Source organism: Shewanella sp. Pdp11, assembly GCF_002838165.1.
Lineage (GTDB): Bacteria > Pseudomonadota > Gammaproteobacteria > Enterobacterales > Shewanellaceae > Shewanella > Shewanella hafniensis.
This window is the reverse complement of sequence record NZ_CP015194.1, coordinates 2,760,200-2,817,870: the sequence shown is the minus strand read 5'-3', so window position 1 is coordinate 2,817,870 and position 57,671 is coordinate 2,760,200. Positions and strand designations below refer to the sequence as shown.

Genomic DNA, 57,671 nt, shown 5'->3' with positions numbered 1-57,671 from the left:
AATGAAGCCAACAAAGGTCTAAGTAACACCATAGGCACCATCGCTATGGCTCGCACCGATGCCCCTCATTCAGCCACAGCGCAGTTCTTCATTAACACAGCCAATAATGACTTTTTAGACCATACAGCCACCACTAATAACGGTTGGGGCTACGCGGTATTTGGTAAGGTCACAGCGGGAATGGATATTATCCAGCAGATTGAAAAAGTCAAAACCACCACAGTCGCTGGCCACGAAGACGTGCCCCGCGACCCCATAGTTATCGAGAAAGTAACGATTAATATCCAAAGCTGACCGTTAAAACGATAAGACTTTCTTTTGATATAATAAATCGCTCAGTTTTAGCTGAGCGATTTATTATTTTTCGTAGCGGTTTTGAAAATTAATTATTTACCAAGGTGTAGGTGCAGCTTCGAGTTTTGCTTCAGCGAAATACAGCGACGGTAAGATACGTGACAAATAAGTGAATTCGTTATAACAGTGTCGCATGAGATTCAAGCCTATCTCATCAGAGACCTCTATCTTTTTATCGGGTTCCGGTTTCCGAGAAGAAAGCGACTTCTTAATACACAGCCAAATTCCGTATCTCGGGCCAAATGAACCATCTCACCACTAACAGGATCGCCTTCTGCATCTACCACAATATCCTCACCAAAACCAATCGTAGAGCAGATAGCGGCTGATACCCAGTTGTTATCCAGCGCCTTTCTCATATGCCGTTAATTCAAAAAAGTCCGTAGGTGCATGAAACTTAAGTTTGGCCGCGACTGGCGGAATATCTGCAAGGGACTCAACAGCTTCAATGGTTGCACCAATATAATTTTCCCCTTTAACCCACTTCTCGTCCCATCCTTTAAAAGCAACATGATCATGAGGATGCCACCATTTAATTTTTTGTGTTGAATCAAAATATCTGAACCACCAATCGAGCATCTCCCCCTTGCAACCATGCATATCGGTTCTTACTGCAACGAGTAATTCACCACTTGCTAGCCTTGAAAGTCCCATTTCAAGCTTTAGTGGTGCTGGGTTGAGTAAATCATGAATATCATCCACTGCCCAACATTTTGATGTTGCGATTTCTTTCATTCCATTTCTCCTACTCTATTTTGGAAACCAAGTTGGTTTCCAAAAAAATTACGCTTATAATTCGGTGTTGTCAAGGGAGAGAATTGATGCCAATTAACACTAACGAAATAAAGAAGCGCGGCCGTCCCACCACGGTTGGCGAAGAGACAAAAACGAAAATAGTGGCGGCGACATTGGATGTTTTGTTGGAATTAGGATACGAAAAAACCAGCCTAGATCAGATTGCCAGCCAAGCTAGCGTCGCCAAAAAAACAATTTACCGATTTTCTTCAGGAAAAGACGAGCTGATCCAATTAGCATTGCGTAGCTGGACTGATTCATTTAAATCATGCTTTGAAAAAAATGCGGCTTCGCTCGATGAGTTTGTGCAGCAGCTTGAGGACGGATTAGTCACGATTGGCGAACAAGTACTGAGCCCTAAAGCTGTTCGCCTTTTCCGGCTTTTACAGTCTGACTTTCCGGGTAGAGATGAATTGATAGCAAGCTATCAGCAACAGGGAATTCAACGCGGTAGGAAAATCTTACAACTATGGATGGTCAAGCATAGCGACCTTCACATCATTCGTGAGCAAGATTATGAAATACTGAGTAATCTACTACTCGCCATGGTCATTGCAGAACCACTACGAGAACTGGCTTTAAGGCAAACACCTTTAATACCGATTCGAGATAGAGCCCATAGCGCAGTGCAATTACTGTTACCGAGCTTCAGCCAAACTATCCCATAAAAATTGGGTATCTTATTGCCCTATTTAGGAAAAGTATTTTGTATTCGGCTGATTAACGCCACAGCCAAACAACTTGTCTCTATGCTATTTGCAGATATTGGACATATAAGATACGCGTAGCGGCGTTAGGCAAAATTAACCATCTGCATCTGATATTGCATCACGCAAGCATGAGAATATAGACATACCTTGAACTGGCTGCATAGTACCAGCAGAAAGCGGTAATTCATGTGAGTAAATTGGCTCTGCATCGGGACGCTTCAAGTAAGACTGACCATAGGTAAAATGTTGGCCAGATTCATCAATAGTGAGTCTACCGGCTACCACAGGTTCTGACTGTCCTCTAGGCCATTTCCAAACGAAGCATTGGTTACTAGAAGTCGTCATCCAAAATTACCTTTTTCCTTCTCACTCGATTAGGCAGCAGTGCTTCTATTTTCGCATTTGTTTTATGTTTAATGGCAAACCGATTTTCATCGGGTTCAAATAAGGAAACACCTAACACCCAAGCAGTTTCGAAGTAAAGTCCGATACTTACAGACGGATCACCCTTAAGGATCTTTATCATAGTGGGCTTAGATGCCCCAACTCGTGAACACAGCTCTTCTACTGTGATTTTCTTTTCCTTACGCTGGATTGAAAGCAGAGTTGCGAAATGAGCTAGTGCAGCACTAGCAACAGTGCCAATTTGAATTTTATTTCTTCCCACAGAAAATTACTCTTTACCATAAACTAATTAGAGTAAACAATATTTTACAAAACCCAAATGTCAAGTTAGATTGGTAAATACTAATTTACTGTAATAGTTTAAAAGTAAACTGTATTTTACTAAGTAAACAGTAGTTGAGATTGCAGTAAATGAACAACAGAGATCCAATCTGAACTCTTTATTGAGTGATTGGTTTAACGCGCTTCGGGAAAAAGAAGAACCGTAATGGAGTAATGCTTGCGCAGTTTTGCAGGTAGTTCAGGGGCGAGTTCTTGTCAAAATAAGACCATTGCTCGGCACGTAATCGCCTGAATGAAAATCTGAAAGACCTCTTTACACAACTGATGATGAAAGGGTTTATAAGCCACACCAATTGCGGTATTCATGTGAATACCGTTGAAAATTGTCATGGTTTGGGGGTAGTGATTAGTTTGTGTTTGGCGACTTAAGCTGATCACACCAAAAGCTTTTTTCAATCTATTTTTATGCCTGCGCTAAAGATCCTGTCTATGAGCAAGCCATGAGTAAAGAGCATTGGTCAGTCTCTAAATCGTATGGCACAACATAAAGCGTTAATTCAGGCTTGAACTCAAAGAGTGCCAATGCTTCAGTAAAACCGACATGTTTCGGATAAATCAGATATAAATCACCTTGGCCATTTAGGTATTTCTCGCCATAGGCATATAGCTGATACATATCTGCTTGATTCAGATTGTACTTATCTTTGGTCGTGTTAAGCGACGCATCAAGCAGTTTCCATTTAGTATCCATCACAGTGACAATTCGCGATTTATCATAAATCACAATGTCAGGTTTTAGCCTAAACCAGTCATTGCCATTGTGATGAGTCAGGCAATGGCTAGAAGCTTGTTGTTTTAACTTAAATTCCGGTGGCAATTGTCGCTGCAGTTGCTTAGCAACGTATCGCTCAAAGAGTTGTTCCATCGGAAATAAGAAAGATAAACCATTATGCTTACCTACCATGGCAACTGGAGACTGATAACTCAATATCAGCTCACACCATGGCTTTAAGGGACGATAATGGGCAAGACCCCTATCATCCTTCCACAGCCTAAAATCTAAAGCATGGTTACTAGACAACTCGATTTCATTAAATACAAATAGCAGTTCACACGCTAACTTTTGATTTGCACTCGAAGTAGACCATTTCAACACTTGTTTCAATGAGGAATGTAGTAATCGGTTTTCAGCGCGATTAGCATTATAGATATCATGTGCAACATGAAAATGATGTTGCCGTCCTGGACGTTGCCTCAGCTGTTTAGTAACTTGCAGTTGGCCTTTTAGATACGGAGATTCACGCTCAATACGCTGGTACTCATTTCTAATACCCTGCCTCACTAGCTTAGAAACCGCTGTCAGAAAGTGCGTGATCAGTAACTCATAAAGTGGTTGTTTCAACACTTGCAATTGAGATTGTTGAAACTCTTCAAGTTTTAACTTCTCAACACGAGCTAACATTTTTAGCAAAATTTTACGGGCCGAAACGGGATCGCAAGTATCGGTTGAAGTCTTAGGTAAAATTTCGATACGAGTCTTACAGGGCATTTCAAGCACACCAACAAAGTTAATCACTTGTAGTGCAACCGATGTGCCGTGACGTTTAACCTTGACTAATTCACGTTGACCTTCGCTCTTACTGACACCATTAGCCAACAACCACTCAAACGCTGACTTAGGGATTGAGTGACAATCTATGCTGTGATTGTTGCCGCCGTTAGTTAATAATGCAAACTCCCTCACGGTGACATCGTAAACCCTATTGCACTTCATAGATGCCTTTATATGCTTCAGGGTTACGCAATGCAGCTTTATTACGTTGATATGGTCTTATGCCATCTTGTGACCAGTCACTCCCCATCAGTGTTAATACTGAAGCGTCAGTGAACTTTTCTTCGATGAACTTCAGGCTAGGCTCAGACTTCAGATGATCACCTAACACTTGGCCAACACGTTCCCAATCTTCAAAAAAGTATTCTTCAAGCAAAGGTAATATTTCTAGCTCGAAGATACGTCCCAAACGCTCAATGGAAGGTTCATTTTTTAACGGTAAAAAGAAGCTATGCCCAACGGTATGTTCACGGTCATAAAGCAGCTCAATGCGTTGGTTAATGGTTTTTAGCAGCTTAGCTATGTCTATGCCCTCAACCTCAACATCTTTAAGTAACTCATGCTGTGGCATCATCTCCACAAATTCAAAACGACGACGCAGCGCAATATCGACTTGGGCTAATGACAGGGTGAGATCGCGAACAAATTTTAGCCATTCAAATGGGTAAGGCTTTTCAATTTAACGGCGTTGTGATCTGATACTCTCTTTTGTTGAGACCCTATCATGAGCCTTCTTTCCCTTACCAAGCACTTTGAACTTATTGAAGACCACCGACAGGCCGCCAAAGTGACTTATCCCTTGTTCGATGTGTTGTTCTTAACCGTGGTGGCGGTCATCGGTGGCGCTGAGGGCTGGGAAGATATTGAAGACTTTGGTCATTGTCACTTGGAATTACTGAAGAAGTATGGTGATTTCAGCAACGGTATTCCTGTTCATGACACCATCGCACGAATTATCAGCAAAGTTGATCCAGAAGCGTTGCAACAAGCGTTTATTTCATGGATGCAGGCAACCCAACAATTGACTCAAGGCCAAGTCATTGCCATTGATGGCAAAACCTTACGCGGTTCTTATAACAGAGAAGAGCGTCAGTCCGCTATTCATATGGTGAATGCTTTCTCTGTCACCCATGGTGTGGTGATGGGGCAACTTAAAACTGATGCGAAGTCTAATGAAATCACTGCTATTCCTGAGTTATTAGCCTTATTGGATATTAAAGGCGCACTGGTCACCATTGATGCTATGGGTACTCAAGCAGATATTGCGCATACCATCATAGACAGAGGTGCCGACTTCCTGTTAGCCGTCAAAGGCAATCAAAGTGTTTTGCATCAGCGGGTAAAAGAGGCCTTTGCCGCTCAGTCTGAGGAAGCAGAAAACGTCACTCAAATCGAGGCGCAACGTGGCCGAAAAGAATATCGGGAATACCAAACCATAGATGCACCCAAGGAGCTGATTGATACCAAATGGCCGACAATACAAACGTTTGGCAAAGTCATTAGCTATCGAGTACACAAAGGTAAAGGAAAGCTGCAGACACGTTACTACATCAGTTCCGCGATATTATCGGCCGAAGAGTTAGCCAGCGCAGCTCGTGGTCATTGGGCGGTTGAAAATCAGCTTCATTGGGTGTTGGATGTGACAATGAATGAGGATGCTTGCCAGATATCTCGAGGCGATGGAGCAGAAAATCTAGCAAGAATGCGGCAGGCTACCGTCAATATACTGAAAAAAGAACCGAGCAAATTAAGTCTACGGCGCAAGAGACGCCTAGCCGCAATGAATTCAGCGTATTTGGACAAGATAATAAATGCTTAAAAAACATTCACGCTCTTGCCCTGGCCATGCAAGCGTCTTAACAACAGAGAAACACTATCTTAAATGGAATAAATCTCCAAACAAAGTAGAACGAGATAGCGCATCCCAAAAGATAAATTCTATTTTTGAACGGTTCACAACCGCTCAAGGGTAACTATAGAGCTGCTTACATTAGATAAAATAAGCATGCCAATATCCAGCATTATTAAGGTTCTAAAAAATCACCGGAACAATGCTGGTTTCAACATTTCAACTGTTCTTCCCTTCACATTAGCTAAGCAACATTTCAGTTGTTTTCACCCCATCAAATAATTCTAGAAACTGTCGAACTAACATAGATGATTTTTTACACACCTACACTTGATAACATACCAACTGCATGTATGCCTAAGATGGGTAGATAAGTGCTGAATGAGTGAAAGAATATCACTAAGGTAAAACCGGAAAAAATGATTGGAAGGGAGATTTTAGGCTAAACAACTATATTAAAATCCACATCTGGATCCCAAATAGTTCCCAAAACAAAAACAGCGACTCGTAAGTCGCTGTTTTTGTTTAAGAATTTGGCGGTGAGAGAGGGAGTCGAACCCTCGATACGTTACCGTATACACACTTTCCAGGCGTGCTCCTTCGGCCACTCGGACACCTCACCATATGTCGATTTATGTTAGCGTGGTTAATCTTTCACGTTTAACAATCGCTAGCGATTTTATATAGCCTTGCCGAGAGGCTTTCATCGTTAACGGAGCGGTACTGTACGCAAAAGCCTAAAGGGGGTCAAGTAAAAAAAACTCAGTTTCAGGCGGTTGCACAATTGCTAAACAAACCAGCGTCATTTCCTGAATCTTTTCACCGTTTTATGCCGTTAATTGACGGTAAATTTGTTTACTTCTTTCGACATTAAATTTGCGTCAAACGTTAGGGCTTTGGTCAGCTCCCTAAGCTCATCGGAGATCCTTTGGGTATTAAGGTAAATCTCACTGATCTTCAGTGCATTACGATTTACGTCTTCGGATACCGCCGATTGCTCATGGGTTGCTGTGGCAATTTGCTCGTTCATTCGATCAATGATGTCGACTTGCTCTACAATGCGTTTCAGTTCGATACCCGCTTTCTCAGCTTCATGAACGCTGTTGTTTGCCTGTGCCAAGCCCCTTTCCATGGCTTTTACTGCAATGATCGCCCCCGTTTTTAATCTGTCGGTCATATTTTTAATATCGGAAGTAGAAGTTTGCGAGCGCTGCGCTAAACTGCGGACTTCATCAGCGACAACGGCAAAACCGCGGCCCATTTCCCCTGCTCGTGCAGCTTCAATCGCAGCATTGAGCGCCAGTAGATTGGTTTGCTCAGCAATACTGCTGATCACATCGAGCACAACGACTATACCGTGGATCTCTTTATCCAATTCATTTATCGCTTGAGATGCACCACTAATATCATCTGCCAAAGCCTTAATTGATATACCTGTACGGCCAACTTCAATGTTACCTGACTTTGCCTCACGATTAGCGGCCGAGGACGCTTCGGATGCCTGTACGGCATTGCTGGCAATTTCGGTCACTGTCGCGCTCATTTCTGTCATAGCTGAGGCTACTTGCTCTGCCTCGCTGTGACCCGCCATCACATCTTGCTCCATGGCGTGGGAACAAAGGTCCATTTGGGCTACCGCTTGCTGTAGCTTCGCGCCGCTAGCACGCACATGTAGGATAACCTTTTCAAAATCACTCATCATGTCGTTAAAGGCGATGGCAAGTTCACCAAACTCATCCGAGCTTGTTTGAGTCAAACGCACACTCAAATCATAATGTTTACGGGCTTGTGTAATAGTCGAATACAAATGATGCACACTGTCGTGCAAGTAGCGGATCACAGATAAACTCAGTATCAAGACTATCGCTAATACTGAGATTAAGGTCGTGAGCACTAAGAACATTTTCTCATTTGCTGAGGATAATCTCTCATGGGTGATCTTGAGTAAATCAGCTGAGACCTGTTGCTCATACTCACGTAATAACTCAATCCGCGCGGTTGATTTACTAAACCAATCTTCTGGGCTTTGTTGTTGAATTTTTTGATTATCTTGCTCAAACGCAATTTGACGTAACAGTTCAACGTCATGCATTGCAGCTGAACTCTGTAAACGGTTAAATGCAGCGGATAAATCCATTGAGGCTAAGGCTAAAAACCTTTCTTGGTAGGTATTTTGCTCCGAGACTAAAGTGATAAATTTTGCATAAACCTTAGGCTTAAATCCGGCTTGACCAAAGGTTGAGCTGAGTACTGCCCTTTCAATCCCCGCCCTCTCCTTCAATTGCAAAAAGGCACTAAAAGCCGCGGCTTTAATGGCGATTTCTTGGTTGGCGCCAGTTTTAGCGGTTTCATCGACTATCGCCAGTAATATCTTATTTAATTCTGTGTAATAGGCGACTTCGTCGGCAACGCTGATACTTAAACTGTCCACCTGTGAGCGAATTGAATTTAATCGCCCTAACTGTGAATTAAGTTCCTTAAGCTTAGGAGCAAATATCGCTGGCAGCTGATTTTGGGTGATAAATTGCTGGTAGAGACTCAGCTGTGTATCCGTAAGCTGTCTTTGACCAGGGATTTTCGCGGCAAAGGCTTTTCCCGCAGAGCCAAGAAATCCAGCGCTCATTCCGCGCTCTTTTTGTAATTCGTGCACTAAATTACTGTTTGTCACAGCCAACTCACTCAATTGCACCACTAAGGTTAAATCTTGCTTATATTCATACTTTTCAATGAGGTAAAGGGAGCCGCAGAGGAAACAAGCTAATAAGGGAGGCAAAACGACCATTAATAATTTTTGTTTTAGACTGAGATTACCAATCCATTGCCATTTCATAGAAATTTCCTTTTAAACGAATTTTTAACTAAATTAGCGAACACTAGGTATAGCATAAGATTATGCATAGGACGACTAAGGTTTGTAGAAAAGTAGTCGCTAATATACTGATAAACTTCGACTTCATGCCTTTCTTTAAAGGTGAAAAAAAGCGCTGACTTATCAAGTGCACTCAGGATAAACCGATAAAATTCAAAAAAATTAGCGTACAAATAAAAACGCACAGGAATAATACCTGTGCGTTTATTGATAAAAGTACGATGAATCCTGCGGAGTAATACTTAGCTAAAGAGCTGCGGAAATAATCCCTTAACACCTGCCGCAATCACTTCAATACCTATGGATAGCATTAATAGCCCCATAAGACGGGTAATCACGTTAATACCCGTTTTGCCGAGGATCTTATAAATGATAGATGCCATTCTAAACAGGCCAAAACTCACTAAACCAAACACTATCACAGTAATGAACATCGCAATAATATTCGACAATGAATTATGCTCGGCGGCAAAGACGATCACTGAACTGATAGCACCAGGTCCCGCCATCAGTGGCAAAGCCAAAGGCACAACCGCCACAGATTCCATCGCCGAGGATTCGCGGTCTTCTTCTTGGTTGCGTTTCACTTCGCCTAATTTACCTTGCAACATCGACATCGCAATAATGGCAATCAAGCTGCCACCCGCGATCCTAAAGGCTGAAAGCGAAATGCTGAACATATTCAAAATGTGCTGCCCCGCCACAATCGTGACCAAGAGGATCACCACAACCGCAAAGTTCGCTACTTTACCCGTGTGATTCCGCTCAGCCTCCGTTTGATGGCTCGTTAAGCTCACAAACACAGGCAACAAGCCAACCGGATTAATGATGGCAACGAGGCCAAGAAAAAATTTAACGTAAAGAGTTAACTCCAAGGGACTATCCTTAAGTGCGTGTCACGCCGTCTTCATCAAAATAAGCTTGAGGGCAAGTATAGTATCTCAAGCGCTATTGACTGAAAAATGAGATTTTTGAGGTTAAATCACAACTTCGAATAATATTTAGTTATCGAAGCCGATGCATTTTCAGCGCAATTTTAAACAAACAAGTTACCCTAAGTGTAGTTTTATTACATAAAAGCACGATATTGTCGTTGATATCACACTTTCAACGCGGCTTTAGGTGTAATTTTCTACCATAAAGAGGATTTAGTGAATGCCTTGATTCACTAAATCTTTTTAGGAGTATTAATCATGACAGTGACCAATGCACAAGAACTGGATCTCATGGTCGAGCGAGTGGCCAAAGCACAAGCCGAGTATGCAACATTCAGCCAAGCGCAAGTCGATAAAATTTTCCGCGCAGCGGCCCTTGCCGCTGCCGATGCGCGTATCTCGCTGGCGAAAATGGCCGCCGTAGAAACTCGCATGGGTGTCGTTGAAGACAAAGTGATTAAAAACCACTTTGCCTCTGAGTATATTTATAACAAATACAAAGATGAAAAAACCTGCGGGATTTTATCTGAAGACGTCACCTTCGGCACTATCACTATTGCTGAACCTGTGGGCATCATTTGTGGCATAGTACCGACCACGAACCCCACATCGACCGCGATATTTAAGGCCTTAATCAGCCTTAAAACCCGTAACGCGATTATCTTCTCGCCCCACCCAAGGGCCAAAGTTTCAACCACAACTGCGGCAAAGTTAGTGCTGGATGCTGCAATAGCTGCGGGTGCGCCTAAAGACATTATTGGCTGGATTGATGAGCCTAGCGTCGCACTGTCGAATCAATTGATGACTCACCCTAAAGTCAATTTGATCCTCGCAACAGGTGGCCCTGGCATGGTGAAAGCCGCCTACTCTTCCGGTAAACCCGCGATTGGCGTAGGTGCGGGTAACACGCCTATTGTTATCGATGAAACCGCCGACATCAAACGCGCAGTCAGTTCGATTCTCATGTCGAAAACCTTCGATAACGGCGTGGTCTGTGCCTCAGAACAAGCTGTGATTGTGGTTGACAGTATTTATGAGCAAGTAAAAGAGCGCTTTATCTCTCACGGTGGCTACATGCTATCGAAGGATGAAACCGCGGCGATGCAGCAGGTCATTTTAAAAAATGGCGGTTTGAATGCCGATATCGTTGGCCAAAGCGCCGCCAGTATCGCGCAAATGGCGGGTTTTGAAGTGCCGCACTGGACTAAGGTTCTGATTGGTGAAGTCACCGACATTTGCGACAGCGAAGCCTTCGCCCATGAAAAATTATCACCACTGCTTGGCATGTACCGTGCCATCGACTTTAACGATGCCATGGATAAAGCTGAAGCTTTAGTTGCACTTGGCGGTATTGGCCACACTTCAGGGCTTTATACCGACCAAGATACCCAAACTGAACGTGTTCATGCCTTTGGTTTTAGAATGAAAACAGCACGTATCTTGATCAATACCCCTGCCTCACAGGGCGGGATTGGTGATCTGTACAACTTCAAACTAGCGCCTTCGCTGACGTTAGGCTGTGGTTCTTGGGGCGGCAACTCGATTTCAGAAAACGTTGGCCCGAGTCATCTGATTAACAAAAAAACCGTCGCTAAGAGGGCCGAAAACATGTTGTGGCACAAGCTTCCTGCATCTATCTATTTCCGCCGCGGCAGTTTACCCATCGCACTTGAAGAACTAAGCGATAAAAAACGCGCGCTGATCATCACCGACAGATTTTTGTTTAACCACGGTTATTGCGACGAAACTATGCGGATTTTAAAGGCCCAAGGCCTTGAAACCGAAATCTTTTACGATGTTGAAGCCGACCCCACTCTAGCCATAGTCTGTCAAGGCGCTAAGGTGGCCCAAAGCTTTAAACCCGATGTGATTATTGCGCTCGGCGGCGGCTCGCCAATGGATGCGGCTAAGATTATTTGGGTGATGTACGAGCATCCCGATGTGGATTTTGCCGATTTGGCGCTGCGTTTTATGGACATTCGTAAACGTATCTACAAATTCCCTAAAATGGGCACCAAAGCCATGATGGTGGCTATTCCAACTACCTCAGGCACGGGCTCAGAAGTCACGCCTTTTGCGGTAGTGACAGACGAAATTACCGGTAAAAAATACCCGATTGCCGATTATCAACTCACGCCCAACATGGCGATTGTTGATCCTAACCTAGTGATGGACATGCCCAAATCTCTCACCGCCTTTGGTGGCATAGATGCGGTGACCCATGCTCTTGAAGCCTATGTCAGCGTGATGGCAAACGAATATAGCGACGGCCAAGCACTGCAAGCCCTCGACTTACTGTGCAAATATTTACCCGATGCGTACAACTTGGGCTCACAGTCACCTGTCGCCCGTGAAAAAGTCCACAATGGCGCTACCATCGCAGGTATCGCCTTTGCTAACGCTTTCCTCGGGATTTGCCACTCAATGGCGCACAAACTGGGCGCCGAGTTCCATCTCGCCCACGGCTTAGCCAATGCGCTACTGATCAATAACGTAATACGCTTTAACGCAACGGATCTGCCCACTAAGCAAGCGGCCTTTAGCCAATACGACAGGCCAAAAGCCCTGTGCCGTTATGCTGCCATCGCAGATCACTTGAAACTAGGCGGAAAAACGGATGAAGAAAAAGTCGAAAAATTGCTTGAGAAAATCACACACCTCAAGAAGACGATTGGCATTCCTGCTTCTATCCAAGAAGCCGGCGTCAACGAAGCCGACTTCCTCGCCAAGTTAGATGAATTAGCCGAAGATGCGTTCGATGATCAATGTACCGGTGCCAATCCACGTTATCCCTTGATTAACGAGCTGAAACAACTGTTCCTCGATAGCTATTATGGCCGCGACTATAGCGACAACAACTAGGTAATCACCTAACTATGCTAAGCGCGTGCTAAATAAACGTAGCGCGACATAAATGAAAAAGCCCTCGAATGAGGGCTTTTTACTGCGTGATGCACCGTGGTTTACCCAGTTAATGAGTGACTTAATCGATGTGTTAACAACACGCACGCAAAATCACTTCACTAGCCGCTAGCTCAACTTACGAGCACTAAGCTAATCATCCATAAACTTAATATCAATAAACTGGTCATCACAACAAACAGCGACTAACGCTGCGCCAGTACATAATCGATGGCGCTGGTGATGGCCGCAACCTGCGCCAGATTACATTCGGCAGGCGTGGCTGTTGGGCTATCTGGGTACACTTCTGTCGTGGTGTTATAGATACAACCCGTGACGCTGCTGCAAAGCCCTAATGACTTAAGCGGGTAGTTAATCACCCCGTGCTGCACCACAGTCGAGCCAATGATCTCACCTTTCTCGTCGGCAGGAGCAATGTGCGTCACTTTGCTCACGCCATCGATAATGGCTTTTTGGAAAGCATCCATTGAATGTTCGGTATCACCCACAGCATAAAAGCCATCTGGGATAGTGCCTTTGTCATATTCAATGCCATCACGGGCGCAAAGCGCTGGGCGAAACTCTAACTCATCTGAATCTGTGGTTTCATGCAAATCCACATGCACATCAAAACCTTGCGCAACTGAAGCAACTAAAGCCATCAAGGCCGCCGATTCTTCTGCTGGGCTGTTGGCATAGAATGAACGGTTCGGATCGATAACCTTGGGATTCCAGCGATTAATCGTCTCGTAACCCCAAGGACTCACGCACACGGCAATCACTAAATTCACCTGTTGCACGTAATTCGCCACTTCATTCGTTAAAAAGGCTAATGCGCCATGCACACCGCTGGTCTCGTAACCATGCACGCCGCCAGTCACCAGCACGGTTGGCTTTTGTGGATCAAACTGTTGGCTTTTTACCGCAAATAATGGGTAAAGCTCAGCATTAATAGATAAGGCGCCATATTGCACAATGCCAAGCCCAAGCGTAGATAGCTCTTCTTCCATCGCCTTGAGTGGCGTCACTACATCATCCTGATATGAACGCTTGATTTGGGTGCTCGCCAGCCATGCGGCTTTTTCAGTCTCGCCCCATTTCTCGCCAGCGGTGCCGATGGGATAAAATGTTAAATTTGCCATAATTCCTCTATTTTTAGTTCTATTCGGTAAAGTTCTTTTTATTCCAGCTCTTTTTATTCAAGTTCTGTTCGTTCAAGTTCTTTTCGCTCAAGCTTTTTCGTTGAATTGCTATTCAGTCGGATGATAGTGCTCGTGTTTGGATGATAAATGAGTACAGCCGACTCAAAGCGTCAACTGCATGGGAATATCGCGGATCCCGCCGCGCTCTCGCTCGGGTCCAAGGGGCACAAAGCCAAAGCCTAAGTACACAGCTTGTGCATTCAGCGCCGAGTTCACGGTAAATACGCCCGGATTGCCTTGGGCTAAACATTGAGTTTTTGCATGTTCCCATAACATTCGCGCTACGCCTTGTCCCTGCGCATGGGAGGCAACAAAAAGATGATATAAGTGACTATTCGCCTTCATCCCCACTACACCTGCAAGTTGGCCCGAGTCCGTTATGGCGACATGATACTGATAACCCATAGCAAAGTAGCTACCAATCGCTTCAATCGACATGGCATTCACTAAGATTGCAGCGCCCTCTTCAGTGCATGTTGGAGCGATAAAGTCTTGGGTTAACTGAGTGAGCAATTCGCTTATTTCAGGGATATCAGCTAAGGTTGCGGCTCGAATATTCATCTTAACTCCTTGATTAAAAATAAATCCATTACATGACGCAATAAAAAGCCAGAACAGAGTCCTGGCTTTTTAAGACGCTTGAACAAAAGACGCTTCGCGTAAAACACTTTAATAGTTAATCACATCAAACGACTCGCCGATGATAACCCTATCAGGGCGAGCCTTACGTCTTTTATTACACTCTCATTCACTGTTTGTTATTAAACAGTCTGTCATTCAACAGTCCGTTATTGTGCTAGCAGTTACTGCTTAGTCCAGCGGTCCATCCAACGGAATACATTGGCGTACCATTGCTCTAGGTTTTCAGGCTTTAAGATCCAGTGGTTTTCATCTGGGAAAATCAACAACTCAGATGGAATACCTTTACGCTGCATAAAGCTAAATGCCGCTAAACCTTGATCATAAGGCACACGGAAGTCTTTCTCACCGTGAATAACTAACATGGGGGTTTTCCAGTTTTCAACATAATTCACTGGGTTAAACTTCTCATATAAGGCTTTGTTATCTGAGTAAGTACCGCCAAATTCGTACTCAGGGAACCATAACTCTTCGGTCACATGGTACATAGAACGCATGTCGAACAGGCCAGCGTGGTCAACAAGACACTTGAAACCATCGTTCCAGTTACCTTGGATCCAGTTCATCATGTAGCCGCCGTAAGAACCGCCAAGTGCACAGGCGTTTTGCGGATCGAGCCATTTTTGTTGTTGGCTCACTGCCGCTAGGCCTTTTTGCAGATCTTCTAATGGCTTACCGCCCCAATCTTGGCTGATAGAATCCGTAAAGGCTTGACCGTAACCGGTTGAGCCGTGGAAATCCACCATGACAACGCCATAGCCTGCACCCGCCCATAACTGCGCGTTCCATCGACCGCTGAAGGCATTACCAAATGAACCCTGCGGTCCACCATGCACTAAGTAGGCAATCGGGTATTTTTTACCTTCTTGGAAATTAGCCGGTTTGATCCAGTAACCGTAGACGTCTTCGTTATTCCAACCCTTGAAGCTGAACTGTTCAAACTTACCGAACTTGATCTCGGCTAGCTTGTCTTTATTCACTTCGGTCAGACGCTTAAGCCCTTGGCCATCTGTAGTGATACTGTAGAGATCGCCTGGCTCAACTAAGGTTTTGCTGTCGAAAATCAGTTCATCGTTAGTGACCGCAATTAAGCTGTTTGTGCCATCGCTGTAGATAGAACGCACATCGCCAAATTGGGTATTTACTTGGAAAATAGACACTTGGCCTATGTCTTGCGCCGTGACATACAAGGTACGATTGTCAGGGGCAAACATCAGTGAGCTTGGGCTACGATCCCACAATGGCGCTACTTCTTTAGTTTGGCCAGTGGTTGTGTCACGCAGCATGATGCCGTAACGATCCGCTTCAAAACCCGGTTTCTTCATCGCTAAATAGGCCATATAACGGCCATCGCTCGAAAACGTTGGCTGTGCATCCCATGCGAGATTGTCTTTGGTTAAGTTAGTTGCAGTGCCGCCCGTGACTGGCACTTGCCACAAATCATAGTTAGTGGTCCAAGCTTGATCTTTGCTCGGCGCTTTAGCGCTATAAACGACGAATTTACCGTCTGGGGTGAAGGTCACTTCTTCCATACCCGAGAATGGTTTTGGCGGCGTTTCAGTGTCTAAACCTTGGGTGACATCAACCACTTTAGTCAGTTTCTCACCGTTGACTGCGCCAACAAATAAGTGGCTACGGGCATGATCTTCCCACGTATCCCAATGGCGGACCATTAACTGCTTGTATTCGCGCCCCGTCGATTTACGCTCAGATTCAGCGGTAAATTTATCCTTTGAGCAGGCTAAATCCTTACACTCTGGGAATACACGCATGCTGAGTACAACTTGTTTACCGTCGTTTGATAGTTTGTAACCATCTATATCCAAAGGTAAATCAGAAACTTGAACCGCTTCACCGCCCGTTAATGGCAGTTGGAATAGCTGGCTTGAACCGCTACGACCGGCAAGGAAATAAATTGATTTGTCGTCAGTGGCGAAACTCACATCGTGCTCAGTGCCTGCGGCAGAGGTCAGTTGTAACGGCTTCGCTTTAGTGTCAGTCAGATCCAATAGATACAGATCAGAACTGCCCTCTCCCTTATCGTTTACCGTTTTAAGACCATAAACTAATTTAGTGCCATCGTGGGACACTGTCGCAGAATGCATTTTATTGAGTTTAATGAGTTGTTGCACAGTAAAAGGCGTTGGATCGGCCGCTTGGGCTGATAACGCCAAGCCTGCGGCGCCGAGCGCCAATAGGAGAGGAGCTATTTTCATTGTTATGTCCGTCTTTTGTTGAACAGGTTCGAGGCTTGCAAATATTCGATAATCATCATTGCTGCAAACACGAATGTTAAAAACGATCTGAGATCGTATCTTTTGAAGATAAGCTTGCCACACTATCGAAACAAAAACGCTCAGGCAAGCCAAATGGCGAACCTGAGCGTATTTTTTTGTGACAAAATGTCAGTGGCGCAACGATTTGTCTAAGGAACTGATATCAGATAACCGAAGCAACCGATATCAGAGCGTAAACTTGAACTATTTTGCTTAAAAAGCCATCAAGTTCAATCCGCTAAGACCTTAGCTTCACCCAACTTAGGCTTTCGCGTTGGCGATATTCACTTTCCAAATTGCTGGGCCAGTTTCATGGGCGTTCACGCCATTTGAATCCACAGCCACAGTCACTGGCATATCTTGCACGTCAAACTCGTAAATCGCTTCCATGCCTAAATCGGCAAAGGCCACGACGCGAGAATGTTTAATCGCTTTTGACACTAAATACGCAGCGCCGCCAACGGCCATAAGATATACCGCTTTGTGTTTTTTGATCGATTCAACTGTCGCAGGGCCGCGCTCAGCTTTACCTATCATGCCCATCAAGCCTGTTTTTTCTAACATTAAGTCAGTGAATTTATCCATACGGGTTGCCGTAGTTGGGCCCGCAGGACCGACAACTTCAGTACCGACTGGATCAACGGGGCCAACGTAGTAAATAAATTTACCCGTAAAGTCCACGCCTTCTGGCAGACCTTCACCACTTTCGATTAGGCTTTGAATGCGCTTATGGGCCGCATCACGACCTGTGAGCATTTTACCGCTCAGCAGAATGGTTTCACCGCTCTGCCACTGCTCGATATCGGCTTGAGTCACAGTATCTAAGTTAACACGGCGCACATCATCACCCACTTCACGGGTGATTTCTGGCCAATCTGACAATGATGGCGGCGTTAATTCAGCAGGACCTGAGCCGTCTAAATGGAAATGTACGTGGCGAGTAGCAGCACAGTTGGGGATCATCACCACAGGCTTTGAAGCCGCATGGGTTGGCGCCGATTTGATTTTAACGTCTAACACTGTGGTTAAACCGCCAAGACCTTGGGCACCTATGCCTAAGTTGTTCGCGCGCTCAAAAATGTCTAAACGCAGCTTTTCTTCGGTCGTTTGCGCGCCACGGGCCATCAACTCATGGATATCCACGCTTTCCATCAGCGCTTCTTTAGCTAATACGGCGGCTTTTTCCGCCGTGCCGCCAATGCCGATACCCAGCATACCCGGTGGACACCAGCCTGCACCCATCGTCGGTAACGTTTTTTCTACCCAAGCGGCGATATCATCAGATGGGTTTAACATCACCATCTTAGCTTTATTTTCACTGCCGCCGCCTTTGGCCGCAATCGCTACTTCGATGTGGTTGCCTGGCACCATGTCGATATGCACCACAGATGGCGTGTTATCTTTGGTATTTTTACGGCTGCCCGCAGGATCTGACACTATTGATGCACGCAGTGGGTTATCAGGATTGGTATAGGCACGACGAACACCTTCGTCGACCATTTCCTGAATTGTCATATCGGTTTTGTCCCATTGGACACCCATACCCACTTTAACGAAGGTGGTCACAATCCCAGTGTCTTGACACAGAGGACGCTTGCCTTCGGCGGACATACGCGAGTTAATTAATATCTGGGCAATGGCATCCTTCGCCGCCGCACTTTGTTCACGCTCATAAGCTTGGCTCATGGCATCAACAAAATCCTTCGGGTGGTAATAAGAGATGTATTGCAAAGCATCCGCCACACTTTCAATAAAGTCGGCTTGCTTAATCACAGAATTGACAGACATTTCATGGTTAGATGACATAGTAGGAGCGCTCCAGCAGCCTTTGCGGCCTAACTTATTTTTGTTTAATTCTTTCTGGGCCAATATGATACTCTTTCCCATCTTTTTGGGCTACATCACATTTTGAATAGGGTTAATCGATGGCAATTAGGGCGTCAAAACAGCTTGCATCACGCCAACTTGACTGGACATTAAGCACCGCAGCACTCTTCGAACACTTTGCCAATGACCCATGGGCAATCCTGTTAGATTCGGCGAACGCGCCGCATCAAGACGCCAGATTCGACATCATTTGCGCCAATCCCATCGCCACATTAGTCACTCAGGGCGAGCGTAGCGATATCACTCTCATCGATACGAACTTGAGCTTACCCGAGGCGATAGCACCAAACCATGATCCCTTCGCTTTGCTCAACACATTATTAACCCATTGGTATTCAGAACCGTTTGATTGCACTCTGCCCTTTAGTGGTGGCGCCATGGGCAGTTTTAGCTACGATTTAGGCCGCAGAATTGAATCCCTGCCGATAACGGCCAAGCAAGACATACAACTGCCAGAGATGAACATCGGTTTTTACGACTGGGCATTAGTTTATGATTACCAAGCCCAGTCTTGGTATTTACTGCACTACTTAGGTGAAGCGGCCCTCGATATCGAATTGAATAAAATTCAAGCTAAAATAGCTAAAAAGCCCAATACAGCTGCATTCATGCTCACTAGCCCATGGGCGGCACAGATGGACAAAAGCCAATACACCGCCAAATTTGAGGCGGTACAAGCCTATTTGCACAGCGGCGATTGCTATCAAATAAATTTAACCCAAAGATTCGAAGCCCATTATCAAGGCGATGAATGGTCGGCCTATTGCCAACTTCGTCATGCCAATAAAGCGCCCTTCTCGGCCTTTATGCGTCTGCCACATAACGCCATTTTATCGATTTCACCCGAACGCTTTATTCAGCTTCGCGATGACGATATTCAGACTAAACCGATTAAAGGCACGCTGCCGCGCCATGTTGATCCCGCGCTTGACGCTAAGGCCGCCAATACTCTGGCAAACTCGCCAAAGGATCGCGCCGAAAATGTTATGATTGTCGATTTGCTGCGTAATGATATCGGCAAAGTGGCAGCATCAGGCTCGGTCCATGTACCGCATCTGTTTGAGATTGAAAGCTTTCCTGCGGTACATCACTTAGTCAGTACAGTGACGGCCAAGCTTGATGCCAAGTACAGTGCCAGCGATTTGCTGCGCGCGGCGTTCCCAGGCGGTTCGATTACTGGCGCACCGAAAATCCGCGCCATGGAAATTATCGAAGAACTCGAACCTTCACGGCGCAGTCTGTACTGTGGCTCTATGGGTTATATCAGCCAAGATGGCCAAATGGATACCAGTATCACTATTCGCACTATTGTGGCTGAGCAGGGGAAACTCTATTGCTGGGCGGGCGGCGGCATAGTGGCGGATTCTGAAGTGAATGCCGAGTACCAAGAAACCTTTGATAAGATCAGCCGAATTTTGCCTTTACTTGGCGCAGAGCCGCAAAAGCCGTAAGCTTTAAAACTAAACAGTCACGGAAACCTCGATGGATCAAGCGGAATTTAGACTCAGATTTAATCTGCACCCTTTAGCGCTGCAAGATCCGGCGGCCTTCCCACACCTTGGACTGCGCAAAGCTGCGGTGTTGATCCCGCTGCAGGATATCAATGGTGAGCTCAATCTTATTTTAACCCAAAGACCCATGCACCTTCGCGCCCATCCGGGGCAGATCAGTTTCCCCGGCGGTAAAATTGAGCCCCATGATGTCGATGCTATTGCAGCTGCATTAAGGGAAGCTGAAGAAGAAATTGGACTCTCAAGGCATAATGTCGAGGTGGTGGGCACGTTTCCTGCACACAATACTTTTACCGGGTTTGAAATCACCCCCGTGGTAGGCATTATCAAGCAAGCATTTGATTGGAAACTCGATCCCGGTGAAGTTGCAGATTGCTTTACTGTGCCATTAAGCTTTTTTATTGAGCCGAGCCATCGCCACCAAAAACGCTTTTTACGCCAAGGACGCTACTACAGCGTGCATTTTATTCCCTATCAACAACGTTTTATTTGGGGCGCGACCGCCGCCATTATCGACCATTTGTGCCGCCAGTTAAGCATTCCTGCCGATATTCTCTGACTTCATTTGCCATAGCGAAACCGCTACGAGCTAACTGGCTTGCTTAAACCACCAAATGAATATACAAACCGGCGACAATCGAGGTTAACAGCAACATGGGAATGTTAAACCAATAGCCCATGCGACTGTGCTGGGCGACATAAAAATTAAACGCTAAACTGACCAAACTAATGCCGCCACAGGCCCAAATCAAATACTGCAATAACTGGGTTTCATGTGGATCCCAATGAACTCTAAATGTCGCACCGCGGCTTAAATAATCGCCAACTTCGCGATCGGGTCTCGCGTCACCAAACACTAATAGCGCATAGACGGCAATTGCCCAGCCTAAAATGGATAAGGCCGCAAGGATAATTTGAAATATTCTAGTCTTGCTCATACCGCCTCCCGCCGTTTAACTCACTATATCGCTCAATATCGATATTATTAACCTCAGGATACCTTTTTCAGCTTGAGAAAAGCCACCAGCAAGGTAATATAAACCTCCAAAATTTTCATATAAAACGTTTCGTTGGAGAATTAAGCAACAATGAGCATTGCATCTGTCGCATCTGTATTTAAAGGTGAGCACGCCGTCGGTTCTAAAGTCACAGTGCGTGGCTGGGTCAGAACCCGTCGTGACTCTAAAGCCGGCATCTCTTTTTTAGCTGTTTACGACGGCTCTTGCTTTAATCCTATCCAAGGTGTCGTGCCCAATAGTTTAGATAATTACGACAACGAAGTGTTAAAGCTGACTGCGGGTTGTTCTGTTGTGATGACAGGCGACGTGGTGGAATCTCCTGGTGCAGGCCAAGCATTTGAGCTGCAAGTGACTGAACTTGAAGTCGCTGGCTGGGTTGATGATCCAGACACTTACCCAATGGCCGCTAAGCGTCACTCAATTGAACATTTACGCGAATTAGCCCACTTACGCCCACGTACTAACATTATTGGTGCCGTTGCTCGCGTACGTAACTGTCTATCCCAAGCGATTCACCGCTTCTACCACGAAGAAGGCTTTATTTGGGTATCTACCCCACTTATCACAGCATCAGATTGCGAAGGCGCTGGTGAGATGTTCCGCGTATCGACCTTAGATATGGAAAACCTGCCGCGTACTGAAGCGGGTAAAGTCGATTACGATAAAGATTTCTTCGGTAAAGAAGCTTTCCTGACCGTATCTGGCCAGTTGAACGCTGAAACCTACGCCTGTGCACTGTCAAAAGTGTATACCTTTGGCCCGACTTTCCGTGCTGAAAACTCAAACACTAGCCGCCACTTAGCGGAATTCTGGATGGTTGAGCCTGAAGTCGCCTTTGCCAACTTAAACGACATCGCAGGCCTTGCCGAAGCTATGTTGAAATACGCGTTCAATGCCGTATTGACTGAGCGTATGGACGATTTAACCTTCTTCGCCCAACACGTTGATAAGACAGTGATCGACCGTCTGCAATCTTTCGTTTCAAGCGATTTTGCTCAAGTGGATTACACGGATGCGGTTGAAATTCTGCAAAACTGTGGCAGAACCTTCGAGTTCCCTGTGTCTTGGGGCATCGATTTATCTTCTGAGCATGAGCGTTACTTAGCCGAAGAACACTTCAAAGCCCCTGTGGTAGTGAAAAACTATCCGAAAGATATCAAGGCCTTCTACATGCGCTTAAACGATGACGGTAAAACCGTTGCCGCGATGGACGTGTTAGCCCCAGGTATTGGTGAGATCATCGGTGGCTCTCAACGTGAAGAGCGTTTAGACGTGCTAGATATGCGTCTAGCCGAAATGGATCTGAACCAAGAAGATTACTGGTGGTACCGTGATATGCGCCGTTATGGCACAGTGCCACATGCAGGTTTTGGTCTAGGGTTTGAGCGTTTAGTGTCTTACGTGACGGGCGTGAACAACATTCGTGATGTGATCCCGTTCCCACGTGCACCGCGCACTGCGAACTTCTAATATCCCTTTATTTGGGTTTGTGGCTCTTTGGAGTAACAAGCTCAACATTGGAATATAAGCTAAGGCGTCGCTACTGCGCCTTAGCAAAACGAAAAGGAGCTGAATATTCAGCTCCTTTTTTGTTTCTGCGCTTTTGCTAGCATGCTTAGCTAATACTCTGAGCTAATACTCTGAGCTAATACTCTGAGCTAATACCATGAGTTAGCAGCATAAATTATCATCACGACCCAACACTAATGCCTAACACTATTACCTAATATCATAAGGCGAAACAGCCACTCATTCGCTTGATACTAATCCACTTGTTACTTATCCGCTTGATGCAGCGCCTGCGTGATATATTCCGCCACGTGTTTGGCAGTAATATCATCAGTTGAGGTTAACTTAATATGGCGGCGAAATTTGCCACTGCCTTCGAGTACCTTGTGTGGATCGCTAAGGTTTGCGCCCAAGCTAAACTCCAATGACACATGTTGTTTATAGGCAAACACCCCACCAAAAGCGCTCTTTGCGCTAAAGAGTATTCCGCCGTACTTCACCGTTTCAGTGATTTCAAGCGAGGATGCGTCTGCAGTGGATTTAACGGTTTGGCGCACGCCCTGCACGATTTCAAGCAAGCTCGGGTTCATAAAATCGATGTCTTCTAAGAGTTTTTCAAGTTGTTCATTCATCATCGCCTCCTGCGTAATGGCATTTTCCATAGCGGCCTTCTATCACGACCTCTTTATCATCCAATAACGATTCTTTGCTGATTGTATCCTGAGCCGTAAAGTGAATAAAACGCCATTAGCTGCTCGGTAACACAATTAATTGATTAGACCTTAATTCAGCATACCAAGTACGGCTTTAGGTCACTATGCCACGGTGCCATTACAATCAATAAAAAGGCCAAGCATCACTATGCTTGACCTTTGGCTGGAGATGGCTAATAAACATTTAGCCGCACTAAGTCACACTTACTAACACTAACCAACGCTAAGTTAAACGAGATTAAACTACACAAACCTAAGTCACGATTACACAAAACAAAGTCGCGCTAAGCAACACGGGGAACGATTCAGCTTAAAATCCCTTCACACCTTCCATATCAGGGAGATGGTGAGCAATCCCCTTGTGGCAGTCGATACAGGTCTTTTCGCCGCTCGCCAGTGACGTTGAGTGCATCTGTGACGCTCTAGGTGACTGGCGGGTAAAATCCATATAAGTGAAGTTATGGCAATTACGGCACTCGAGCGAGTCATTGGCTTTTAATCTTTCCCATTCATGTTCAGCTAACTCACGCCGTTTACTTTCAAACTTTTCTCGGGTGTTAATCGTGCCGAAAACCTTACCCCACACTTCCTTAGATGCCTGCATCTTACGGGCGATCTTATCTGTCCAGTTATGTGGTACATGGCAATCTGGGCAGGTTGCCCGCACACCACTGCGGTTAGTGAAATGAATCGTTGTCTGTAACTCTTGATAGACGTTATTTTCCATCTCATGGCAACCGATACAGAAGGCTTCCTTGTTGGTAGCTTCAAGGGCAGTGTTAAAGCCGCCCCAGAAAATCACCCCAGCCACAAAGCCACCTAAGGTCAAAAAACCTAAACTGTAATGCACACTCGGACGATTGAGTACCTGCCAGATTTTTTTCAGTTTATCTAACATGCTAACTCCTAGTGTTTTTTCTGCTCAGTGTTGGTTTTGATCAGATGTTCCATGTCTACAAAGTCGTTTTCGACCAGTAATTTGGCATCTAACTGCGGCACATGACACTGAGTACAGAAATATCGACGCGGCGATAATTCGGCTAAGAAGTTATTATCCCTGTCCATATAGTGCGTGACACTGACCATAGGTGCTTGGGAATCCCCGATGCGACTGCGAGCATGACAGGCCATACACTTATTCACTTTAAGATCGAGCTGATAGCCGTCAATTTTGTGCGGGATCACGGGCGGCTGCATGGGATAGTTACGCACTTCCTTCACATCGGTATTACGCACGTTTTGCATCGCTGGCGGCGTCGGCTCGACATTGATAGGCGCTTGGCGCAGGGTATCAATTTTATCTTCGGGAATACTGGCGGCAGATACACTTGTCATCATTAATGCGCCAAAGGCCAGTAAACCGATCGCTGAAACTAATTTTAGGGTTTTCATCGTGTTCTCCTTAAACCTTGACGATCTTCACCGCACATTTTTTAAAGTCAGTTTGTTTTGACAAGGGATCTGTCGCATCTAAAGTGACTTTATTAATGAGCTGGCTAGCATCAAACCAAGGCACAAACACTAAGCCCACAGGCGGTTTATTACGGCCACGGGTTTCAACTCGGGTCTTAATTTCACCCCGGCGTGACACCACACGAATTTCGTCACCACGGCGCAAACCGCGTTTCTTGGCATCTTCTGGATGCATAAAACACACAGCATCAGGGAAAGCACGATAAAGCTCAGGCACACGTTGGGTCATAGAACCCGAATGCCAATGTTCCAGTACTCGGCCCGTCGATAACCAAATATCGTATTCTTCGTCTGGCGACTCAGCGGCGGGTTCATAGGGCAGCGCAAATATCACCGCACGGCCATCTGGTTTACCGTAAAACTCAAAACCCTTACCTGCTTTAACATAAGGATCGCTACCCTCACGGAAACGCCACTTGGTTTCCTTGCCATCCACCACAGGCCAACGCAGACCATGGGCCTCGTGATAAGCATCAAATGGTGCTAAGTCGTGGCCATGACCGCGTCCAAAGGAGGCGTATTCTTCAAACAGGCCTTTTTGCACATAGAAACCAAAATGTTTCGCTTCATCGTTCAGATACTTAGGATCCGCATCCGTCAATGGGAACTTGTCAACATTGCCGTTTTGGTACAGAACTTCGAATAGGGTTTTGCCCTTAAACTCTGGATTAGCGGCTAACACATCTTTTGGCCACACTTCATCTGTGGTGAAACGTTTCGCAAACTCCATCAGCTGCCACAGATCCGAATGAGACTCACCCGGTGCCTGCACCATTTGATGCCAAAACTGAGTACGGCGTTCGGCATTGCCGTAAGCCCCCTCTTTCTCAACCCACATAGCAGTGGGCAAGATCAAATCGGCAGCTTGAGTCGTCACCGTCGGATAGGCATCGGACACCACGATAAAGTTGGCAGGGTTACGGTAACCCGGTAGCCCTTCTTCGTTAATGTTCGGCCCCGCCTGCATATTGTTGTTCACTTGCACCCAGTAACAATTTAAGTCGCCATCTTTTAGACGACGGTTTTGCTCGACGGCGTGATAACCGGGCTTAGGTGGAATAATGCCGCTTGGGATCTTCCAAATGTCTTCGGCATGCTTTCTGTGTTCAGGATTGGTCACGACCATATCGGCGGGTAAACGGTGGGAAAACGTCCCCACTTCACGGGCCGTGCCACAGGCGGATGGTTGACCCGTCAAAGAGAATGGATTGTTACCAGGGGTTGAAATTTTACCCATCAAGAGATGAATGTTATAAATCAGGTTGTTACACCACACACCTCGGGTATGTTGGTTAAAACCCATGGTCCAAAATGAGGTCACTTTGATGTCGGGATCAGCATACAGCTTGGCCAGCGCAATCAGTTTATCCTCGGGCACGCCCGACAACTTACTGACTTTTTCGACGCTATAATCCGCCACGAAGGCTTTAAAGGTCTCAAAATCAATTGGGGTTGAATCCCCCGCCGTTTTAACATTTTTCGCTTTTTTCTCAAGGGGATGTGTCGGACGTAAACCATAACCAATATCTGTTGTGCCCTGACGGAAGTTAACGTGTTTCTTCACAAAGTCCCAGTTCACTTTATCGTTTTGAATAATATAGTTAGCAATAAAGTTCAACATAGCCAAATCGGTTTGCGGGGTGAACACTATCGGTAAATCTGCCAGATCGAAGGAGCGATGCTGGAAAGTCGATAACACGGCCACTTTGACATGAGGTTCACTCAAGCGTCTGTCGGTCACGCGGCTCCACAGGATCGGGTGCATTTCGGCCATGTTCGAGCCCCAAAGCACAAACGCATCGGCGGCTTCCATATCGTCATAGCAGCCCATTGGCTCATCGATACCGAAAGTGCGCATAAAACCGACCACGGCCGACGCCATACAATGACGCGCATTAGGGTCGATATTGTTAGAGCCAAAGCCCGCCTTCATCAACTTAACGGCGGCGTAACCTTCCCACACAGTCCATTGGCCCGAACCAAACATGCCTACAGCGGTTGGGCCCTTAGCTTTAATGGTCTCTTTCCATTTTTGCGCCATGATGTCGAAGGCGCTGTCCCAGCTTATCGGCGAAAACTCGCCGTGCTTGTCGTATTTACCATCCGTCATTCGCAACATGGGCGTGGTAAGACGATCGCTGCCATACATGATTTTCGACAGGAAATAACCCTTGATACAGTTAAGTCCACGGTTCACTTCACTATTGGCATCGCCATGGGTGGCCACCACTTTGCCATCGCGAGTGGCGACAATCACAGAGCAGCCCGTACCACAGAAACGGCAAGGCGCCTTGTTCCACTCTAATTTGGTTTGTTCTGAGCTGGTTATCAGGTTACTTGCGCCAGCGGGCAAGGCTAAACCTGCGGCCCCTGCAGCGGCGATCACCGCGTTGGCCTTAATAAAGTCACGTCTGTTCATATTCATTCTTCACCCTCTTCGAGCGTTTCACTCTGGTGGTAAACCATAGTGGCGGATAACACACCCGGAATGGCATTGATCGCTTCTATGCAGTCCATCAAGGCGCGCTGAGTCTCACCTTCGATAACCACGACCAATTTCACTTCGTTGTTGACGGAAAGTTCGGCATTTTCAATGGTCATGATCTCTTGTCTAACATCTGCCATTTTCTGCGGTAAGACCTGCACCACTAAACTGGTGATATGGAGTTCTTTGCTCATCCGACATTCCACTCTTTGTCTAATATTTGATAATAAAGCGATTAACCCGCTCCCGGCGGTCCAGTCAAGATCTGACTAAACCAAATTGCAAAGCCCAAGCCACTGACCAGCAGCACGGACAATAACGGTGCGAGAAATACGGTTAAAAAGATAAAAATTTTCAGTTCTAAGGATTTTTCTTCTGCGGTGCTAGCACTCATGCATCCTCCAAGAGGTGTGTTCCTGCCATTTTTCGCGCTGGAACAAGCGTCAGCGGCAGGTTTTATGTATATCCGTTGCATCTTTAACTCACTCAAACATCATACCTTTTAGTTGTTAACAAACTGTATACCTCCAAATTGGTAAAGCTGATAATGCTTGATCCAGATCATCAATTTGGCGATAGATTTAACTAGCTCATGGTTTGTAAACGATTTATTAGATTGTGATGAGGTGAATTTGGACAAAGAAGTTATTAAGGTGTGGCTAAAACATGGTCAAAGATCAGTTTTTTAGCAAGGTGAATGCTTAAAATTAGCGCTAAATATCTCCAAAGGAGTAAAGCAAACTGATTAGGGTGTGTTGACGTTTCGAGATTAAATGTTGTTTGCTCAGCTAAGTTAGTGATCGCAAAACGAGAATGACTAAAACCACAAAATAAAAACGCCGCTAAGTAAGCTTAGCGGCGTAATGAGATAACCAAGAATAACAGCTATTGAGTCGTAAATAATGAATTCACTGACCTCATATTTTTATACTTGTTGGATATGATTCAAAATGCGTTTTTCAGATATCGGATAAGCCGTGCCTAACACCTGCGCAAAACAGGAAACACGGTACTCTTCAATCATCCAGCGTGCCTCGATTAACGCGGGCGGTGTCGGCTGCGATCGCGGCACTTTCGCCAGTTGCGCAGTCAATGCTTCCTGTACCTTGTTAATGCTCTGCATATGCAAACGGTCACGAGTCGGATCGACAGGCAACTTCTCGACACGGATTTCAATTGCCTTTAAGTAACGCGCCACATCGGCTAAACGATTCCAACCACAGGCCTCGACAAACCCTTTAAACACTAATTTGTCTAATTGGCTTTGAATATCACTCATAGCAAAGGCAATATCTAAGCTAATTTTGCCCTTGAGACGCTTTTTAATGCTCTGGTATAAGGTCAAAATCTGCTCAACCTTCAGGGCGATTTGCTCGGCGGTCGGGTTGAGTTCTTGGCGAACCCAATCCTTTGCCTGCTCAAATTGGGCTTGATTACGCACATCGAGGGCTTTTTCATCCAACAACTGCTGCACAGCGGCGGCAATAATGTCATCAATCAAGATTTGCACTTGACCAAAGGGATTGAAATACATCGCCAATTTCGCCTTATTCGGCAAAGCTTGCTGCAAATGTTTCACCGGTGATGGAATGTTTAACAGCAATAAGCGCCTTAGACCTTGGCGATGAGCATCTAAGGCTTCAAACTCATCATCAAATAATTTGATCGCAACACTGTCTTTTTTATCGATCAGCGCCGGAAACGCCCGTACTTGGTAATTGCCTTTTTGCTGCTGATATTGCTTGGGCAAATCGCCAAAGGACCACTCGGTTAACGCTTCTTGCTCTATACCTTTATCCGCCACCTGACGAATGGCCTTCGCCACCACGCCCTGCAACTCGGCTTTTAAGGTATCGAGCACCCGACCTTCGGCCACTAAGTTGTGTTTATCGTCTTCGATTTTAAAGTTCATCTGCAAATGCGCGGGCAGTTGCGTTAAATCAAAATCCTCCGGCGATATGCGCGTGCCACTCATGCGCAATAATTGCTTGCACATAGCCTCAAGCAAACTGGCACTAAAAGGCACCATGGCCTGCACACAAGCGCGGGCATAGTCAGGCGCGGGCACAAAGTTACGTCGTAAACTCTTAGGCAAAGATTTGATCAGCGCGATGCACTTTTCTTCCCTCAACCCCGCCACTAGCCAATCAAAATCGCTATCGTCGATTTGATTAAGTAGCGCCACCGGAATGTGCACCGACACGCCGTCATCCGCTGCAGCGGGTTCAAAGTGATAGCTGAGCTGCAGGCGCAAATTGCCCTTGTGCCAAGTATCGGGGAAATCCAAGGTCGAAATATGGTCGGCATTGCGCTGCATTAACAGTGCTTTGCTGAAATCCAGTAAATCCGGTTGCTCGCGCTTGGCCTTCTTCCACCAGCCAAAAAACAGCTGGGCGTTGTAAATCCCTTCCGGGATCCGCGGCTCGTAAAAATCCACCAACACTTGCTCGTCCACCAAAATATCGCGGCGACGGGATTTATGCTCCAGCGATTCAATGTCTTCGAGCAACTTTTGGTTAGCGACAAAAAACGCTTCTTGGGTCTGTAACTGCCCTTCTGCCAAGGCGCTGCGGATAAAAATCTCACGCGCTTCAACGGGATCGATGGGGCCGTATTGCACCTTGCGACGGTGTACAACCGTCAAGCCGTAGAGCACTTGATTCTCAAGGGCGATAACGCTGCCAGGTTTTGCCTCAAAATGGGGCTCAACATAGCTTTTCTTGATCAAATGCGCCGCCAAGGGCTCTAGCCATTCGGGTTCGATTTTGGCGCAGCAGCGAGCAAATAAACGTGAGGTTTCAGTAAGCTCAGCCGCCATAATCCACTTAGGGCCTTTTTTGGCCAATGGCGAACCGGGAAACACAAAGAATTTACGATTACGCGCACCTAAATACTCGTTATTGTTATCTTTAAAACCAACATGGCTCAACAAACCCGACAACAGCGCACGGTGCAAAGTATCGTAACTTGGCGGCGTATCGTTTAAGCGCCATTTTAAATCGTGTACGGCTTGTTTAAGCTGGGCGTATAAATCCTGCCACTCGCGAACGCGCAAATAGGCCAAATACTCATCGCGGCACTTTTTACGGAACTGACTTGCTGATAACTCTTTTTGCTGATCTTTTAAGTGCTGCCACAGGTTAATCCAACTGACGAAATCGGAACTGGGATCGGCAAAACGGCGATGCTCTTCATCACTGGCTTGCTTCTTCTCCATCGGGCGTTCGCGGGGATCTTGAATCGATAAGCCCGCAGCAATCACCAACACTTCGTTCAAACAACCTAACTGCTGACTCTCAACCACCATACGCGCCAAACGCGGATCCACAGGAATTTGCGCCAAGTTGCGCCCAAGTGGCGTCAACACTAGCTTGCCGTGTTTGCTCTCAACCGCTTGTAATTCTTCGAGCAGCAAGAAACCATCGCGGATATGGCGTGGATCGGGTGGCTCGATAAAGGGGAAACCGGCAATATCACCTAGGCCGATGGCGAGCATCTGCAAAATGACCGAAGCCAAGTTAGTACGCAGAATCTCAGGATCGGTAAACGCCGGACGATTATTAAAATCCGCCTCATCGTACAAACGAATACAGATACCCGGTCCCACACGGCCACAACGGCCTTGGCGCTGATTGGCGCTCGCCTGTGAGATAGGTTCAATCGGTAAGCGTTGCACCTTAGTGCGATAGCTGTAGCGGCTGATACGCGCCGTACCTGGGTCGATAACATAGCGAATGCCCGGCACAGTCAGCGAGGTTTCCGCTACGTTGGTCGCTAGTACAATCCGCCTGCCTCTGTGGCTACTGAAGACTTTAGATTGCTCGCCATAGGATAAACGCGCGTACAACGGCAAAATTTCGGTATCGCGATAATTACGTCGGCTCAATTGCTCGGCCGTATCGCGAATTTCCCGCTCGCCATTCATAAAGATCAGAATGTCGCCCAGCCCTTCGGCTACCAGTTCATCGACGGCGGCAAAAATACCTTCGATTTGATCTAGATCAGCATCGCTATCTTGCACTAAGGGTCGATAACGGGTTTCGACCGGAAAGGTACGGCCCGATACTTCGATAATAGGCGCATTGTTGAAGTGCTTAGAAAAACGCTCAACGTCTATGGTCGCCGACGTGATAATAACTTTAAGATCGGGGCGTTTTTTGAGAATTTGTTTGAGGTAGCCCAGAATAAAATCGATGTTGAGGCTGCGCTCGTGGGCCTCATCTATGATGATGGTATCGTATTGATCGAGATTGCGATCTGAGGTCAATTCCGCCAGTAAAATACCGTCGGTCATCAACTTAATATAAGAGTCACTCTTAAGCGCATCGGCAAAACGCACTTTAAAGCCAACCACTTCACCGAGCGGACTTTGTAATTCTTCTGCGACTCGGCTCGCCACGCTGCGGGCAGCTAAGCGTCTTGGCTGGGTGTGGCCAATCATGCCACGGCAACCTAAGCCCAGTTCTAAACAAATTTTGGGGAGCTGAGTCGTTTTACCCGAGCCCGTTTCACCAGCAATGATCACCACTTGATTGCCCGCAATCGCGCGCGCTATGTCATCGCGCATCAAAGAAACGGGCAGGTTTTCAGGATAGTGGATTTTAGGGCGAGCGTTACGGCGCTGCTCAACCTTCTCAAACGCCGCCTGCGCTTGCTCACTCAGCTGGGCTAAGACTTGGGTCTTTTTATCTGAGTCGGCTTCTTTATTGAGCTTAAATAAACGACGACGGATCCTAGACGCATCAGCCTGATAACAAAGATTAAGAAAGGCGTTCGATAGCGGATGTTTGTCTGAGTTCAAATCCAAATTCCATTGCTAGCATCAAAAACGGCGATCCTAGCAAGGAAAGTGGCGCAATGGTATTGCTAATTTACTCTGCACTCAGGATAAAGGGTGTCAGATTATCTCCACTGCGGCTCAGATTAAACTGGTGACAGATAACATTGTTGCATATAGATATTCATCGCTTTGAGCACATTAGTGCGATTTATCGTACCAATCACTTTACCGTGTTCAACTACAGGATAAACCTTAGGTTTAGGCCCGAGCATTTGTTCAGCGAGTTGCAAAATACTGTCATCAGGCCCGACAAACAGTACTTCAGTACGCATACAATCCTTCACCACTGAGGTCATATCGCAGTGATAGCTACTTTTGATCATCACAGCCAGACAATCCTGCTGGGATAAAAAGCCCACCAAATCGCCCGCCTCATCAACCACAGCGGCGCCCATTTTATTATTATCTAACAGCTTTTCGACCGCGGTCGCCAGCGACATATTCGCGCGCAGTAACACGGGCTGACGATCCATATGGTCACGAATCTTAATTAAGTCCATAGTCTTCCCCTCGAATTAACCCTACGTTTGAAGTCTAGTCAAAATATCGGCAAGGATGTGCGATTTATATCGATTGCACTTATCGAGTATATAAACCGAATGTCAAAAAGCGCTGACAGAATAAAAAGAAACAGCAAACGGATACACAGCACGACGAAATAATTAATGTCTCGTTAAGTGCTAGACGAAGCTGCTGATCCGGCGAACTTGGCAGCGTCTTGTACGGCTTGCAAGTCCTCTTCGATATCAAGCACTTTTTGTGAACGCTTCAGCGCCAATCGACCGTGGTACTCAGCGGCTGCGCGTATTTCCCCGTCATCGCTGGATGCTAACGATTCAAGCGCTTTTTGTAGCCGTACTGCGACTTCCACCACTCCCGCACCGTCTCTAGCTATCGCGGTAAACGCATCATCAAACATGTCCTGCACACAAACGTGAGGAACCTCTACGCGATCACACTCTGGCGCGGGTTTATCATCATCTGCCGCAGGTTCACCCCATAAGGTAAACAGCCGTACCAGTGTGCCTATGATGCAAATGGCCGTACCTGGATCATTGACAGCGGGTGATAAAGCGCGGCCAGCGATTTCCGACAGTACCACTAAACCAAATCGCGGATCGTCGTCAAAAAGACGGGTATCACCAATCTGGAATGACTCGACAACACAAGTGCAATCCATCTCAGTCTGCTCCGCACCATCGGCACTAATGTATGCCAATGGTCGATTGGGTGTGGCGAACGTGCCCGGCAGAGCTGCGATTACGACTCGCACCTCGTTTTTCTCGGCCCAGCTTTGCATCGCGGCAATATTAATGTATTGAACATAACCGACGTTAGCCGCGTACACGGCTCGTCCACGCGCTTGTGGACGCACAGAAACGCCGCCAAGATGTGGAGTATTGCGTCGCCGTGTCAGAGCATCGGCCGCCGCCTTTTCAACTTTCTCAATTGTGGTTGCCATGCGGCCAAGACGGGCAATGCGATCCACCCAGCGTACAAAGGTAAAGATCACCATGCCAAAAATAAACGTGGTCAGCAGGAAGAGGATAAACAGACCCGCCGTTTGAAAGTAATCATTTTTAACCGCAGTGAGTGCCACAATACTGAAGATAAATGCCCCAACAAAGGTCGATAGCGCATTTTGAGAGGCATCATCGGCGACAACTAAAATAAATGAACGTGGTGTTGCCGTGTTAGCCGCCGAAGCATAGGCCGAGACCATAGAACCCACGGAAAAAGTGGCGATAACCAGCATGCTGGAAGCCATAACGGATAACAGCGCCTCGATGGAGGCCGATGACACCTTAGGTGCAATCTCAACAAGCTCAGTACCATCTGCCAATTTTGCGACAAAGGCGACTGCAATCGATAATAGGCAAACAAGCAGTGGTTTAACCCAAAGTCGATGGCGAAACCGATTGAGGAAAACCCTGACGCGGTCGGTTAACACGCTAGAAATCATGTAAATATCCTTTACGCTGAGTGCAATCTCATGCAGACGCGATGAGTTCGCTGGGCACAAACTGCAGCTTTGACGGTGAGTTAAGTGCGGCTTTGCGTATGACTATTGTACCGCTAATGAAATCAAACAACGGGCGACACCCCACATACCATTAACTATTCGTAATAGCCCAAACTTATCAGCTTCTTATATCAATCACATTAAATATCTAATCAGTTCAGAGCCTCACAGGCATCTCAATCCAAGGCGCATTGACGTAGAAATGGTCATTCCCTTTTAAGTCAATGCAACACCGGAGTGGGATGCCTGTGTGGCTCCCGAAGGGCGGGTTTCAACGCGCTTTATACTACGTTTAAGGCTTTCGACAGAGCCCCACACTATGCCTTCAAGCCTTCGCCTTGTCTAAAGCGCGTTGAACTCTCGCTGAATGAACAGATATTTAATACGATTGGTATTACTCACTCTTAAAGCAAAAAACCGCTAGCAAAAAGCGAGTGCCACTTTCGCAGCACTCGCTTTTTAAGGTTTCTGAGCCATGTTTCTGTGAGATATTTCTAAGCTATTTTTTACACCAACTTGTAAACAATCTTGTAAGCAATAGCAGTCACGAACCAACGGCTTCTACAATTCAAGTTATTGGTCTTGCCAGATCAGCACTTGGGCGGGTTCACCATTGCTACGGGTAGCGCGGTACATGCCTTCGGTATTAAATGGCGTAGCGATATTACCGCGCTGATCGACAGCAATCACGCCACCCGAACCGCCAGCAGTAATAAGCCGCTGATTGATCACTTCATCGGCGGCTTGAATAATGGATTTCTGCTGGTATTTCACCTTAGCACAAATGTCCCCTGCTACTTGATAGCGAATAAAGAACTCACCGTGTCCGGTTGCCGATACGGCGCACACCCCGTTTTCAGCATAGGTGCCGGCACCAATCACAGGAGAATCACCAATGCGACCGAAGCGTTTTGCCGTCATGCCGCCAGTTGAGGTACCAGCTGCTAAGTTGCCATTTTTATCTAAGGCGACGGCGCCTACGGTACCAAATTTGTAATCGAGATCTTGCATCTCAACACTTGCGACTTGCTCTGATTTAGCCGCAGCTTGCAGTTTTTGCCGAGCATCGAGTAATTGCTGATAACGCTCGTCAGTATTAAAATGACTGTTCGGCACTAAGCTAAAGCCTTGGGTCAGTGCAAATTCTTCTGCGCCTGCGCCCGAGAGCATCACGTGCTCAGATTTATTCATCACGGCTAAAGCAAGATCTATGGGGTTGGCGATATGGCGTACTCCAGCGACAGCGCCTGCATTCATGGTTTTGCCATCCATAATGGAGGCATCTAATTCATGTCCGCCGTCATAGGTGTACACCGCGCCGATACCTGCATTAAACAGAGCACTATTTTCAAGGATATTAATGGCGGTTTGAACTGCCACTAAGCTGTCACCGCCCTCCTCTAAGACTTTTGAGCCTTTATCGACCGCTTCCTTTAACTTATCTTTGTAGGCTTGGCGTTGTTCAGGGGTGAGATTAGCCTTAGAAATCGTGCCAGCGCCGCCGTGGATCGCAATAGCAAACGGTTTGTCATTGGCCAAGGTGTTGTGTGACATAAAAAGTAGACCCGAGATAATTAAACTAAAGGTGGCTAATTTTGTTTTCATTCTTTACATCCCCTTAAAAAGTAGCGTCCTTTGTACCCATTTCATCGTGTAATTTCAATCATCTCCTTGCCTGTTGGTTTTATTCTGGCGACAATGATGCCACATCACAGGGACTATAAAGTGCAGCCATTTTTGCAAATCACCTCACATTATTTTCGTTTTTGCTTATTTCTGAGTCTGATTTCAGTCACATCCGTCGCTGCGGCGGCAGATGAATTTATTAAATTGTCTGTCTCAGGCGTGAATGAAGCTCTGCAACGTAACATAGTTGCGCACTTAGGCACCTTACCCGAGTCCGAGGTGCAGCGTCGTGCCTTTCTGTTTAATGTCGAAGACAATGTCAGCACAGCCTTAGAATCCATGGGTTACTACCATGGTGAAGTGGAAGAAAAACTGACGGAACATGATAAGGGCCCTTGGGAGCTGAAACTGGAGATCACTGCTGGCGAACCGACCATAGTGCAATGGGTCGATATTAACTTCAGTGGTGAAATGCTTGATGATCGCGCCTTCGATCAATGGCTGGCTAAGGTCAACCTAAAGCCTGGCGATGTGCTAAACCACGGTGTATATAGCGACGTCAAATCGCAGCTGGTCACCTTAGCTTTGGCCCGAGGTTACTTCGATGGTGAATTTACGGAATCACAGATTAAAGTTAACCGCGACATTAATACCGCGCAGGTAAGTTTACATTTTGACTCTGGTAAACGTTATAAATTTGGCCAAGTCAGCTTCGAAGGCCATAGTTTAGAACCTGAAATCTTAGAAGATCTTATCCCTTTTAAGGCAGGTGCTTCATATTCAACCCGCCGTGTGAGCGCGCTGAATCGCCAGTTATTAGATACGGGCTATTTCGCTAATATCAAAGTGATCCCGCAAATCGACGGTGTCGAAGACAGTCATATTCCGGTGCTGGTCGAATTAACCCCTAAGGCAAGCCACGCCATTGAGCTCGGTTTTGGTGGTGATATTGGTAAGACAGACCAAGCTTTCGACCCAAGGGTGCGCGTCACTTGGCGCACGCCACAAATCAATAAATACGGCCATTCACAGGAAACCAGCCTCGAATGGTCACCGGATAGACCTAAGTTATTAACCACTTATACTATCCCCTTGACACATCCCTTAGATGATCAATTAAAAATCCGCGTCGGTTTACTGCGGGATAAATACGGTGTGACCCAAGTGTATGACGCCGAGAATCGCGATTTTAGTAACACAGGTCAGCTTGAATCGACTAAATACCTTATTGGACTATTGCGCCAACAAAGACTCGAAAATCAGTGGCTAATGAATTATTCACTTGAGGCTATTCGCGAAGAATACACCCAGTCTGATGTCGATTATATGCCGTCGTTTTATCTGGCTGGCATAAACTTTTCGCGAACAACGCGGGGTGATAATTCACTCGATCCTAAGTCTGGTTTCAGGCAGATTTACAGCCTAGATTATGCCGATCCCAATTTAGGCTCAGAAACCCGCTTAGCGCGCCTTCAAGCCAAATTTAAATGGATTGATACCTTCTTCGACAATCACAGGATTGTTGCGCGTATCGATTTAGCCGCCAACTTAGCCAACGAGAATGATCTGGCTTCTATCCCGCCTTCGCTGCGCTATTTTGCCGGTGGTGATCAAAGTGTACGGGGTTATGGTTATCAAGAATTGGGTCCCTATTTAGATTATGTCGCATATGATGGTAAAACCAATCGCGAGGTTATCGGTGGCCGCTATTTAATGGTCGGCAGTTTAGAATATCAATATTATGTAACCCCCACTTGGCGGGTCGGTACCTTTATCGACGCGGGTAACGCCTTCGATAATAATCAATTTGAACCTGTTGTCTCTGTCGGTGGCGGTATCCATTGGATCTCCCCCATCGGCCCAATCAAACTGGATTTAGGGGTTGGATTGAAAGAAACCGATACCATTGAAAGATCATGGCGTATTCACCTGACCATGGGGACTGATCTATGAGCCAGCCCCCAGAGCATAATAAGCCAACAGAGCAAGACGTAATAGACAGCCCTATCACCGAAGTCACTGAAGCCATTGCGACCTCTGTCACTCAATCTGTGTCATTCATCCAAAAACTTTGGCGGCAGTTCAAACTCTGGACTCGAATTATCATCTATGTGCCATTAGGGCTTTTAGTGTTAATCGCACTATTACTCGGCACTGAGTTTGGCTCGCGCATCACAGTAGGCTTAGCCGATCAATTTGTGCCCGATCTTGATCTCACTTACACCTCAGGTTCCATTAATAAAGACTTAGCCCTGTCCCATGCGTCTTGGTCTATGGCGGGCATTAAGGTGCAACTTGAGGATCTGCATTTACTCTGGCAACCCGCCTGTTTACTACAAAAGCGTTTGTGCGTGAACGGCTTATCTGCGGCCAAAGTCGATGTCACTATCGATACCTTAGCCCTGTCTGCCGACACAAACGAAGCACCGATAGCGCCGCTCGATGAAGCGCCCAGCGAGCTGCAATTACCCTTTGATATCGTGTTAGATTCTGCTGAACTCAACGCTGTGAATATCCAACTGGATGAGATGCAATTTGCGGCCAATCGCCTTAACGCCGAAGCGCAATGGTTTGCCGAAGGCTTATCGGTTAAGCAGCTTTCCAGTGAAGGATTGTTTGTGCTGATCCCCACAGCAACCGATACCGCACAAACGAGCCAAGCAGCGACGGCTTCTAACGCCAACACAGCCGCGAGCACGACACCTAACGCAGCGGCCAGCACAACAACCAATGCAACACCTGATCCATCGGCCAACTCGCCGGCAAAAGACAAGCCCGTAAAAGACAGTAGTGCAGAGTGGGCCCTAGCGCACTTGCCGCAAGTGTTTATGCCTTTTCCTGTGACGGTTAATGCCCTCACGCTTGATAACACCACGCTGCAAATCGGCGATCGTAAAGATGTCTTTAGTCATGCCGAGCTGCAAGGTCGTTTCCGCGAATATCAATTGACCTTAGATCATCTCGCCATCAGCCATACAGATGGCAGTGCGGATATCACAGGTAGCTTAACGCTCGATAACGATTATCCACTCGATTTAGAAGCCAACCTCACCCTTAACCAATTAGCTGAATTACCCGAACTGACTCACCAAGCCTTAGATGTAAAGCTGAGCCAAAGCTTAGGGCAACTACAAGTCAACGCCGTCGCTAAGGGCGATGCAGACTTCAAGCTAGATGGGCAGATAACACTTCGCGATCCTAAGCTGCCCTACAAGGTGAAACTTGTGCAGACACGGCTACAGTGGCCGCTAAAAAGCCCTGAATACTCAGTCAGCGATATAGCACTGGAAAGTCAAGGCGATCTCAATCGTCAAGAAGCGAGCCTTAAAGGCCAGCTGACGACGCCGTTCCACAAAGTACTCGCCATAGACACTAGCCTTCAGCATCAAGATGCGAAGTTAACCATTAATAATCTTGATGCAACGGGCGCGATTGGTCAGGCCAAACTCACGGGCGAACTCGATTATCAAAAAGCCATTCGCTGGAACGCCAATCTCTGGCTCAATGACGTCAAACTGCAGGAAGTACAACTACCACAAACGGATACGGCGCAAACAGCAACAGGTCTACCGGACAGTTTGATTTCAGGAAAATTACACACTCAAGGCTCATTTGCTGATCCTCGCTGGCAAGTCTCCCTGAACGACACAGAACTCACGGGCACTCTGCAAGGTTATCCCTTCGATATCACAGGGGATATCAATGTGAATGATTCCCTGTATGTCAGTGCTAAGGAGTTGAACGCCAAAGTACTGGGCTCAACTCTGACACTCAAAGGCGAAGCTAACGCCAATTGGGATCTACAGGGTGAGCTGCAAGTGCCCGACTTCGGTCTGTGGTTGCCTAAGGCCAGCGGCCAATTGCAAGCGCAAATTAATGTCACAGGGGATGAGAAGCACCCACAAGTTGAACTCACCGCCCAACTCGCTGAACTGTTTTATCAAAATATTAAGCTGCGAGAATCCAACTTAAAGGCCTATTACAAGCCGCTAGAACAACATGAATTTGCTATCTCGCTGAAATCGAAAGCCTTACAGATTGCGGATCAGAATTTAGATACTGTGACGCTCGGGGCGAAAGGCACGATTGACGCTCAAAAGCTGACCCTGAATGCCACGGGCGATCTTGGCCTCGATACCATAGTGAGCAGCCAATACAATGTGAAAAAGTCACGGCTACGGCTCGATGTTGAACGTTTAAATCTCAATACCCCCGTTGGCCTATGGCAGCTCGACAACGCCATTAATCTCGCTTGGGATCAAAATAAAAATCAGGGCAGCATCACACCGTTTTGTCTCATGAATCCGAACAGCCGTATCTGTCTAAACAGTGAGACGGCCATAGGCAAAAAAGGCAGCGCGCAGGTGAGCTACTCAGGGAATCCGGGGCAGTTACTCTTACCGATATTACCAACGAATATGCGCTGGGATGGTCCGGCCTCGCTGTTAGCCAATTTTGCTTGGGCTGCGGGTCGTAAACCGACAGCCGATGTGGACTTTGATTTTGCTCCTGGCAGTATCATGCTCAAACGGGATAAGAATCGCGAAGTCACCATTAATTACCAACATTTGTCATTGCTGGCGACCTTAGATGCTAAACGGCTGGCAACAGTATTAAATTTTGAATCTGAAGGCGTGGCCAGTTGGCAGAGTGAAATCAACGTCAATGTCACCCCAGACCGCTCGCTCTCTGGTTATGCCAATATCAAGCAAATCAACTTACAACCACTGGGAGAATTTTTCCCACAACTCAATACTGTACAAGGCTTACTCACCAGTCAGCTTAACTTTGCGGGCAGTCTAGAGGCGCCGGAAGTGTCGGGAAGCATGGCCTTAACGGAGGGTGCCTTAGCCCTGACGGCAAACCCGACGCTAATCGACAAAATTGACCTATCAATGTCGTTCGCGGGTCAACAAGCCCAGCTCAAAGGCCGCTGGATGATGGGTAATGGCTTGGGCAGGGTAAATGGTCAACTGCAATGGCCCCAAGGTCAATTTAGTGGCGAATTAGCCCTCGAAGGCGATAAGCTCGCCGTGATCCAACCGCCACTGGCTATCCTCGATGTTTCACCCGATATCAATTTAAGCTTCAATAGTAAGCAACTGGCAGTAAAAGGAAAAATTGCCGTCCCTTCTGGCAATATTAAAATTGTGCCATTAGCAGAAGGCGGTATCGCCACCTCAGAGGACGTGGTCTTTGACGATTCCATTGCCGCTATGCAACCTAAAACCAGCCCCTATGCCGTCGTGGCCGATCTGAATATCAGTGTAGGCAACGAGCTCAGGATTGATGGCATGGGTCTCAAAGGTAAGCTGCAAGGAACCTTAAAGCTGCAACAACAAGCGTTCCGCCCGCCTTTGCTCTTCGGTAATATCAAGGTCAATCAGGGCAGTTACAAATTTATGGGTCAAACCCTGAAAATTCGTACCGGCGAAGTGCAGTTTGTGGGGCCAACGTCAGTGCCAAACTTAAATATTGAGGCAATACGCGAGATTAAGAGTGAAGACTTAGTCGCAGGTGTGCGCGTTACTGGCACTCCCGCCCGCCCTGTGGTGACCCTGTTCTCTAACCCCGCTAAAGAGCAGGCTGAAATCTTGTCTTACATTATTAAAGGCAGTGGTTTTAACAGTGCCAACAATGAGCAAAATAACTCGTTGATGATGGGCGCGGCCTTAGGTTTAGGCTCGCAGGTGGGCGGCGGCGCAATAAATAATATAGGTAATACCGCGACCGGATTAATAGAAGAGTTTGGTTTCTCTAACGTGCAACTCGACACCAACGATGAAGGCCGTGTTGCGATCAGTGGCTTTATCGGCGAGAACTTGATGGTGAAATACGGGGTAGGCGTGTTTAACCCTGGCTATGAGATGACGGTCAGATATTACCTGCTCTCACAGCTTTATCTCGAAACCGTATCGGGTACTTTAGGGCAATCTCTTGATATCTATTACAACTTTAATATCAAGTAGCAAGATTAAGACTCGGGTGGAGTGTCGATACACTCTGCCTGTCTATGATAAGTCTTTGGCAACAATAAAATGAGTCACGCCGATCCATCAGATGAAAATCAGTCGCGTGAAAATCAGCCACAAAAAAAGCGCCCTTAGGCGCTTTTTTGCTTCAGTTACGACAATTAAGCGTAAACGAAGTCAACATGTTCAATGATTGGCTTGAACACGTGGCGTTGCATAGCTTGTGCGCGTACACCCACTTCTTTACCATCAACAACGATAGTCAGAGTTGAAGTGTAGAAATCAGCGTTAGCTTGAATGTTGATGATATCTTTGTGATCAAAAACAATAGAAACTGGCTCTTTGCCTTGGCCATAAATAACAGCAGGAACCTTACCAGCATGGCGTAGGCGGCGGCTCGAACCTTTCCCTATTTCAGTGCGGGTTTGTGCTTGGATAGTGTAAGACATGTGTTTCTCACTTAAATTTAGAGTAAAAAGTTGCCGACATTTTCGACCAATGACGGCTCATATAAAGCGCGCGAATACTAACATAGATACCCAAGGCACACAAGAATCCTACACCCCACCAATTTTTAAGCCACGGCGTTAGTAAAAAAGGTAGCTATTTATCAAATTGAAGAACTTGTATCTTGACTGTTACAGCTGAGAAAAGGCTTTGATCTCAAACAAAAAACACGAGATCTAGATCACACTGGGAAATTGAGAAGCCTGTTAAGCTCGGGCAAATTTCGATAACTGCTGTGTCAAAAAATGCGTCATGCGCTATACCAGTTACAACAAGAAAATAGACTTTCATGCCAACTGGCCCGTGAACTCGTCTCTCTTATCGAAACCGTTCCTTATCAGCAAAATACCCTCGAATTAAAATTCTTAGAATTGCTTGCCTGCACCCAACAAAAAAACCGCAGCTTGATCTTACTTATGCAAATTATTGAGTCCGTCGATATTGAGTCGCAGAGGCAAAGACAATATCAATTTTCACAACGTCTCAGCCTATTGATCTGTGATTGGCAACAACATAGAGAAATGAACAAACTCAATCAACAATTTATCCCGCTGCTCAGACATTACTTGATCGAATCGCAAGCCTTGGAACAAGATTTTTATCAGCAGATCCAACAACAGATCATTGCTACCAGTGCCTTACCGGACCACAATCGACGTGCACAAAGCCAGAATTAGGATAATAACCCACACCACCGAGTTTCAGGGATAAAGCCGCTTCTCTGAGGGTTTTTAGTTTAACGCTAGGGATAGCTATGTCCATCGCCATGCCGCGCATGTGATAACTCTTCTTAGCAACTCCGCCACTGTGGCTCACGAGCATGGCATTGGTTTTTGGTGAACGGTAACCGGAAATCACATGGATTTCATCGTTGGTATTCAAGGTTGTTTTGAGCGAGTGGAGTAAATCAAATAAGCGCTTATCCATAGGCGCTGCCACATTCTGACGATGATCCCGCAGCAAATGATTAAAATTGTCTAACACCTTGCTCTGATAATGACCATCTACCCAGTAACTACCGTCATCGCGCTCGCCAGTATGACGATTAAACAAACTTAACTCGCGGATCCCTTTGGTTGAACGGCTGGCAACCGCTTTTGAGGGAATAAAGGAACATAATGCCACACCACTAAGGCCTAACAATAACTGCCTACGGGCAGGACATATTAAAGTCACATGATCACCTTTTGTATGCTTTTTGGTCACTAATCAAGCAAATTATACTGAATAGGCCCTAAGATCAAGTTTTGCCAACCCTATTCTGCCCACGATTTTAAAATGCTCTGCGAGTTCAATTTGTTATCTTAATTCTGCTTTATCGTGCAAAATCTTAATTGAGATCTAAAACCGTGGCAGGCACGGCATTCGTCAACTCAGCTTCTAAATGGTAAATGTCATTACGGTATTGCTCTTGCCCACTGTCATCTAGCCACGCAGTCCAATACACCAGATGCACTGGCAGCTTTTGAGAAAGTGAAAACCACTGGGGCTGCGTTACATCTGGGGCTAATTTGTCCCATAAACGCTTATCTTTAACTAAATGTTCCTTAAACCATTGAGCTAATTCAGTGACTTTTTCAATCCGAATACAGCCTGATGATAGTGCCCTATCGTCCTTATTAAAGAGACTTGGCTCAGAAGTGCCATGCAAATAAACACTAAAACTGTTATCAAAGTGGAACTTATATTTGCCTAATGCATTCTTCGCCCCTGGGCGTTGCACTAGCTGATAGGGAAACGAAGTGCTAGCTAAAGCCTGCCATTCTTCTGGCATGTGTTGCACCAATTGACCGTTATAGTCATACACATCAAATTGGCGTTCATTAAGATAATGACCATTTCGCCGAATTTGCGGCAGGATATCTCGGCGTAAAATGCTGCTTGGCACTCGCCAACTGGGATTGAGGACCACACTGGAAATCTGGCTATCCAGCAGTGGCGTTTGCCGTGAAGACTTGCCCACTATTACTTTGGAATTAAGCACTGAGGTGCCATTATCGACTAAGGTCATTTCAAAGGCGGGCACGTTAATCAGCAAGTAGCTTGGCTCCAACTTACGTTCAAACACTCGTTGCCGAATGGTATTTTTAGCCAGTAAGACAGCCCTCGCTTTTGGCGATTGATTCAGCCAATACATGGTCTGCTTACCAATCACCCCGTCTTGTTTTAACCCATGCCTGTGTTGAAAACGTTTAACACCAACCACCAATTCTTCGCTATAGACAAGGTTCGTTGTTGCTTCTGTTTCTAAATCACCCAAAAGCCACAAACGTTTAGCTATGATATCAAGGAGTGGATGGCTCATTCCGGCCGTTAACTTTTCATCCAACACTAAGGTTTCCCAAGGCTCAGTCGCATCCAATTGCACTAAATGGGCGACTTGTTTTAGCACCCTCTGATATTGAGCATCCGTTGGAATAACGGTTAATACTGTGTCTACAGGTGCGCCGTTATTACATTGCGCAAAGGTCTTGATATAACGCCAGTAGCCCGTCACATCAGCTTTAACCCGCGCCACATCAGCCGCTGATAAGGTATTTGGTGATAGCGTTAATTCACGATAATGCAGACCAAAAACAGGATTAACGCCTGCAAGATCCAGCAACAACACCTGTAGTACGAGTGCCGTAAGTGGCAAGACTGCATCGGGCTCAGCCGCTTTACCCTCTGTACTTGGCTGCACATGCTGCATGCTTGGCTGTACGCTAATACTGGGATCAGATGAAATGGCTTGAGTCTCGTCGGCGGCCATCGCCAACGTCGTTAACATAATAGGAAACCAGGCAATAACACTCAGCACTATCAGCCAAAAACGGCAATTCTTGGGTATTTGCTTAGTGTGCGATGCGCGTACAAAGCGGGGGAAATACTGGATTATCTTGTGCAATACCATAAATACTCCCTTCGCTATTTAAGGTCAGCTGAAAACCAGCGATCATGTCAGTCATGTAATACGACTATTCCATGGGGATCAGTTAATTACTAGGGGAAAACTGCAGATTATGAAAAGAAAAAATGCCACTGAGGTCGTCAGTGGCATTTTCATTATCATCATAACCAACTTCATTTATGAGCAAATGCTGCGCTAATAATGGTTGGCTATGTGTTGATATTTTTTAGCAAAAAGACACCAGATCTTCTTCAACAAACTGCTCGGGTAATTTCTGCAAGCTACGTAACATCAAAGGATTCGCTAATACCATCGCCATTTCTTGGCGATTCAATACAGCTAATGCGCTCTGTTGGCAACGAGCCTCATACACTTTCACATGCACTATCGCTTCCATCGCTTCAATCGGAGTCCCCGCAGCGCGCAAAGGCTGTTTATCTACCATAGCCAAATGCAATTCCATCAACTCAGGGTCTTTAAGCACCTGTGCTAATGTCCAAGGCTCAGCAATGTGTTCTTGGTAAGCGGCACGTGCTTCCTGTGCTTGCAAGCAAATCTTTGCAGGATTGCGCTCTTCAGGTGTCGCAAGAATACCCGCACGCTTGAACACTTCGCCGATTTTAACAGAACCCGTCCAAGCTGAAATAGGCACGGCAATCCAGAGTCCAATCAAAGCCGGACTCATCCAAGCTAACAAAGTCAAAGAATCCAAAATCGCCGCATAACCTAACATCACACCCGCCAGCATATGCCAGCGGTGACGATAGATTAGCGTCATCCAAGGCATACTGCCGTCATCACGACGTTGCGGCGACCAGCCACTGTCACGGCCCATCAGAATAGACATCACCGCGCCACAATGGATAAACATCATGATAGGTGCGATCAGCGCTGAGAGTATGACCTCAAAAATAACACTGAATATTGCTTTAATCCGGCCACCCACACTGCGAGCAAACTCGCCGTCTTTAAGCAGTAACAAGACGCCGAATATTTTAGGACCGAACAAGACACCCATAGTAATGTAGAACAATCTCAATGCCCTATCCGAGTCCATGATGGGCCAAGTGGGGAACAGTGAAAATTGATCGGTGAAATATTCAGGTCGAATAAAGTGTGCCTGCAGGGCTAACATCAAACCGGTCAAAATCAACATCAACCAGAAAGGTGATGATAAATAGGCCATGATACCCGTCAGTAAATGCAAACGGCTCACCCAGTGCAGACCTTTGGTCGGCAAAATACGTGAATGCTGCAAGTTACCTTGACACCAGCGGCGATCACGCACGGCTAAGTCGATAATTGATGGTGGACATTCTTCGTATGAACCGGGCAAGTCATAGGCAATGACAACACTCCAGCCTGCACGGCGAATAAGTGCCGCTTCAACAAAGTCATGGCTCATGATATGGCCACCAAAAGGCGGCTTGCCCTTAAGGTTGGGTAATCCGGCCGCGGTCATGAAAGCTTCGGTACGAATAATGGCGTTGTGGCCCCAGAAGTTACCTTCTTTTTGTACCCACCAGCCTAAACCAGTACCAATGACAGGACCATAAATGCGCGCTGCAAATTGCTGTAAACGCGCCATTAAAGTGGTGCCGTTAATCAACGACGGAATGGTTTGAATTAAGCCCGCATCAGGGTCGGCCTGCATACGCTGGGCTAAACCTGTGATGGTTGAAGACTCCATCAAACTGTCAGCATCAAGCACTAATAAATGATCGTAGCGCGAACCCCAACGACGACAGAAATCCGCCACGTTACCCGCTTTACGGGCGACGTTTTTACGGCGACGACGGTAATAGACCCGCGAATGTTTATGGGTTTCCTGACGTAACACCAAAAACGCCTGCTCTTCAAGTAAGGCGATATCGGGATCTGTGGTATCACTTAAGATAAACCAATCAAAAGCATGACCATGACCCGTTTGCGACAAGGTTTCTGCCATCACAGAAACCGCAGAGAATACCCTATCAGGGGATTCGTTGTAGGTCGGCATTAAAATCGCGGTGCGCGTATGCAGCTCAGTCACTTGCAGATCTTTTGCCCGCGGTTTGCGCAGCAAAATTAAAAAACCCGCAATACCACTACAAAACGCTAAGGCGATCCAACAAAAGTTGACCGCAAATAACGCCAACACGAGATATTCTAGCGGCGTAATGCCACCGATACTAAATACCGCACCCATTTCATAAATAGCAAATAAAGACAGTAATAAAGCACCGCCAACCACTAAGAAGCGGCGTGAAGCACGCGAACGTACTCCATTCGCCACTGTACTACGGCGAGGGAATCCCTCTGGCATCTTACTTAAATTTTGGGGTTCCATAGCGCCAGGCCGTTCATTTGGCATAGCACTACCACCCACGAGGACTTCCGTCTCGAGTACCGAGTTTTCGGATACAGTCATATCATGTTGCTCCGTCATGAACCTTACAGCGTCCAGCGATAGAGCCAGGTTTCAACCTGACGAGGAGTTGGGAACTTGAGTTCAGCGCGCAGTTCGATAAGTTCTTTATCTTCTGGCTCTAATTCAAAAGCTAAGCGATAGCCATTATTGGCTGCATTACGGGCAATCACCACATTGGTAACCACACCACCAGACGCTTCTACTTTAGCAACTGGCATTTCATCTGTCATCGGACCTTCAATTTGATAGTCGACCACAAATAAACGTCTTGGTGTTGCTTTAGCAATATCGGCACGGCCACTGGCAGAGCGAGACACATGCACAGCACCGACTTTAGCCGCGGGTTCTTCACCCCAGCTCATGCGGTAGGCAAAGTGGAATTCACTGCCCGCAGGAATAGGCTGACGAGGTTTCCAGTAGCTGACGATGTTGTCATGAATTTCAGACTCTGTCGGAATTTCAGTCAACACCACAGAACCTTGGCCCCAGTTACCCACAGGCTCAATCCACAGGCTTGGACGACGTTCATAATGTGCTTCTAAATCTTGGTAAGACGCATAATCACGCTCGCGTTGGATCAAACCAAAACCCTGTGGTGAGTTGTCAGAAAACGCACTGACCTGTAATTGACGTGGGTTAGCCAATGGACGCCATAAATGCTCACCACGGCCGTTTAACATCAATAAACCGTCAGAATCATGCACTTCAGGTCTAAAGTCATCGGTATCATGACGACCATTGAGTGAATGCAGGAACATGCTTGTGCTTGGGGCTAAACCCACTTTGCTCAGCTCAACTCGCGGAAACAACGTCGCTTCAACGTCAATCAAAGTGTTATCACCAGGACGGACAGAGAAAGTATAAGCACCCGCCACACTTGGGCTATCTAGCAAGGCATGCACGACAATCAGGTTGCTGTCATTGTATGGACGTTCAACCCAGAAGGCGCGAAATATTGGGAATTCTTCCCCTTCGGCATCGGCAGTTTTTAACGCTAAACCACGTGAAGATAAACCATAGGCGTTACCTTTACCTAAAGCACGGAAATAACTCGCACCTTGGAACACCATAAGTTCGTCAAACACACCGTTGGTATTCAGCTGGTTATGAATGCGAAAACCTGAATAACCAATGTCGTCATTGGGTAACGCTTGGGTAATCACTTCACCCGCAGTGAAATACTTAGGCTCATAGGCCAAGTGCGTTGCGTTCTGACCTTCCACAATCGCAATTTCGATCAAATCTTGGAAATAGAAGCCACGGTGGAACATTTGCATTTGAAAAGGCACGCCCTGATCACGCCAAATGGACGCAGTCGGGTTAAAACGAATATCACGATATTCATCGTATGAAAGTTTAGCCAGGCCAGCGGGTAACGGGTCTTTAAGGGCCACATACGGTTTCGCTGCCAAACGTTTTGCAATCTTCACCACAGTATCGCTATCGAAAGCGCCTGTTTTAGTGAATCTCACTTGATTTTTTGTAGCGGGCTGAGAAATCACTTTCGGCGGAGTTACCACAGGAACTGTCTCGGCGGGTTTTGTCTCTTCAGCGTACGTGACACCAGACAGGGCGACAACAGCGCCTAGCGTCAGTGAACAAATGAGTGACGAATAAGGTTTGGACGATGGGCAACGCAACAAGCTAACCATAGATAGGTAACCTAAAAAATAAACTAAGAAATCAATGTTTTTTATGTATACAGTGAATTTTTTTCACCCTCACTTAGGGGCGAAAAAAAACAGTTGCTTACATATCGCGAAAGATATCAGAAGGAGAAAAAAACTCATAAATAAAGATGCAGTTAACCCCTTCTACACAATACTATTTGAGAATAAGTTTATACTCAAAAGGAATATAAAAATAACATTATCATGCTTATTTCTGCTTTCACAGTTACAAAAGCAGGTTAAGTGATCCAAATGTTACATTTTTGAAAGTAAAATAAGATTTTAAAAGTCTCAACTTAGTGTTGATCATCTTAGATGAAAAATCGCAATTAGCGAACCCATCTGTTGGTAAACCAAAGGATTTTTCTAAGATAGCTGACAAACTCACCATTACGCTCACGCAAATGTATCAAAACCGCTGAGGTGATGTCACTTAAACTGCAGATCTATTTTAAGATGTTAACTTCTGAACTATTGTGGCAGAAAGAGCGTCACAGATAATCCGCCCTGCTCCCTTGGCGCTATCATTAAACGGCCTTGGTGCAATTCAATGATGTGATGACAGATAGATAAGCCTAAACCGGCACCTATGCCTTCATTTTCATTCACACGATAAAAACGCTCTGTGGCATTAGCAATCTGCTCCTCTGTCATGCCTTGGCCGCGGTCCGCGATACAGATACTAATCGCATCACCCAATGAATGAGCCGACACTGAAATCTCTGATTCCTGCGGGCTGTATTTGCAGGCATTTTCAATAATATTTTTTAGTACCAGCAGCAGATAAAAACGATCGCAGGTCACGGTCAATTGGGGTGCGATATCGATATTCCATTCATAATCTGTGATTTGTGGCATCAGTTGATTAAGTGCATCTTCAACCATAGGCAAGATAGCGTGGGATGACACATTGAGCTCATTAATCGAATCCACCCTCGCTAACACGAGTAACTGTTCAACGGTGTGACTCATGTGCACCACGCCGGCATCAATCGCGGCTAGATGAAATTTCTGCTGTGGATCATCGTCAATCAGGCTCTCTAAACCGTGTTGATGTAATTTAATCACAGATAAGGGTGTTTTCAGTTCATGGGCGGCATCGGCGCTAAAACGGCGTTCACGGGCAATGAATCTAGCTATGCTATTGATATATAAATTTAATGCACGGCGAACGGGTACGAGTTCTTTCGGTAACGACATAGTCAACGGCGTGAGATCGTTCGGCGCCCGCCCAATCAACTCCCTTTCGAAGGTTTTTAATGGCCGGAACAACAAATAAAACAATAAGCTAACAATAAGAAGTGTCAAAGGCACCACAATCAAGGGCACAATTACCGCGTTGTGCATGATTTGTGATACCAGCTCTTGGCGAACTTCATCCTGCTGGGCGGTGACAATCCAAACATGATTTTTGACCGAGAAAAAACTAAACACATGCCAGAGTTCACCCTCGAACACTTTCTTATGATAACCCTGCACGAATCGGGTGATAGGTTGATGGCCAATATTGTCCGACAGCACTAAGGCTTCGCCCGCCTCACTCCAAATCTGAAACGCCAATTTATGCTCATAGGCGAGTTTCAGGGCATCGGCTTTTTCGGCAAAGGAACTGATCTGGCTATCGGGAACGTGGAGCACTTGCGGCCTTGCAATACTCTGGGGCATCGCCCCCGGCTCAGTGTGATAAAACAGCTCCAGCATTTTTGCGGTTTGTAGCATTTGCGCATCAAAGAGTTCTTCTATTTGATGCTTAGAATCCCGAGTACTCAACCAGCTAGAAACAGCAACGGACACTGAAATACCTGACAAAATCAATAATGTCAGTACCAAGCGCAGTGAATACACATCCAGCCCCTTTAATCGAATCACTTCAGTTTCCTAATGTTTAAACCTCAGCGAATAACTGAGGTATCAATACCCACAAACGTGGGTATTGTCACTTAATTCAGCGAACTAATTAATTTCAATCAAGGTATAGCCAATCCCGCGCACGGTTTTAATCAACTCATTAGCGAGTTTTTTACGTAGATGATGGATGTGCACTTCAATCGAATTGCTGCCGACTTCATCCCAACCATAGGTTAACTGTTCCAGTTGGCTGCGCGTCAATACACGACCCGCTGATTGTGCGAGTTCAAGCAATAACTGGAATTCACGCCGTGAAAGCAGCACATTTTGATCGCGAAAGGTCACTTCGCGTGTATTTAAATCTATACACAGCGCACCAATAATCAAACTGTTGTGATCGAGCCCGTACTGGCGTCTGACGATGGCACGAATACGCGCGGCCAATTCACGCACATCAAAAGGTTTACCGAGATAATCATCGGCGCCCATGTCTAAGCATTCGAGCTTAGTGTCAAAATCCGTATTGGCGGTCAGCACTATTGTAGGAATTGACACCCCCTGCTGACGCCACGCCTTGAGTAAATCTTTACCGTTACCGTCGGGTAAACCCAGATCGAGCACTATGGCACTGAAGCTTTCATTTTTAACGCCCTGTAATGCTTGCTGATAACTATCAAGGTGATCAACCTGCATGCCCAGCTTTGCCAAACTTAAGCAAATCCCTTGGGCTAATAACTCATTGTCTTCAACCAACATAATACGCATTCAATGTCCTTAACAGGGCCTTTTAAAAGAACCTTTAACGGAAAATACTAAACTTAACATCTTGTTGCTGTAAAAAAACTTCCGCATCTTGGCCCTGTAACATGGCCATAGTCGCCAGCATTCCTGCGGTCACGCAATTTGGCCCTAACACAGTCACTGAGCGTGGCGCCTGGACGACGGGATAGCCAGTGCGGGGATCGACAATATGGCCGTAACGCTTTCCATCGACTTCAAAAAACCGCCGGGTATCACCGCTAGTCGCTAATGCACCCTGACTGATCGCCAGTACATTAGCCGCGTGATCGAGGTGTTGTGGATCTTCAATGCCCACCTGCCATGGGTTCACTTTGGGTACAGGACAGGCGATATCGCCACCAAAATTCACTAGCACAGGAATATCTGGATAACATTCAGCCAACTCATAGGCGACTCTATCGACTGCATATTCCTTAGCAACGCCGCCAAAATCCAATTTCATGCCCGTTGGCATCTCAATATGGCGCGAATCAAACTCGATACGTTCAAACCCCACTAAGGCTTTCGCGGCAAGAATGCGGGCATGTTCGGGCAACTGGGCTTTGGGATCAAAACGCCACAGCTCCATTAACGGCCCTGCGGAGATATCAAAGAGTCCATCACTGAGCTGAAAACATTGTTTAGCAAAAGCCAGCAACTGCCAGGTTTCTTCATCGATAAGCTGCTTATGACCATTGGCATGATTTAATTGCCACAGACAATTCTGCGCAATAAAGCGACTGTACTTATGCTCGATACGCAGCGCCTCAGTGACAGCCATATCCAACATATCATCGGCAATATCGAGTTGATCGCATGCGATGAGAATTTCACAGGGACTCGCCATGGCCCTAAATTCGCCCAGATAACCCCAATCACGGCGTTGCAGCGAATAAAGTGCGGTTTTTAGGGATGATGTCGACATCATAAATCACCTCTTCACATGGCATCCCACTGGAATTCAGCTCAAATAAGCTCAGGGAAAAATTAAGTATGGGTAGCTAAGCTACCCATACAGTTTAACGCCTTGCTATCTGAGTCAGTAGCATTATTTCGTATTAAAAAGAATAACTAAACTGTGCTGTTATCGCCTTCTGTGTTGGGAACAGATCAAAGTTTTGCAGCTCTCCAGGAATAGTCGTACCGTTATTTTTCGGATCCTGTTGGTAATATTCTAAGCGATACGACATCTCATGACCGCCCGATAATCGATGACCAAATTTAATCCCTATCGTATAAGCCGACATATCACCGATACGATAATCGGCACTGGCAAACTCTGGCAATGGCGTATCCGCCATCAAGAAAGGTTGATAGAAGTTAGCCGCCGTTTGTTGGTAATAACGTAGATGCAATTGACCGTAAAAATTGCCCGTAAAGTAATAACGGTAATGGGTTTCTAAGGTGTGCGATGTGAGATCCCAATCATCAGTATTATAACGATAGGAAAAATCCACCACGCCCGCATCCAACGCGCCTTTAGTCATCACATAGAAGCTATGCTTCAAGCGAGAATCGGGGCGGCTTTCATACAAGAGATCCTGAGTGATGCCATTGTTATCCACCACACTGAGTACTTTATAGGGATCGGTTAAATAGCCATTCACACTTGATAAACCATAATTGGCCTGCAACAACCAGCGCTGGCTCAGGACTTGGGTGATGCCTAGCATCACATCGGCGGTTTGCTTGTTATCACTGCTACTTTGACGAGTCGCATCAAATGCGCTGCGGTATGCTTCTTCACTGGCGAAGTTATCGCGAACCGCCATTGAGGATAAATCTACCGGACGTCCACCGACAGGATCGACCACATCGAAGCTGTAAGACGTGCCTAAAAATAACGTCGTGTTGTCTTTGTTGAAGCCGCGTTCAATACTGGCATTGAGCCCCATTGACATATAATCAAACTCTTTCGAGCCATATGCGCCAACATTGAGTTTCCAATCTGGTGTTAGCACTTCACTCCAACCGACATTGGCTTGTACGCGAGTATCGTGAAACGTGTCATCGAGCGGTGTATCGCCCGCTGCCACACTGTATTGGCCATTGCCCGAAGGACGAGTAAAGGTTTGGCTGGTACTTTGAGCCACAGCGCCCGAAGCCGAGGCACCGGTTAAGCTATCGACCACCAGTTTAAGATCCAGCACGCTATCATCGCCAAAGGCTTTTTGCGCTGTACCTATGGCTTCAACGGCCTGCACTCTATCCTGCTCACCGTAATACATTAACGCAGCATCGACCTTCCAGTCGTCAGCTTTTTTAGATAATTCAGTCGCGTGGCCACTGGTGGCAAACAGCCCACAACTGGCTAAGGCTAACGCACCCGCAATCTGTTTCGATTGTCTTGCATTTATTTGATTGTTTTTTTGGGTCATAGCTGACAACACCTGTAGGTCACTTTTATCTATTCAATACCGCGGGATTTCGCCCGTAATTTAAGCACATCTGCGCGTTACATTTGTGCGTTACATCTAAGGGCAACTAACACCAACGGAGAGTTTAGTTACAGCCACATCCACCACCAGCAAAGGCACGGCCACCGCTACTGCCTTCTTTACTAAAATAAACATGATCATCGAGCGCCAGATCGAGCTTTTCACTGTCGAGCGCCATATCAGCGCGCGCCAACTGGCCTTTCTCCCATGGCTGCACCCCTAAATTTGAACAACCACTCAAACCTATAATGAGTGTGACTGCGACTAATGCGGGTTTAAGCATAAATTACTCCTTAAGTAAATTGACGAGTTCTTGCTCGTATTCAGCGGCTTTATCGGCATAAAAACCAACATGATGCTGCACTAGCTGACCTTGGCGATTGAACATGAAACTGCTCGGCATACCGAGCAAATCGAAACTGCGCGCCACGTCTCCTTCGGAATTGAAACGCACTGAAAAATTGGCGGGGACTTGTTTTAAGAATTCTTGGGCTAACTCGTTATCTGTATCTAGGTTGATTGCCACGACGGCCAAACCTTGATCTTGATACTTTGTTTGGATCTCATTCATCCAAGGAAAAGATTTACGGCAAGGCCCACACCAAGAGGCCCAAAAATCGACATAGACGACTTTACCTTTAAACTCACTCAGAGAAACGGCTTGGTTTTGCGCGTTAAACACTTGGTGATCCAACGACGGCGCGGCTTGTACGCCAGCGGCCATTAAACTGAGTAACAACCATATTTTCTTCATAGCATATTCCGCATTAACGATTACGTTCGAATCTATTAACTGAATCTTAAGGTTTTCTTAAACAAGCTGATATAAGTCCAATTAAGCCGTATGCACAGACTCCCCCACTTAAGGTCGGCATTTTCAACAGCGCAACTTTAATCACATGAGCGCTGATTAAGTGACCGATTTCATCCAAAATGGCAAATGTGAGACATTTTGTCCCATTAGAAAAAGTGAAATTAGATCTGTGTCATGTTAATTAAATGTCAAATTCAGTTCTATCACATCTCTTGAAAATTCTTGATATACATCAAGAATCTTTACACTCCAACGGCCTAAACTGACCCTGTCAATTATGTAAACCCTTACCAATTTACATTTAAATAACAAAAAAGGTTGACCCATGGACACACATGCAGCCCTATATGAACAGGGAAAGGCGCGCTTAGATGCACTGCGCCAATTCGCTCCCCGTCAACAACAATCGCTGATTGAGAAAATGCAACAGCACGGCATTAGTCGCCGTGATTTTATGAAGTGGAGTGCCATGGTGACGAGCATGCTCGCATTACCTCTCCCCTTTAGTAACTTAGTAGCCGAAGCTGCCGAATTAGCCGACCGTGTACCCTTAATCTGGTTACACATGGCCGAATGTACTGGCTGCTCAGAATCCTTAATTCGTACCGATACCCCCAATCTAGATTCGCTGATTTTTGATCATATCTCCTTGGAATATCACGAAACCTTAATGGCTGCTGCGGGTTGGCAAGCCGAAGAAAACCTCGAAAATGCACTCGAAACCTACAAGGGCCGCTATTTACTGGCCGTTGAAGGGGCAATTCCGACCGCCAATAACGGCAGTTTCTTAACTGTGGGCTGTAAAGGCCACACAGGATTAGAAATCATCAAACATGCAGCAGATGGCGCCGCCGCGATTATATCTGTCGGCACTTGTGCGGCATTTGGTGGGGTGCAAGCCGCCTATCCAAACCCAACGGGGGCGAAAGGCGTGCATGAAGTGGTCAGTAAACCCGTGATTAACTTAGGCGGTTGCCCACCGAGCGAAAAGAACATAGTCGGCACTTTGATGTACTTCATCATGTTCGGCAAATTACCTGCGCTGGATATGTTTAATAGACCTAAATGGGCTTACGGCGCACGGGTACACGATAACTGTGAACGCCGCGGCCGCTTCGATGCCGGTGAATTCGTTGAAGAATTTGGCGATCACGGCGCAAAAGAAGGCTACTGCCTTTATAAAGTCGGTTGTAAAGGTCCTTACACCTACAACAACTGCCCTACCGAGCGCTTTAATCATCACACTAGCTGGCCAGTACTTGCTGGACACGGTTGTATGGGCTGCTCAGAACCTAACTTTTGGGATGACATGGCCGACTTTGAAAAACCCCTTGGCCGTCAACTCCTCCATGGATTGGATGCGACCGCAGATACTATTGGTGCGGTGATTTTAGGCGCAACTGTGGTGGGCATTGGAGCCCATGCCGTTGCCAGTATTTTTGCCAAACCGCTGGAGGAATAACCCATGAGCAAGCGCGTTGTTATCGACCCTATCACACGTATCGAGGGTCACTTACGTATCGAAGTCGAAGTTGACGAAAATAACGTCATCAATAAGGCTTGGTCATCCTCCACACTCTGGCGCGGTATTGAAGTCATTCTCAAAGGCCGTACCCCTATGGATGTTGGCCTTATTGTGCAACGTATCTGTGGTGTCTGTACCTATTCCCACTACCGCTGCGGCACTGAAGCGGTTGAGAACGCTCTGGGAATTCAAATTCCGTTGAACGCGAGATACTTACGTTCATTGATGCAAACCTCTTTATACATGCATGACCATATTGTGCATTTCTACCATCTACACGGTCTTGATTGGGTTGATGTGGTGTCTGCACTGAGCGCCGATCCTGCTAAAGCGGCACAAGTTGCCCTGCAATACACAGACAAACCCATAGCGGCGGGTGAAGGTGATTTAAAAGCGGTACAAGAAAGAGTCAAAGGCTTTGTCGAAACCGGTAAATTAGGCCCCTTCGCCAACGCTTATTGGGGCAATGGCACCTATAAGTTTACTCCAGAGCAAAACCTTATCGCGCTATCTCACTACCTTAAAGCGCTTGAAGTACAACGTGTTGCGGCGGAAATGCTGGCCATCTTTGGTGGTAAATCACCCCATCCACAATCCGTTGTTGTTGGTGGTGTGACGTCGGTGCGTGACATGTTAAGCCCTGCTCGCCTGCAGGAATGGAAGCAAAAACATGCGACCGTGACTGACTTTATTCTGCGTGCCTATCAAGCAGATATCGTGATGGCGGCCGAAGCCTTTGGTACTGAACCTAGCGTGCTTGGCGGCGTAAACGTGAAAAACTTCATGGCGACCGATGACTTTGTGTTAGCCAATGGCGAATACATGTTTAATCAAGGCGTGATCATGAATGGCGACCTTGCTGGCGTCAGTGATGTGAATCCAGATCTGATTGCCGAAGACGT

At 46.4% G+C, this 57,671-nt stretch carries 47 protein-coding genes and 1 tRNA gene (2 of these 48 running past the window's edge); 12 read left to right on the top strand and 36 right to left on the bottom strand.

The window, feature by feature from the left end:
* Positions 1 to 294, top strand: the 3' portion of a protein-coding gene (locus tag AYJ58_RS12485) for a peptidylprolyl isomerase (RefSeq protein WP_106650370.1). Its footprint begins 207 nt before the window's first position; the window shows 294 of its 501 coding nt (coding positions 208-501); the start codon falls outside the window, past its left edge; the stop codon is at positions 292 to 294.
* A gap of 96 nt (positions 295 to 390) precedes the next feature.
* Here AYJ58_RS12485 and AYJ58_RS22205 read toward each other — a convergent pair whose 3' ends face one another.
* The 3 genes from AYJ58_RS22205 to AYJ58_RS21920 are packed head-to-tail and all read right to left on the bottom strand — an operon-like array spanning position 391 to position 1,089.
* A complete protein-coding gene (locus AYJ58_RS22205; protein ID WP_220777925.1) occupies positions 391 to 489 on the bottom strand; it encodes a hypothetical protein in 99 nt (32 codons plus the stop codon).
* 29 nt (positions 490 to 518) lie between these two features.
* Positions 519 to 713: a DAPG hydrolase family protein gene (locus AYJ58_RS22200; RefSeq protein WP_198555444.1), complete on the bottom strand. Its 195-nt coding sequence runs from the start codon at positions 711 to 713 to the stop codon at positions 519 to 521.
* On the bottom strand, positions 694 to 1,089 hold the full coding sequence (locus tag AYJ58_RS21920) for a DAPG hydrolase family protein (protein ID WP_198555442.1): 396 nt from the start codon (positions 1,087 to 1,089) through the stop codon (positions 694 to 696). Before AYJ58_RS21920 ends, AYJ58_RS22200 begins: the two co-directional genes overlap by 20 nt.
* Positions 1,090 to 1,175: 86 nt before the next feature.
* On the opposite strand from AYJ58_RS21920, the gene AYJ58_RS12475 reads away from it, so the two are divergent.
* Positions 1,176 to 1,817 carry a TetR/AcrR family transcriptional regulator gene (locus AYJ58_RS12475; RefSeq protein WP_157825774.1) on the top strand — a complete coding sequence of 214 codons (642 nt, stop codon included), beginning with the start codon at positions 1,176 to 1,178 and terminating at the stop codon, positions 1,815 to 1,817.
* A gap of 135 nt (positions 1,818 to 1,952) precedes the next feature.
* Here the strand turns inward: AYJ58_RS12475 and AYJ58_RS12470 are convergent, their stop codons facing one another.
* The 4 genes from AYJ58_RS12470 to AYJ58_RS12455 all read right to left on the bottom strand — a co-directional run bounded on the left by AYJ58_RS12470 (position 1,953) and on the right by AYJ58_RS12455 (position 4,732).
* Positions 1,953 to 2,204 carry a hypothetical protein gene (locus AYJ58_RS12470; RefSeq protein ID WP_198555440.1) on the bottom strand — a complete coding sequence of 84 codons (252 nt, stop codon included), beginning with the start codon at positions 2,202 to 2,204 and terminating at the stop codon, positions 1,953 to 1,955.
* Positions 2,191 to 2,526 carry a helix-turn-helix domain-containing protein gene (locus AYJ58_RS12465; RefSeq protein WP_012089066.1) on the bottom strand — a complete coding sequence of 112 codons (336 nt, stop codon included), beginning with the start codon at positions 2,524 to 2,526 and terminating at the stop codon, positions 2,191 to 2,193. The genes AYJ58_RS12470 and AYJ58_RS12465 overlap by 14 nt, the downstream gene beginning before the upstream one ends.
* 507 nt (positions 2,527 to 3,033) lie before the next feature.
* Positions 3,034 to 4,320: an McrC family protein gene (locus AYJ58_RS12460; protein WP_106650368.1), complete on the bottom strand. Its 1,287-nt coding sequence runs from the start codon at positions 4,318 to 4,320 to the stop codon at positions 3,034 to 3,036.
* Complete coding sequence (locus AYJ58_RS12455; RefSeq protein ID WP_198555438.1) at positions 4,307 to 4,732, bottom strand: hypothetical protein; 426 nt, start codon at positions 4,730 to 4,732, stop codon at positions 4,307 to 4,309. Before AYJ58_RS12455 ends, AYJ58_RS12460 begins: the two co-directional genes overlap by 14 nt.
* A 150-nt stretch (positions 4,733 to 4,882) precedes the next feature.
* On the opposite strand from AYJ58_RS12455, the gene AYJ58_RS12450 reads away from it, so the two are divergent.
* On the top strand, positions 4,883 to 5,977 hold the full coding sequence (locus AYJ58_RS12450; RefSeq protein ID WP_106650367.1) for an ISAs1 family transposase: 1,095 nt from the start codon (positions 4,883 to 4,885) through the stop codon (positions 5,975 to 5,977).
* Between the two features lie 564 nt (positions 5,978 to 6,541).
* Here the strand turns inward: AYJ58_RS12450 and AYJ58_RS12440 are convergent.
* From AYJ58_RS12440 to AYJ58_RS12430, 3 genes are all read right to left on the bottom strand, one after another.
* A tRNA-Ser gene (locus tag AYJ58_RS12440) sits at positions 6,542 to 6,629 on the bottom strand.
* 213 nt (positions 6,630 to 6,842) lie between these two features.
* A complete protein-coding gene (locus AYJ58_RS12435; RefSeq protein WP_106650366.1) occupies positions 6,843 to 8,837 on the bottom strand; it encodes a methyl-accepting chemotaxis protein in 1,995 nt (664 codons plus the stop codon).
* A gap of 281 nt (positions 8,838 to 9,118) precedes the next feature.
* Positions 9,119 to 9,751: a YchE family NAAT transporter gene (locus AYJ58_RS12430; RefSeq protein WP_006081420.1), complete on the bottom strand. Its 633-nt coding sequence runs from the start codon at positions 9,749 to 9,751 to the stop codon at positions 9,119 to 9,121.
* 318 nt (positions 9,752 to 10,069) lie between these two features.
* On the opposite strand from AYJ58_RS12430, the gene adhE reads away from it, so the two are divergent.
* Entirely contained in the window at positions 10,070 to 12,673 is a 2,604-nt protein-coding gene (adhE, locus tag AYJ58_RS12425; RefSeq protein WP_106650365.1) for a bifunctional acetaldehyde-CoA/alcohol dehydrogenase, read from the top strand.
* Between the two features lie 245 nt (positions 12,674 to 12,918).
* Here adhE and AYJ58_RS12420 read toward each other — a convergent pair whose 3' ends face one another.
* The 4 genes from AYJ58_RS12420 to AYJ58_RS12405 form a co-directional block, all read right to left on the bottom strand.
* The gene (locus AYJ58_RS12420) at positions 12,919 to 13,854 is read right to left on the bottom strand and encodes a M14 family metallopeptidase (protein ID WP_106650364.1); all 936 of its coding nucleotides are present in this window, start codon (positions 13,852 to 13,854) and stop codon (positions 12,919 to 12,921) included.
* A gap of 162 nt (positions 13,855 to 14,016) precedes the next feature.
* Positions 14,017 to 14,475: a GNAT family N-acetyltransferase gene (locus AYJ58_RS12415; RefSeq protein ID WP_106650363.1), complete on the bottom strand. Its 459-nt coding sequence runs from the start codon at positions 14,473 to 14,475 to the stop codon at positions 14,017 to 14,019.
* A 242-nt stretch (positions 14,476 to 14,717) separates the two neighbouring features.
* Positions 14,718 to 16,769: a dipeptidyl-peptidase 5 gene (locus tag AYJ58_RS12410; RefSeq protein ID WP_106650362.1), complete on the bottom strand. Its 2,052-nt coding sequence runs from the start codon at positions 16,767 to 16,769 to the stop codon at positions 14,718 to 14,720.
* Positions 16,770 to 17,090: 321 nt separating this feature from the next.
* Positions 17,091 to 18,635 (bottom strand): fumarate hydratase, encoded by a 1,545-nt coding sequence (locus AYJ58_RS12405; RefSeq protein WP_006081415.1) that lies wholly within the window; start codon positions 18,633 to 18,635, stop codon positions 17,091 to 17,093.
* Between the two features lie 119 nt (positions 18,636 to 18,754).
* Here AYJ58_RS12405 and pabB point away from each other — a divergent pair, with 119 nt between their 5' ends.
* Both pabB and AYJ58_RS12395 read left to right on the top strand, forming a co-directional pair.
* Positions 18,755 to 20,167 (top strand): aminodeoxychorismate synthase component I, encoded by a 1,413-nt coding sequence (gene pabB, locus AYJ58_RS12400; RefSeq protein WP_106650361.1) that lies wholly within the window; start codon positions 18,755 to 18,757, stop codon positions 20,165 to 20,167.
* Positions 20,168 to 20,198: 31 nt separating this feature from the next.
* A complete protein-coding gene (locus AYJ58_RS12395; protein WP_106650360.1) occupies positions 20,199 to 20,786 on the top strand; it encodes a CoA pyrophosphatase in 588 nt (195 codons plus the stop codon).
* A gap of 43 nt (positions 20,787 to 20,829) precedes the next feature.
* On the opposite strand, the gene AYJ58_RS12390 is transcribed toward AYJ58_RS12395, so the two are convergent.
* A complete protein-coding gene (locus tag AYJ58_RS12390) occupies positions 20,830 to 21,165 on the bottom strand; it encodes a hypothetical protein (protein WP_106650359.1) in 336 nt (111 codons plus the stop codon).
* 150 nt (positions 21,166 to 21,315) lie between these two features.
* Between AYJ58_RS12390 and asnS the strand changes: the two genes are divergently transcribed.
* A complete protein-coding gene (asnS, locus tag AYJ58_RS12385; protein ID WP_105252305.1) occupies positions 21,316 to 22,716 on the top strand; it encodes an asparagine--tRNA ligase in 1,401 nt (466 codons plus the stop codon).
* 305 nt (positions 22,717 to 23,021) lie between these two features.
* Here the strand turns inward: asnS and AYJ58_RS12380 are convergent, their stop codons facing one another.
* The 10 genes from AYJ58_RS12380 to AYJ58_RS12335 all read right to left on the bottom strand — a co-directional run bounded on the left by AYJ58_RS12380 (position 23,022) and on the right by AYJ58_RS12335 (position 35,894).
* Positions 23,022 to 23,387, bottom strand: a complete 366-nt coding sequence (locus tag AYJ58_RS12380; RefSeq protein WP_106651817.1) for a DUF1801 domain-containing protein — start codon at positions 23,385 to 23,387, stop codon at positions 23,022 to 23,024.
* Between the two features lie 391 nt (positions 23,388 to 23,778).
* A complete protein-coding gene (locus AYJ58_RS12375; protein WP_063882789.1) occupies positions 23,779 to 24,366 on the bottom strand; it encodes a cytochrome c3 family protein in 588 nt (195 codons plus the stop codon).
* An 8-nt stretch (positions 24,367 to 24,374) separates the two neighbouring features.
* On the bottom strand, positions 24,375 to 24,860 hold the full coding sequence (locus tag AYJ58_RS12370) for a nitrate reductase cytochrome c-type subunit (protein WP_106650358.1): 486 nt from the start codon (positions 24,858 to 24,860) through the stop codon (positions 24,375 to 24,377).
* A gap of 10 nt (positions 24,861 to 24,870) precedes the next feature.
* Positions 24,871 to 27,360 (bottom strand): nitrate reductase catalytic subunit NapA, encoded by a 2,490-nt coding sequence (gene napA, locus AYJ58_RS12365; RefSeq protein WP_106651816.1) that lies wholly within the window; start codon positions 27,358 to 27,360, stop codon positions 24,871 to 24,873.
* Positions 27,361 to 27,362: 2 nt separating this feature from the next.
* The gene (locus tag AYJ58_RS12360; protein WP_006086429.1) at positions 27,363 to 27,620 is read right to left on the bottom strand and encodes a chaperone NapD; all 258 of its coding nucleotides are present in this window, start codon (positions 27,618 to 27,620) and stop codon (positions 27,363 to 27,365) included.
* Between the two features lie 41 nt (positions 27,621 to 27,661).
* Positions 27,662 to 27,820 carry a nitrate reductase gene (locus AYJ58_RS12355; protein ID WP_028760147.1) on the bottom strand — a complete coding sequence of 53 codons (159 nt, stop codon included), beginning with the start codon at positions 27,818 to 27,820 and terminating at the stop codon, positions 27,662 to 27,664.
* A gap of 531 nt (positions 27,821 to 28,351) precedes the next feature.
* Entirely contained in the window at positions 28,352 to 32,227 is a 3,876-nt protein-coding gene (hrpA, locus tag AYJ58_RS12350) for an ATP-dependent RNA helicase HrpA (RefSeq protein ID WP_443019160.1), read from the bottom strand.
* A gap of 122 nt (positions 32,228 to 32,349) precedes the next feature.
* Positions 32,350 to 32,766: a CBS domain-containing protein gene (locus AYJ58_RS12345; protein ID WP_106650356.1), complete on the bottom strand. Its 417-nt coding sequence runs from the start codon at positions 32,764 to 32,766 to the stop codon at positions 32,350 to 32,352.
* A 173-nt stretch (positions 32,767 to 32,939) separates the two neighbouring features.
* Positions 32,940 to 34,229 carry a DUF2254 domain-containing protein gene (locus tag AYJ58_RS12340; protein WP_106650355.1) on the bottom strand — a complete coding sequence of 430 codons (1,290 nt, stop codon included), beginning with the start codon at positions 34,227 to 34,229 and terminating at the stop codon, positions 32,940 to 32,942.
* Between the two features lie 633 nt (positions 34,230 to 34,862).
* Complete coding sequence (locus AYJ58_RS12335; protein WP_106650354.1) at positions 34,863 to 35,894, bottom strand: isoaspartyl peptidase/L-asparaginase family protein; 1,032 nt, start codon at positions 35,892 to 35,894, stop codon at positions 34,863 to 34,865.
* Positions 35,895 to 36,014: 120 nt separating this feature from the next.
* Between AYJ58_RS12335 and AYJ58_RS12330 the strand changes: the two genes are divergently transcribed.
* Both AYJ58_RS12330 and tamB read left to right on the top strand, forming a co-directional pair.
* Positions 36,015 to 37,868 (top strand): autotransporter assembly complex protein TamA, encoded by a 1,854-nt coding sequence (locus tag AYJ58_RS12330; protein WP_106651815.1) that lies wholly within the window; start codon positions 36,015 to 36,017, stop codon positions 37,866 to 37,868.
* Positions 37,865 to 41,884, top strand: a complete 4,020-nt coding sequence (gene tamB / locus AYJ58_RS12325) for an autotransporter assembly complex protein TamB (RefSeq protein WP_106650353.1) — start codon at positions 37,865 to 37,867, stop codon at positions 41,882 to 41,884. The genes AYJ58_RS12330 and tamB overlap by 4 nt, the downstream gene beginning before the upstream one ends.
* 164 nt (positions 41,885 to 42,048) lie before the next feature.
* Here the strand turns inward: tamB and rplY are convergent, their stop codons facing one another.
* Positions 42,049 to 42,336 carry a 50S ribosomal protein L25 gene (gene rplY / locus AYJ58_RS12320; protein WP_028760163.1) on the bottom strand — a complete coding sequence of 96 codons (288 nt, stop codon included), beginning with the start codon at positions 42,334 to 42,336 and terminating at the stop codon, positions 42,049 to 42,051.
* Positions 42,337 to 42,639: 303 nt separating this feature from the next.
* Here rplY and AYJ58_RS12315 point away from each other — a divergent pair, with 303 nt between their 5' ends.
* Complete coding sequence (locus tag AYJ58_RS12315) at positions 42,640 to 43,071, top strand: hypothetical protein (protein WP_106650352.1); 432 nt, start codon at positions 42,640 to 42,642, stop codon at positions 43,069 to 43,071.
* Here the strand turns inward: AYJ58_RS12315 and AYJ58_RS12310 are convergent.
* From AYJ58_RS12310 to AYJ58_RS12260, 10 genes are all read right to left on the bottom strand, one after another.
* Positions 43,022 to 43,570, bottom strand: coding sequence for a DUF882 domain-containing protein (locus tag AYJ58_RS12310; protein ID WP_028760165.1), 549 nt, complete (start codon positions 43,568 to 43,570; stop codon positions 43,022 to 43,024). The genes AYJ58_RS12315 and AYJ58_RS12310 overlap by 50 nt on opposite strands.
* A gap of 154 nt (positions 43,571 to 43,724) precedes the next feature.
* Entirely contained in the window at positions 43,725 to 45,287 is a 1,563-nt protein-coding gene (locus AYJ58_RS12305; RefSeq protein WP_106650351.1) for a L,D-transpeptidase family protein, read from the bottom strand.
* Between the two features lie 223 nt (positions 45,288 to 45,510).
* Entirely contained in the window at positions 45,511 to 47,694 is a 2,184-nt protein-coding gene (gene mdoH, locus AYJ58_RS12300) for a glucans biosynthesis glucosyltransferase MdoH (protein WP_106650350.1), read from the bottom strand.
* 23 nt (positions 47,695 to 47,717) lie between these two features.
* The gene (locus AYJ58_RS12295; protein WP_106650349.1) at positions 47,718 to 49,346 is read right to left on the bottom strand and encodes a glucan biosynthesis protein G; all 1,629 of its coding nucleotides are present in this window, start codon (positions 49,344 to 49,346) and stop codon (positions 47,718 to 47,720) included.
* A gap of 489 nt (positions 49,347 to 49,835) precedes the next feature.
* Complete coding sequence (locus AYJ58_RS12285) at positions 49,836 to 51,233, bottom strand: ATP-binding protein (RefSeq protein WP_106650347.1); 1,398 nt, start codon at positions 51,231 to 51,233, stop codon at positions 49,836 to 49,838.
* An 84-nt stretch (positions 51,234 to 51,317) separates the two neighbouring features.
* The gene (locus AYJ58_RS12280) at positions 51,318 to 51,977 is read right to left on the bottom strand and encodes a response regulator transcription factor (RefSeq protein WP_106650346.1); all 660 of its coding nucleotides are present in this window, start codon (positions 51,975 to 51,977) and stop codon (positions 51,318 to 51,320) included.
* Between the two features lie 34 nt (positions 51,978 to 52,011).
* Positions 52,012 to 52,920 (bottom strand): FAD:protein FMN transferase, encoded by a 909-nt coding sequence (locus tag AYJ58_RS12275; RefSeq protein ID WP_106650345.1) that lies wholly within the window; start codon positions 52,918 to 52,920, stop codon positions 52,012 to 52,014.
* A 130-nt stretch (positions 52,921 to 53,050) separates the two neighbouring features.
* Positions 53,051 to 54,370 (bottom strand): DUF3570 domain-containing protein, encoded by a 1,320-nt coding sequence (locus AYJ58_RS12270; protein WP_106650344.1) that lies wholly within the window; start codon positions 54,368 to 54,370, stop codon positions 53,051 to 53,053.
* A 124-nt stretch (positions 54,371 to 54,494) separates the two neighbouring features.
* A complete protein-coding gene (locus AYJ58_RS12265; protein WP_106650343.1) occupies positions 54,495 to 54,713 on the bottom strand; it encodes a DUF4266 domain-containing protein in 219 nt (72 codons plus the stop codon).
* 3 nt (positions 54,714 to 54,716) lie between these two features.
* The gene (locus AYJ58_RS12260) at positions 54,717 to 55,184 is read right to left on the bottom strand and encodes a TlpA disulfide reductase family protein (RefSeq protein WP_106650342.1); all 468 of its coding nucleotides are present in this window, start codon (positions 55,182 to 55,184) and stop codon (positions 54,717 to 54,719) included.
* Positions 55,185 to 55,569: 385 nt separating this feature from the next.
* Between AYJ58_RS12260 and hyaA the strand changes: the two genes are divergently transcribed.
* A complete protein-coding gene (gene hyaA / locus AYJ58_RS12255) occupies positions 55,570 to 56,706 on the top strand; it encodes a nickel-dependent hydrogenase small subunit (protein ID WP_106650341.1) in 1,137 nt (378 codons plus the stop codon).
* Positions 56,707 to 56,709: 3 nt separating this feature from the next.
* Positions 56,710 to 57,671 carry the 5' portion of a nickel-dependent hydrogenase large subunit gene (gene hyaB, locus AYJ58_RS12250; protein WP_106650340.1) on the top strand. The gene runs 742 nt beyond the window's last position, so the window shows 962 of its 1,704 coding nt (coding positions 1-962); the start codon lies at positions 56,710 to 56,712; its stop codon lies off the right edge, out of view.

Coding starts and splice junctions, on each gene's coding strand:
- AYJ58_RS22205 (WP_220777925.1), bottom strand. CDS start 489: ATGCGACACTGTTATAACGAATTCACTTATTTGTCACGTATCTTACCG.
- AYJ58_RS22200 (WP_198555444.1), bottom strand. CDS start 713: ATGAGAAAGGCGCTGGATAACAACTGGGTATCAGCCGCTATCTGCTCT.
- AYJ58_RS21920 (WP_198555442.1), bottom strand. CDS start 1,089: ATGAAAGAAATCGCAACATCAAAATGTTGGGCAGTGGATGATATTCAT.
- AYJ58_RS12475 (WP_157825774.1), top strand. CDS start 1,176: ATGCCAATTAACACTAACGAAATAAAGAAGCGCGGCCGTCCCACCACG.
- AYJ58_RS12470 (WP_198555440.1), bottom strand. CDS start 2,204: ATGACGACTTCTAGTAACCAATGCTTCGTTTGGAAATGGCCTAGAGGA.
- AYJ58_RS12460 (WP_106650368.1), bottom strand. CDS start 4,320: ATGAAGTGCAATAGGGTTTACGATGTCACCGTGAGGGAGTTTGCATTA.
- AYJ58_RS12455 (WP_198555438.1), bottom strand. CDS start 4,732: ATGATGCCACAGCATGAGTTACTTAAAGATGTTGAGGTTGAGGGCATA.
- AYJ58_RS12450 (WP_106650367.1), top strand. CDS start 4,883: ATGAGCCTTCTTTCCCTTACCAAGCACTTTGAACTTATTGAAGACCAC.
- AYJ58_RS12435 (WP_106650366.1), bottom strand. CDS start 8,837: ATGAAATGGCAATGGATTGGTAATCTCAGTCTAAAACAAAAATTATTA.
- adhE (WP_106650365.1), top strand. CDS start 10,070: ATGACAGTGACCAATGCACAAGAACTGGATCTCATGGTCGAGCGAGTG.
- AYJ58_RS12420 (WP_106650364.1), bottom strand. CDS start 13,854: ATGGCAAATTTAACATTTTATCCCATCGGCACCGCTGGCGAGAAATGG.
- AYJ58_RS12415 (WP_106650363.1), bottom strand. CDS start 14,475: ATGAATATTCGAGCCGCAACCTTAGCTGATATCCCTGAAATAAGCGAA.
- AYJ58_RS12410 (WP_106650362.1), bottom strand. CDS start 16,769: ATGAAAATAGCTCCTCTCCTATTGGCGCTCGGCGCCGCAGGCTTGGCG.
- AYJ58_RS12405 (WP_006081415.1), bottom strand. CDS start 18,635: ATGTCATCTAACCATGAAATGTCTGTCAATTCTGTGATTAAGCAAGCC.
- pabB (WP_106650361.1), top strand. CDS start 18,755: ATGGCAATTAGGGCGTCAAAACAGCTTGCATCACGCCAACTTGACTGG.
- AYJ58_RS12395 (WP_106650360.1), top strand. CDS start 20,199: ATGGATCAAGCGGAATTTAGACTCAGATTTAATCTGCACCCTTTAGCG.
- AYJ58_RS12390 (WP_106650359.1), bottom strand. CDS start 21,165: ATGAGCAAGACTAGAATATTTCAAATTATCCTTGCGGCCTTATCCATT.
- asnS (WP_105252305.1), top strand. CDS start 21,316: ATGAGCATTGCATCTGTCGCATCTGTATTTAAAGGTGAGCACGCCGTC.
- AYJ58_RS12380 (WP_106651817.1), bottom strand. CDS start 23,387: ATGAATGAACAACTTGAAAAACTCTTAGAAGACATCGATTTTATGAAC.
- AYJ58_RS12375 (WP_063882789.1), bottom strand. CDS start 24,366: ATGTTAGATAAACTGAAAAAAATCTGGCAGGTACTCAATCGTCCGAGT.
- AYJ58_RS12370 (WP_106650358.1), bottom strand. CDS start 24,860: ATGAAAACCCTAAAATTAGTTTCAGCGATCGGTTTACTGGCCTTTGGC.
- napA (WP_106651816.1), bottom strand. CDS start 27,360: ATGAACAGACGTGACTTTATTAAGGCCAACGCGGTGATCGCCGCTGCA.
- AYJ58_RS12360 (WP_006086429.1), bottom strand. CDS start 27,620: ATGAGCAAAGAACTCCATATCACCAGTTTAGTGGTGCAGGTCTTACCG.
- AYJ58_RS12355 (WP_028760147.1), bottom strand. CDS start 27,820: ATGAGTGCTAGCACCGCAGAAGAAAAATCCTTAGAACTGAAAATTTTT.
- AYJ58_RS12345 (WP_106650356.1), bottom strand. CDS start 32,766: ATGGACTTAATTAAGATTCGTGACCATATGGATCGTCAGCCCGTGTTA.
- AYJ58_RS12340 (WP_106650355.1), bottom strand. CDS start 34,229: ATGATTTCTAGCGTGTTAACCGACCGCGTCAGGGTTTTCCTCAATCGG.
- AYJ58_RS12335 (WP_106650354.1), bottom strand. CDS start 35,894: ATGAAAACAAAATTAGCCACCTTTAGTTTAATTATCTCGGGTCTACTT.
- tamB (WP_106650353.1), top strand. CDS start 37,865: ATGAGCCAGCCCCCAGAGCATAATAAGCCAACAGAGCAAGACGTAATA.
- rplY (WP_028760163.1), bottom strand. CDS start 42,336: ATGTCTTACACTATCCAAGCACAAACCCGCACTGAAATAGGGAAAGGT.
- AYJ58_RS12315 (WP_106650352.1), top strand. CDS start 42,640: ATGCGTCATGCGCTATACCAGTTACAACAAGAAAATAGACTTTCATGC.
- AYJ58_RS12305 (WP_106650351.1), bottom strand. CDS start 45,287: ATGGTATTGCACAAGATAATCCAGTATTTCCCCCGCTTTGTACGCGCA.
- mdoH (WP_106650350.1), bottom strand. CDS start 47,694: ATGACTGTATCCGAAAACTCGGTACTCGAGACGGAAGTCCTCGTGGGT.
- AYJ58_RS12295 (WP_106650349.1), bottom strand. CDS start 49,346: ATGGTTAGCTTGTTGCGTTGCCCATCGTCCAAACCTTATTCGTCACTC.
- AYJ58_RS12280 (WP_106650346.1), bottom strand. CDS start 51,977: ATGCGTATTATGTTGGTTGAAGACAATGAGTTATTAGCCCAAGGGATT.
- AYJ58_RS12275 (WP_106650345.1), bottom strand. CDS start 52,920: ATGATGTCGACATCATCCCTAAAAACCGCACTTTATTCGCTGCAACGC.
- AYJ58_RS12270 (WP_106650344.1), bottom strand. CDS start 54,370: ATGACCCAAAAAAACAATCAAATAAATGCAAGACAATCGAAACAGATT.
- AYJ58_RS12265 (WP_106650343.1), bottom strand. CDS start 54,713: ATGCTTAAACCCGCATTAGTCGCAGTCACACTCATTATAGGTTTGAGT.
- AYJ58_RS12260 (WP_106650342.1), bottom strand. CDS start 55,184: ATGAAGAAAATATGGTTGTTACTCAGTTTAATGGCCGCTGGCGTACAA.
- hyaA (WP_106650341.1), top strand. CDS start 55,570: ATGGACACACATGCAGCCCTATATGAACAGGGAAAGGCGCGCTTAGAT.